Below are 57,671 nucleotides of genomic sequence, written 5' to 3' on the forward strand. Positions count from 1 at the left end.
CCGACGGCACGCGCAGCCTGCTCGACATCGCCGACCGCGCGGACCTGCCGTTCGACACCGTCGCGGCGGCGGCCGATGCCCTGGCGGGCGTCGATCTACTCAGCGACGTCACCAGCAGCGACGTCACCAGCGCCGCGCCCGCGGGAGCCCGGCGGTGACCGACACCGCTGTCGCCGTCGCCAACGGTGCGGGGAGCACCGGGAACAGCGGCCCGGTCTGGACGATCGTGCTGGCCGGCGGCGGCGGCACGCGTTTCGGCGGGCCGAAACAGTTCTTCGACCTCGGGGGTGAGCCCCTGCTCGCCCATCCGGTCGCGGCGGCGCGGCCCGCCAGTGACGGCATCGTCGTGGTCGTCCCCGCCGCCCTGATCGGCCACTGGTCACCGCCGGACGGAGTGCGGATGGTCGCTGGCGGCGCCACCCGGGCCGAGTCCGTCCGGGCGGGGCTGGCTGCCGTGCCCGCGGACGCCGGGGTCATCGTGGTCACCGACGCCGCCCATCCACTCGCGACTCCCGCCCTGTACCAGCGGGTCATCGACGAGGTCCGCGCCGGCGCCGACGCGGCCGTACCCGGGCTCCCGCTCACCGAGGTCGTCAAGGAGATCCGCTCGACGGTGCTCGGCAGCCCCCCCGACGACACCCCCCGGTTGGTCACCGGGGCCTCGCTGCCGCGGGAGACTCACCGGCTCGTGCAGACCCCGCACGCCTTCCGGGCGGACCTGCTGCGCTCCGTGCACGCGGAGGCCCGCGAGGCCGTCGAGGACTCGGCGATGGTTGCCGCGGCCGGCGGCCTGGTCGTGGTCGTCCCCGGCGAGCCGGCGAACATCCATGTCACCACGCCGGACGAACTCGCCATGGCCCGGCTGCTTCTCACCCATGTTCGTTCCGAGGGGGAACCTAATGAGTTCGGTACTGGTCGAATCCACGCTGTCCGATGACGAGCGGCGGGCGAGGCTCTACGCCGGCGAGCTGTTCGTCTACGCGCCCAGGCCCGCGACGCGGGAGTTCGTCGAGTTCAGCCGCACCCTGATCCGCGAGGCCTTCGGCGATCTCGACCCCGAGACGGCGCAGTACCACATGCCGGTCGAGGACTACGCGGCCCTGCTCGCCGAGCTGAAGCCACGGTTCATCCACCACCCCACCTGCAAGGAACTGCTGCCGGCGATTCTCGCCGAGCACGGCTGCGACCTGTCGAAGACCTACTTCGACGTGCCCCGGCTGCGGACCTCGACGTCGGACGACTACCTCACCTCGGGCATCGCCTATGCCTTCCACCCGCACCGCGACACCTGGTACTCGGCACCGTTCTGCCAGCTCAACTGGTGGATGCCGATCTTCGACATCGTGCCGGAGAACGCCATGGCCTTCCACCCGCGCTACTTCTCCCAGAGCGTGAAGAACGGTTCCCGCGACTACGACTACTACGAGTGGAACGCGAAGAACCGGGCCGACGCCGCGAAGCACATCAAGTCCGACACCCGCAAGCAGCCCAAGCCCGAGGAGGAGGTGGAGATCTTTCCGCAGACCCGGGTGGTCGCCCCCTCCGGCGGCATAATGATCTTCTCGGCGGCCCAGCTGCACTCCTCGGTGCCGAACAACTCCGGCCGCACCCGGTTCAGCATGGACTTCCGCACCGTCCACTTCGACGACGTGGTCAACCACGTCGGAGCGCCGAACGTCGACGCGGAGTGCACCGGCACGACCATGCGGGACTACCTGCGTGGCACCGACCTGAGCCGGATTCCCGAGGACATCTGCCTGACCTACGACACCGCGCCGCCGCGGGAGGACGCGATGCTGGTGTTCTCCCACCAGAACGCATGACGGCGGCCCCGAACGGATCCGGCGCGGGCGACCCGGCGGCGGACGAGGTTCCGCTCGCCGGGCGGGTCGCCGTGGTGACCGGTGCGTCGAGCGGCATCGGCCGGGCCACCGCGCTGCGGCTGGCCTCGGGCGGAGCCACCGTCCTCGCGCTCGGGCGCGACCAGACCCGGCTCGACGCCCTCGGCAAGGAGGCGAGCGGTCCGGGCACCCTGACGCCGGTGCGCCTCGACCTGACCGATGACGCGGCCGTCGTCGCGTTCACCGCCGAGGTCACGGACCGCTACAGCCGCGTCGATCATCTGGTGCACAGCGCCGGCGCCTACGGAAGCGCCCGGGTGGACGCCGTGTCGCTGGCCGATCTCGACGCCCAGTACCTCGCGAACGTCCGAGCACCATACGCGCTCACCCAGCGGCTGCTGCCGGCGCTGCGGGTCGCCGGGGCCGACCGCGGCGCCGACATCGTCATCGTCAACTCCACCCAGGGCATCCGGGCCGGCGCGGGCACCAGCGTGTTCGCCGCCACCCAGCACGCCATGCGGGGGTTCGCCGACAGCCTGCGCCAGGAGATCAACGCCGACGGCATCCGGGTGACCACCATCCATCTCGGCCGTACGGCGACCCCAAGGCAGGAGGCGATCTACGCCCGGGAAGGCCGTGAGTACGCACCCGAGCTGCTCGTCCAAGCGGCCGACGTGGCCGATCTCGTCAATTATCTGATCCGGCTCCCACCCACCGCGGAGATCACCGAGCTGCACCTGCGGCCGGCGAAGAAGAGCTACTGACGCACTCACGCTGCGCAACGACTCGGGGCCCGTGGGCGCGCCAGAGCCCACGGGCCCCGAGGCCCAGAAGTCCGCCGACGGCGCGGTCCCGGACTCGGGACCGGAACCCCGGGACCGGAACCAAGATCCGGAAGCAAGATCCAGGACCAGGACGAACCGGCCTCCGCGGCCGCGGCGGAGCAGGTCAGCGGTGTAGCGTCCGGGTCCCGGGTGGCCGAGGGCATGTGTCCGCCCCGCCCCGCCGGAATCCAGATCTGCACGGATACGAACCGATGGCGGTCAAGCCTGACGACCGCTATTATTCATCGCCCGTGCCGGGTTCGAAGAGCCCCCCAGCAGCTGGCTGCAAGGCGTGACGGAGACGCAACCATGCGCTCCGGAAACGGCACGGAGACCACCTTGCGAGACGGCACGAGGGCCCCGGATAGACTGAATCGCCCACGCCGTCCGCCCGTAGCGCCAGCTAGCCGACCTGCCGACGTGCGGATGGGCTTCCATCGCCGGACCCCCGTCGCCGGACGCGGCGCCCGGGAGCCCACTGACCAGGAACGGGGGGGACGGGAACCAGTGGTCACCACCACGCTCACGACCAGGATTCCACGGTCGTGGGTGATCCCGACCCAGGAGGCCGGCAGCGGGAAGTCGGTCAACGACGCCACCTTCCGGATGCTGACGATCCTGCTCTTCTGCGAGATCTTCCTGCAACGGATCGCTTTCCCGGTGGGCGGTTCACAGGTCCAGGTAATCCTGCCGATCACCTATGTCTGCGCGGCCTTGATGCTGCGCCGCGGAGGTCTGACGTACAACTCCAGCCGGGTGACCACCTACCTCGTCGCGATGACGGCATGTTCGGCCTCGGCACTCGTCTGCTTCCTCCGCGAGAAGGACGACACGTCCTTCACCTCATTGCTGCTGCTGCTGGCGACGTACGTGCCGTTCGTCCTCGGCCTGCGCGGCGCGGACGCCCGCGCTCTCCTGCCCCGGCTGCTGGACCGTTTTCTGATCATGATCACGGTACTCGCCGGTCTCGCGCTGTTCCAGTTCGCCATTCAGCTCGTCGGCGTTCCGTACACCGACGTCGTCAAGGACATCGTGCCGTCGCAGTTCCTGATGCATGGGTTCAACACGTCCTACCCCGTGCAGTACGGCTCGTCGTTGTACAAGTCGAACGCCTTCATCTGCCTCGAGGCGTCATTCTGCTCACAGTTCCTCGGCTTCGGTATCGTGGTCTGCACACTGCGCAACGGCGGCTGGTGGCGCATGATCATGTTTGTGCTGGCCATCCTGAGCACCGTTTCCGGCACAGGTCTGCTCCTGCTGGCCTGCGCAGGCGTCCTGCTGGCCGTTCACAAGGGCGCCCGATTCGCGCTCACCGCCCTGCTCGGAGTGAGCCTCGTGGCGCTGATCATCAGCTTCACCCCGGCATCGAGCATCTTCGCCGCGCGTGCTACGGAGACATCCTCATCGACGTCCAGCGGCAGCCTGCGCTTCGTCCAGCCGTACCAGCGGACCTGGGACGCGCTCGGCAGCGACCCGATGACGGTGGCGTTCGGCTCGGGGCCCGGGTTCGCCGACCGGGACGCGGCCGCGTTCTTCTACCGCACCGGACTGCCGCTGAACTACGCCCTCCTGCCCAAGCTGATCCTCGAGTACGGCGTCGTCGGGACCACCGCGTTCATCGGTCTGGTGGTGGCGATGTTCGTACGCGGCTCGCAGTCGTTCGTGCTCTCCGGGTCGGTGTTGATCTTCTATAGCGTGCTGTCCGGAGGCCTGCTGGCCCCGGTTGTCACCGGGCTCGGCCTCCTGCTCGTCACCTGGTTCACGGTTACCCCCGAGGAGACCGTCAGGCTCCAGAGGGATCCGGGAGCGCCGTCACCGCGGATCCCACCGGCTCCCGCACCGGGCCGGTCCTTCGCCTCGATCTGACCCAGCGCGCAGCAGGCGCGCGACCGCACGCACCACAGCGCACGGATGGCGCCATCCGCCCATACCGCCATCCCTGCCCGTGCTCGTCTCGCCTCTCGCCTCTCGCCTCTCGCCTCTCGCCTCATCTTGGCAGGTAGGGCCATCGCGATGGCCGGAACTGGGACCGGGCGCCGGGACCAGACCCAGGGACCGGAGATACGACAAGAAGCCGCGACAAGAAGCCGGTACAACGAAGGAGCCGGGCGGTCAGATTACGCTGACCGCCCGGCTCGTCATACCGGCGTTGCGACGCCTGGAATCCAGGGAACCTCGGGGTCCCGGACCCTCGCGGCTACGGGCTCTCTAACGCTTGCCGGGGCGGGCGTAGCGGTCGGTGGCCTCCGAGTCCACGCCGCCGCCCCGCTTGCTCACCGCGGCCGAGTCCCCCACCGGGGAATTGGAGGTGATGGTGTCGACCGACGAACGACGCTCCGGGGCCGCCGCGACGGCCCGGCGGATGCCGGTCCGGCCGTCGTGCACGACGCCCACGACTCGCTCGGCGAGCGCCGGCCAGTCCCGCGGCACCTGCTCAAGCTCCTTGAGGCTGGTTTCGGTGGAGGTGATGACCACGACGGCGTCGGCCTGGATGGCGGAGGCCGCGGTCATCGGCAGCTCGGCCAGCGCCGAGGTGACGAGGATGACGAGGTCGACGACCGGCGCCCGGTCGGCGAGGATCGGGGCGAGGCCACCGGGCCGGGCGGCCCGGGCCGGCGACACGCGGTTGTAGAGGATGTGCCCCCGTCCGGTGCCGGACGAGCGTGCCAGGCAGGTCGGCTCGTGCGCCCAGCGAGGCAGCTCCCCGGAGGTCGCCCGGGGCAGTCCCTCAAGAACTCCCCGCACCTCGGACGACGGCGAGGTGTCCAGGATCAGGACGACGCCCTGATCATCGGACCATGCGGCGGCCACGGAGGCGACGAGATCGGCGGTCAGGTCCCCTCGCGACGCCGGGGTGAACGCGATCACCTTGCTCGTCGGGGACATCACCGCGGACATCGCCGAGACCAGGGTCTCGGCCGCGCTGGCGGTGGTCCGTCCCGGCTCCAGGACGGCGATCAGCGGCACGCCCAGGGTGTCGGATGGGTTGTGCGGGTCGAGGATGGTGGGCCGGCGCTGATACATGATCCAAATCGCCGCGATCGAACCGAGCAACCCGACGATCGCAGCGACCAGCGTGTTACGGAACAGGTTCGGCCCGCTCTGGCCTTCGGCGACGGGTGGCTCGGCCAGTTTGATCGACGCGCTCGCCAGCGCGGAGGCGGTACGGGCGGTGGCGATCTGCGTGTTGAGGTTCGCGATCTGCGTGTTGCGGACGGTGTTGTCGACGCTCCCGGCAATACCGGCTCCCTGGCCCGCAGCGGCCTGCTCCGCCACCAGCCCGTCACGAAGTTTGATCATGGCGCTGATATTCGCCTGGCTGTTGGGGCCATAGGTCGTCAAAAGCTTGCTGTAGGCATCCTCGGCCGACTTGACCAGCGCGTCCGCCGCCTGCTGGCTCGGGCCCGTCCCCTTGATGACGAAGAAGTAGCCCTCGTCGGACGGCGAGGTACTGAGCCGGGCGGCGACGTCCAGCTCGGGCAGCTTGAGTTCCTTCGCGATCTCCGCGACGGCCGCCGAGGACTGGGCGAACTGCGCCTGGGTCTGCACGAAGCGGGTCGCGTCGACCGAGTTGGCGCCGAGCGTACCCGAGTCCGTCGAGAGGAAGACCCGGGCACTCGACCGATAGGTCGCCGTCTGCGTCTTGGAGTAGGCGGCCGCCAGAGCCGCGAAGACGACCACGACGATGGCGACAACCAGCAGCCGTGGCTGGAGGATACGAAGCAGGGACGGGGCGGAGGGAGCCCGGCTGGTCTCGTTGCCCGCCTGCACGTTGCGACTCATGACGCACCCGCCACGGACTCGGAACGAGCGGACCGGGCCCGTACCCGGATCGGAGTGCCGGTGAGACGACGCAACGACTCCTCCAGCGGGACATGAAGCGAACTCAATGTGGCCCCCCACAGGAGCATCCGGCCCGTTTGCCGGACCACGGTCTAGATCTGACGGAACCGATTTGTGAGCATAGCCGATAGCGGATAGTAAACGGTCTATAGCTATGACTGACGCCGCGCGGATGCTCAGGTGCCCCGCCCACCACGCCGCGATCCGGTTCCGCGACCAGGCCGGCGAGGGCCGTGCTCCGGAGCGACATCCATACCCTCGACATCATCCACGGGATCCATTCGATGGTCAGATTCGCCAGCGTTCGACCGTCTCGACCGACGTGCGTCGCTCATCCCGGCCCGGCGCGGGCGCGGCAGCTCTCGTCCTCCCGGCCCCGCCGGGGCGGGGTCAGGCCCGGAGCCGCCCCGCGCCGCCCGCAGCGCGGCCTGCTCCGCGTCGTGCTCCCGAGCGAGTCGACGGAGCAGCACAAACCACACCGGCGCAATGGACCAGAAAGCAATGTTATAGCCGACGACCGCACCCCGCGCCTCCCCGACAAGCAACCCAATGATAGGAAAACCAAACAACATCGGCGCAAAGACCGCATTGACCCGAAATGTGATCTTGGCTTTTCCGAGTGCGTAGACCATGCAGGCCGGTCCGACCGGGACCGACGCGGCCAGATAGTGCAGAATCGACAGCCCCAGGATGTTCCTGACGCCGTCCCACGAGTCGCCCAACAACGCCTGGCCGTAACGTTCCGGAAGGAGGTAGAAGATCAGGCTCCACGCCGTGCCGATGGCGAGGACGAGGGCCGAGAGAGCGTAGGCGGCGCGCTCCCGGGCGTGGCGGGTCATGGAGGTCCGCTTGGAGAACTCCGGCAACGCGAAGCTCACGACCCCCACCCCGACCACCGTGGTCGGGCCGAGCAGCGTGCGCGCACCTTGCAGGGCGCCCACCGTCGCCAGCGAACCCACCGCTCCGATCACCAGCAGCGAGGTCTGCATCGCGCCCTGGACGGTGATGAACTCCGCCGCCAGATAGGCGGAGTTCGACTTGTTCCTGCGGAGCCATCGAAGGGTCTCGCCGGGCGACGGCCAGAAGCCGGCCTGGGCTATCCCCAGCAGGGCCGCGACGAGAGCCGAGGCCCCCCAGGCGAGCAGCAGCGGCGGGGATGCGGTCACACCGCGGTGGATGAGCAGGAAGATCCCGAAAATCTGGACGACCGCCCAGACGGTGTCGTTGACGAAGGCGCCGAAGGGCTTCCCCATCGCGAAGAAGACATAGCGCCACGCATCCTGCAGCAGCAGGCCGGGCAGCACGAGGCCCATCGCCGACAACGACGACCCGACCGGGCCGCCGAGGAGCAGACCCGGACCGACGAACGCGATTCCCACGGCCACACCGAAGACGAACGACGAGCCGGTGGTGGCGGTGGCCGCCGCCCGGAAGTCGCTCCGAGTGGCACCCGAGTAGAACATGCTCAGCGGCATGCAGCTTCCGGCGCGGACCAGGCCGATGACGATGGAGAACAACGTGTACGCAATACCGAACGCGCCGTACTCGACGTCGCTGACCTGATGGGCGATCAGGAACGAGACCGCGGCGTTCGTCGCACTGGAGACGGCCTGGTCCGCCAGCGTCCAGATCGCCTTCGACCTGGCTCCGCCACGGCCGCCGGAACCCTCGCGGCCCGGACCCTCGCGGCCCGGACCCTCGCGGCCCGGACCCTCGTCGCCGGTCAGATCGTCCACCAGGCCGTCGGCCCCGTTACCGGGCCCCGGCCCGAAGGACGCGGCCGCGGCGGCCCGCTCGCCGCCGCCCGTCGCGGCGGGCCCTCGTCGACCGCGGGACCGCGCGGTGCCCGCCCCGGGAAATCGGCCGCCACGCCCGGCGGGGGGCGGCCGCGGAAAGATCTGTGTGCTCTCCGGATCGGTCTCGTCGGTTCGACGCGCCCGCCGGTCCGAGCGGCGATGCCGGGGAGTCTGCCCCTCGACCCGCCGGAGGAGCTCGGTCTTCTCCGCCCGCAGCCGGCGTTGCAGCGCGCTCAGGTCCATCGTGGCGGTGACGACGTCGGGCGGCTGGATCGCGGGCCCGGACCGCCCGGACACCGGCCCCGCGGGGCGGACCGGGTCGACTGGCGGTCTTCCCCCGGCCTCGCCCGACGGTTCTCCCGCCTTCCCGTCTCCCGCCTTCCCGGCCGTTGGCACCCGGCTCACGGAGATCTCGCCCGGGGAAGCGGTGGGCCGTTGCTCCGACGGATCGCCGTGGGGCCGCACCGGGCCGGTCCGCACGGTACCCGGGGGCGGGCGGCGGATCAACGGCAGTCCAGAGACCTTGATGGTCTGCTCGCCCGCCCCGGATTCCGGCCGCGGCGCCGGCGCCGGAGCGGGCTGCGGGCGGATCGGCCCCGTGGACACCTCGAAAACCTCGCCGGGTCGGCGGCCGCCACGGCGTTCGAACCCTTCGCCGAGACGTTCGGTCCGCTCTCCGGGACGCTGCCCGGTCGCCCGCGCGGGACGCTGGGATCGTGGCACGTACCGGGTCTCGTCAGGGGAACCCTCGGGTGGGGAGTCGTCCTCCCCACCCGTGGCTCTCAGGTCCACGTCGATGTCCGTCATACCCGCTCTCTCGACCGGCCCGACCGGCTCAGCCGGCCCAGCGAGCAGGGTCCGCACAACCGCGGACGGAAATAACGACGGCCTGAGACCACGATGGGTTGCCTACAGCACTACGGGCCGGGGAACCGGCACGATGAAGGAGCCACCGCGCGCGGCGTACTCGGCCTGCTGGGCGATGATCTCCTTCTTCACGTTCCACGCCAGCAGCAGCAGGTAGTCGGGCTGCCGCTCCAGCAGGACGGCAGGATCGAGGATCGGCAACCGGGCGCCGGGCAGGTACCGGCCCTGCTTGTGGATGTTGCGGTCGACGACGAAATCGAGCAGGTCGGTACCGATGCCGCTGGAGTTCAGCAGGGTCGCTCCCTTGGCCGCCGCGCCGTAGGCGGCGATGGTCCTACCGTCGGCGCGCAGCGAGCGCAGCAACGCCACCAGCTCGTCCTGCACGGCGCGGACGTCGTCGCCGAAGCTGGCGTACCGGTCGAACGTGTCGAGCCCGGCGGCCCGCTCGGCGTCGAGCACCGCCGCCACCGACTCGGCCGGGTCCGCGGTGGCGGTGTGCTGCATGCTCCACCGCAGGGTGCCGCCGTGCAGCTCGGGGAACTCCTGGACGCCGACGAGCGCGAGGCCGTGCCGGCGCATCAGGGCGTCGACCGCGATCGTGGAGAAGTAGCAGAAGTGCTCGTGGTAGACCGTGTCGAACTCGGTGTGGGCCAGCAACGCGCCGACCCCGGGGTTCTCGACGTCGACGAGGCCGCCGTCGGCGAGCAGGATCGAGAAGCCCTCGACGAAGCTGTTGAGGTCCGGGACGTGGGCCATCACGTTGTTCGCTATGATCACATCGGCCTTGCGACCCTCCGCGACGAGCTGACGGGCGAGCTCCGCGCCGAAGAACTCCTCGCGGGTCGGCACGCCCGCCTCCCGGGCGGCCGCGGCCGGGCCCGGGGTCGGCTCGATCCCGAGGACCGGGATGCCCCGCTCGACGAACGCCTTCAGCAGGTAGCCGTCGTTGCTGGCGACCTCGACCACCAGGCTGTCCGGCCCGAGGTTGCGGCTCGCGATCAGGTCGATCACGTGCTTCTCCGCGTGGCGGACGAGCATGTCGGAGAACGAGGAGAAGTAGGGATAGTCCTCGTCGAAGATCTCGGACGCCGGCAGCTCGTGGGTGAGCTGGACGAGTGCGCAGGCCTCGCAGAAGCCGACCTCAAGCGGGAACGACGGATCGGTCGCGTCGAGGGCGTCGGCGCGCACCAGGCGGTTGGCGATGGGGGTGGACCCCAGGGAGAGGAACAGGCGCGGGGCCGGTCCGCCGCAGGACCGGCAGGCGATTACCGCCGTGGCGATGCCGCCGGGAGCATCCTGCTTCTGGGTCGCCTGCTTCTGGGTCGCGTCGGCCTCGGCGGTGCCACTACCGCGCTGGGCCGGGGTTGCGGATGACATGCGTTCCCCTAGGTGAGGTGTCGACATCGATCTTCACGATCTGGTGGACGGGAATGGCTGTGCCAGTCGGCCGCGAGGCCGAACGAGAGGCCGAACGACATGATGACCGCACATCCGACCAGAAGGATGTGACGGTCCCGCGAACGACATGATCTTCGTGAAGCCGGGACGGGCCCGCCACGCCGCCGGGCGATCGCCGGCGAAGGCAGGAAGGAGAGCGCGGGCACCGGGCATGCGGGCACCGGTCATCGGCCGGACACCCGCCACCCACCGCCGCAGCGGCGACCGCCGGACGAGCGCTCGTTTCCGTCGGCGAGATGCCACCGCCGGCACCGCTGACGGCAGCCCGATGATTTTCCGGCGAAGATCGGCGGTCATGGGTTCTGCGCACGCCGGGTCATGCTAGCCGGTGGGCACCACCCCCCACGTGACCCACAGTCGCCGAGAGGAAGCCGTGGCACCACCCCCCGACGCCGCCGAGCCGGCCCCGCCAGCCGTCCCGCCCGGCGGGTATCCGCGGCGTTGCAGGCATTGTCGGCCGTCGGTCGACCGACTGTCGACCGACGGCCTCGTTCAGCCGGTCGGGGGAAACCCCGGTAATCCAACCCTCACGTCCGCGCCTGGTTGTCCAGCTGGCAAGACGTGGGATGCCCTCCAGCACCCGCCCCCGTTCGTGGGCAACACCCCACACCCGCCCACTTTTCCCTGCCAGCATTGATTTTCACTGGTGGAGCGGAGGCCCGGCGGTCGACCGAACCGGGGACGACGGATTCAGGCCGTCGCGCCGACCCCGCCGGATGCGTGAGCTACATCACGTTGGATGCCGGGAGGGCCGGGTGGCGCGGCGTCGCCGGATGGTCCGGCCGGGCCATCGCCGGCCAGCAGCGGCCACGCACGGTCCTTGTCGGAGATCACCGAGACGGGCAGCGGCCAGACGATGCCCAGTCGCGGGTCGTCGAAGCGCAGCCCACGGTCGTGTCCCGGCGTGAACGGGACGTTCATCTGATAGGTCGCCTCGGTGGAGTCGACGAGCGTCTGGTACCCGTGCGCCAGGCCCGCGTCGATGAACAGCGCCCGATGGTTGTCGGCCGAGAGCTCCACCGCCACGTGCCGCAGATAGGTCGGCGAGTCCGGGCGGGGATCGACGACGACGTCGAGCAGGGCGCCGCGGGTGCAGCGCACCAGCTTGGTCTCCCGCACCGGCTCCCCCGCCCAGTGCATCCCGCGGACGGTGCCCGCGGAGGCGTTGTAGGCCACGCTGCACTGGGCGACGTCGACCGTGAGCCCCGCGGCGGCGAACTCGTCGGCACAGAACGTGCGCGCGAACATGCCGCGGGCATCGGGGAACGGCTCGACATCGACGATCATCACCCCGGCGATCGGCGTCGGCGTAATGATCACGAGTGGGCCCAGAACAGGTCGGCGTCGAGCTGGCCGGTGCGGATCAGGTACTGAAGCTGCTTGAGCCGGGTGTGCCCGCGGCCGGTGAACGTCTCGTTGTCGAGCTGGATACGGGTGAAGACGTCGTGCAGCTGCTGGGCGCCCCTGAGCGCGTTCCAGTCACAGGAGAAGCCGGGCAGGGTGGAGGCGATCTTGTCGAACGACACCCGGTAGCTGCGATTGTCACCGCCGTTGTCACCGAAGCTCAGCGTGCAGCCGGTGAACACCGTGGCGACCGCGTCCGCGATCTCCTTCACCTGGTAATTCTGCTCGCTGTCGCCGACGTTGAAGATCTGGTTGTGCACGATGTCGCGCGGTGCGGTCAGCACCAGGCGGATCGCCTTCGCGATATCGAGCCCGTGGACCAGCGGGCGCCACGGGGTGCCATCCGAGGTCATCGCGATCTCGCCGGTAGTCCAGGCCACCCCGGCCAGGTTGTTGAGCACGATGTCGAAACGCTGCCGCGGGGAGGCACCGTAGGCGGTGGCGTTGCGCAGGAAGGTCGGCGAGAAGGTGTCGTCCGCCAGCGGGGCGACGTCACGCTCCACGTAGACCTTGCACTCGGCGTAGGGGGTCTGCGGGTTCACCGGCGAGGCCTCGGTGACGTCCACACCGGTCGCGACGCCGTAGACGCTGCAGGAGGACATGTAGACGAACCGTTCGACGCCGGCCTGCTTGGCCAGCTTCGCCAGCCGGACCGAGCCGACGTGGTTCACCTTGTACGTCACGTCCGGGGCGAGCGCGCCGAGCGGGTCGTTGGACAGCTCCGCCATGTGCACGACGGCGTCGACCCCCGCGAAGTCCTCGACCGTGAGATGGCGAAGGTCCTTGTCAAGGGTCAACGGGGTCCGGTCGACGCCGCGGTACAGCCAGCCGTACTTGTAGTAGCCGGTGTCCACGCCGATGACCTCATGGCCATCACGCAGCAGCTCGGGCGCGAGCAGGCACCCCAGATACCCCTCCGTGCCCGTCACGAGCACCTTCATCCGCGAGTCCTCCCCATCTCGGCAACGGCACAGGTCGGGTCCAATCGGACACCAGTGTTCCGGCCTCAAACCGTACCGAGTCGATCCCACGAGCCGGTCGCCGACATCCCGCAGTGGCGCGTCGGCAGTCTCAGCGCGCCGGCGGGCGCGTCACCCGGACGGTCTCAACGCCCCGGTGGGCGCATCACCCGCGCGGGAGCGGCGAAGACGGTCGAGCCCGCCGGCACGTCCGTCATCACGATCGAGCCCGGACCGATCCTGGCGTCGTCGCCGATGCTGATCGCCCCGATGAGGTGGACCCCGGGGGCGAGCTCGACCCGCTTGCCGACCTTCGGCACGTCCCGCGGGCCCGCCGTACCGCTCGCGTAGCCGATGGTCAAGTTGTGCCGCAGGGTGCAGTCGTCCCCGATCACGCAGTGCGGCGGGATGAGGATCGTCTGGTGATGGCCGATGTGGACCCGGCGGCCGATCCGCGCCTGCTCGTCGAGCTCGGCCCCGTACAGGTTACGGATGACCAATTTGTTGACCACCTTGTAGAAGACGGTCACGATCCCGCGGACGGGCTGGCTGCGGGTGCGCCGCCACTGCCCGATGCGATAGACGGCGAGCACGTGCAGCCCCGGGTGGGCGAACGATTTGTAGTGCCGGCGCCAGTCCTCCCGCAGGATCTCCCACAGCCCGAGGTCGGAGGCATCCCGGGTGTCCTGGTCGCCGTCCGTCTCGGCTACCCGGGGGGACGGGGCGGCTGCGGGCTGATCGGCTCGGACGGCGCCGCTCCCTGCGGAGTCGCTCCCTGCGGAGTCGGGTCCGGCGGACCCGCCGGACCCGAGAGGGGCACCGGGGCCGGGGCCGTTGACACGCTCGATCTCAGTGGACACCACTCAGCTCCTCGATGTGCTCGCGCAGGTCACCGACGGTGGCGAAACTCGCGAGCCGTTCATCGGCGATCTGGATCGAGAACTCGCGTTCGACCGCGTAGATGAGGTTGATATGCGCGAGCGAGTCCCACCCCGGTACATCGGCGGCGGTCATTCCGTCGCTGATGACGAGGTCGTCGTCACTGAAGATCTCCCGGAAGATCTGCTGTAGTCGCTCCTGCACCATCAGCGAGGCACCTCTTCCATCTTGCGGTCCTGTGGCCGCGGCTGGGGGAACACCTGGGGAGACAGCCCGGCCACGACGCCGGACGGCTCGGCCACGACGACCCGGATGAGCCCAGGCGGCAGGTACGGCGACCGCGCATCACGGCTCCAGCACGTCGTCTCCGCCGCCGGGGTCGTGGCCGGCGCCGGGTCGACCCGCTCGAAACCGAGCCGTTCGTAGAGGCCGGCCACCAGAACGTTCTTCGCCGACGGCCGGTAGTGCCCGGTCACGCGGGCGAGGCCGCGGCGGCGGGCCTCGGCGAGAACAAGCGCGGCCACCTCGTCCTCGAGGGTCCGGCCGATCACCCGGCAGCTCATCAGCCAGGTGTCGATGTCCAGCGCGTCCGCCGACTCCACCGCGATGACCACGGCGACCAGCCCGTGGTCGGCGAACCGGTCGGCGAGCCGGACGCAGAACACCGCCGTGCCGGGATCGGCGGCCAGCCGCTCGATCTCGGCGGCGCCCCGGCGGCGACCGGTCAGGTTGAACTGGTTGGTCTTGCCGACCAACTGGGCGACCCGCGGCAGGGTCATGTCGTCGAGCGGGACCACGGTAGCGGTCATGTCCAGCCCGCGGTGGAAATCCTCCAGCGAGGTCGCCGCCGCGGCGGCGGCAGCCGTCTCGGCCCGGGCCCGGTACGCGGCGGTGCGCGCGGCGTCCTCGGCCGTGAGGGCGCTGGCCTCGAAGAAGGGATAGTCCGCCAGCGCCCGGACGTAGCCGTGCGGATCGGCGGGCAGCGCCACGACGTCCACCTCGGGAACGAGTTGGCGGACGACCTCGCGTTCGGCCGGGTTGTCGTCAACGAAGACCAGCGCGTCGAGGCCGAGGCCGAGCGCGGCGGCGATCCGGCGGATCTGCGTCGGCTTGTCGTCCCAGCAGGCGCTGAACACCGCGATGTCATCGAGGCCGAGCCGCATCCCCGGATGACGCTCGAACGCCTCCCGGGCGTCGGCGTCGTTGTTCTTGGAACAGACGGCGAGCACGACCCCGCGGGCCTTCAACTCGGCGACGTACGTCTGGAACGCGGCGAACGCCTCCCCGACAGCGCCATCGCCGAGCGCGATGCCGGCCAGGCCCTCCTCCCCGAGCACGCCGCCCCACAGAGTGTTGTCGAGGTCGAGGACCAGGCACTTCCGGCTCGTTCCCAGCTGAGCCCCGATCACCGCGGCGGTGTGCCGGGCCAGCAGCGGCACCTGCGCGAGCGACACCGCCTGCTTGGACCGGTGCCAGTACCGCGCGTCGAACCAGGCACGCTTGCCCACGTCGGCGGCGAGCCGCTCGCAGTCGACGAAGGCGACCCCGTCGCCCCGCTCGCCGGACACCCGGCCGAGTTCGGCGTTGACCCGCGCGAGCATCGCCGGCCGGGAGCCGGGAACCCGCAACGCCAGATGGCCGAGCGCGACCTCGCCGGGGATGGCGAAGGTGTGCTGGACGATCCGGGCCCCGCACCGATTTATGATCATGTCCCACAGCGACGTCCAACGCTCGACCTCGGTGGCCACCGAGGCGGCCGGGTCGTCGGCGACCGCCGGCAGGGCGGTCTCCCCGGCGTGCACCGCGAGCACGACGACGTCGGGCCGGAACCGGTAGAGCTCACTCGCGGGGTCCAGGACCTCCTGGCGGTACTGCCCATAGCCGCATTCGTAGACCTCGACGGCGACCCCGGCTCGCGCCGCGGCCAGCGGCAACAGCGCGGCGAACTGCGACGTCGTGTAACTGCCGAGCACGGCCACCCGCGCGGACCTCGGCAGCGGCGCGACCCGCGGCAGGACGCGGCGCAGCACGCCGGCAGCGGCCGACCAGGCACCGAGGTCGCTGCCGGCGTCGGTGAGCGCCAGGGCCCACCGCACGGCCCCGGCGTCGTCGCCGGCCCGCTCGTGCGCGACGGCGAGATCACGGCACAGCGCCGCGGTCGGGATCTCACTCGTGGCGGCACGCGCGGTCAACTCGGCGATCCGCGGATGTTCCGGCGGTGACGCGACGCCCTCGCCGACGTCCGTGCCGACGTCCCTTCTGTCGGTCATTGCTGCGGCCCCTCTCGGTGCGACTCTTCGCGGCGCCCATACGCGGTTCCTCGGCACTCTACCGTCACGTAAGTGTTGGTAGGCGACGGAGCGACCATCAGGCCAGGGCGGCAACCAGGGACGCGAGGAGCGTGCCCCGGTCCGGTGGAGGTTGCGCGTCGACCGGGACCGGGACCGGGGAGGCGGTCACCCGGCAGAGCCACGCCCCACTGGGCATCGATCGTCTCCTGCGCCGTCGAAGGCACTGAAGCCGGGAAAACCACCTCGGGCTATCCGGACGAGCTATCTGCTTTGTAACAGTGGTCTGCATAGACCATGCAATGTGGAAAACTTCCTCAGACAGGGCGCGTAACCGGACACGATCAGCCACGCCCGCCGAGCGGCAGCCCCCGGAGGCAGGACCCCCTCATGCACCACCGCGCCATGCTCGGCCTGCTGGTCGGCCTCGCGCTGCTGGTCGGCCTCGTGATGACGACCGCTCCGGCCGGCGCCGCCGTCCCGCCGTACGCGGCCGGGCCCGGCCCGGCTTCGATCGCGCCCGCCCGAGGCTCGCAGTGGTACCACGCTGTCCTGGGACTCGCCCAGGCGCACCGGATCAGCCAGGGCGCGGGCACGGTGGTGGCCGTCATCGACGGCGGGGTCGACGCCAGCCAACCCAAGTTGTGGGGTCAGCTGCTTCCCGGTACCGGCATCGGCCCCGGGGCGGCGCGGGACGGTTGGCGCGACGATGATCCGAACGGCCACGGCACCGCCATGGCGGGCATCATCGCCGGTCGCAACGACAACGGCCGGCCCGAGGTCCGCGGCATCGCCCCGGCCGCCAAGATCCTGCCCGTCTCGACCGGCGCCGAGGCGAACTCGGAGGAGGTCGCGATCGGCATCCGCCGGGCAGTCGACCTGGGTGCCGACGTCATCAACCTCTCCCTGGGCTCGACGGGGACGGCGACCCCGGACGAGGAGAAAGCGGTCGGCTACGCCCTCGCGCACGACGTGGTGGTGGTCGCCTCGGCGGGGAACGTCGAGTCCGGCGACACCGCGATCAACTCCCCCGCCAGTATCCCGGGGGTGGTCGCGGTGACCGGATCGACGGCCGCTGGTGGTTTCTGGCGGGAATCGGCCCACGGGCCGCGGGCCGTCATCGCCGCGCCGGCCCCCGGTATCCGGGCCCCCGTCCCGACCCGGGTCTCCCCGGACGGCCTGGACACCGGGGGCGGCACCTCGAACTCCGCGGCGATCGTCGCGGGCGTTGTCGCCCTCATCCGGGCCGCCCAGCCGGACCTGGACGCACCCAACGTCATCGAGCGGCTCGTCTACACCGCGCGGGATGCGGGCTCTCCTGGCCGCGACGACGAGTTCGGCTTTGGCATCGTCGACCCCGTCGCGGCGCTGACCCGGGCCGTGCCGGTGGTCAGGAGCAATCCGCTGCTGTCGGCACCGACACGCTGGGGGGTGGGGGGGCCCGCGCCGGCCGCCGGCCGCATCATGCCCGGCGGGCAGGCCCGGGGGTCCGCCGGCGACGCGACGACCCACGGGGCCGGCGCCACACTCACGAACACCGGTCCGATCGGCGCAGCCGGCCCAGACTCATCGAAACCCTCGCCACTGGTCTGGACCGCCGGGCTCGGGATCGCGGCCTCGTTGGGCGTCCTGCTCGGGATCGTGACACATCTGCTGTACGCCTGGCAGCGCGCGACGCGGGCGGGACCGGGCCGCGCGGGCAGCCGCGTCCGCCCGCGCTCCCCTACCGGGTGATCTCGCGGTGTCACTGCGGACCGGCGCGCCACTTCTACCATGGGCCCATGACACACGCGCTCCTGGACGAGCTGTCCTGGCGTGGACTCCTCCACGACAGCACCGATCCCGCCGAGCTGCGGGAGCACCTCGACAGCGGACGGCGGCGCTGCTACATCGGCTTCGACCCGACGGCCCCCTCGCTGACGATCGGCAACCTGCTGCCGATGACCCTGCTGATCCGGGCCGCACGGGCGGGGATCGGCGCGGTCACCCTGTTCGGCGGTGGCACGGGTCTGATCGGCGACCCGTCGGGCAAGTCGGTGGAACGTAGCCTGCTCACCGCCCAGGAGGTACGGACGAACATGCTCGGACAACAGGAGATCATGGAGTCCGTCTTCGCCCGGGCCCTGGACTCCGGCCAGCTACCACAGTTCGTCGACAACGCCGACTGGCTCGACGGACTCGGAATGATCGAGTTTTTGCGGGACGTCGGCAAGCACTTCCCCGTCACCGAGATGGTCCGCCGTGACTCGGTGCGCCGGCGGCTGGACGATCCCGACGTCGGCCTGACCTACACCGAGTTCAGCTACTCCCTGCTCCAGGCGTACGACTTCCGCCGCCTGTGCGAGGACCACGGGGTCACCCTTCAGATGGGCGCCTCCGACCAGTGGGGCAACATCGTCGCCGGGATCGACTACGTGCGACGGGTGCTGCGCACCCAGGTACACGGGCTGACCTGCCCGCTGCTGCTGCGTTCGGACGGCACGAAGTTCGGCAAGTCGGAGAAGGGTGCGGTCTGGCTCTCGGCCGACCGTACCTCGCCCTACACCCTGTACCAGTTCGTGATCAATCTGTCCGACGACGAGGCACGCCGGTTCGCCCTGTTCTTCTCGCTCATCGACCGTGAGCCGCTGGAGCGGCTGTTCGCCGAGCACGCCGAGGCTCCGGGTAAGCGGGCGTTGCAGCGTCACCTGGCGCGGGAGATCACCGCACTGGTGCACGGTCAGGCCGCGGTGGACGCGGCCGAGGCGGCGTCGGCGGCGTTGTTCAGCGGGGACGTGAAGGCGATCGGCGCGGATCTGCTCTCCGACGTCTTCGCCGACGTGCCCACGGTCGAGGAGCCGGCCGCCCGGCTCGAGGATGACGGCTGGCCGGTTGTCGATCTGCTGATCGCCACCGGCCTCGCCAGCAGCAAGCGGGATGCGCGCGAGCACCTGGGCAACCATGCGGTCCTGGTGAACGGGGAACGGGTCGGCGTGGAAGCCACCGTCGGGACCAAGGATCTGCTGCACGGCTCGGTCATCCTGGTCCGCCGCGGTCGCCGGGAATGGCGGGTGGCCCGCTTCACCTGAGCCCGGGACCAGCGAGCCCGGGACCAGCGAGCCCGGGACCAGCGAGCCCGGGACCAGCGAGTTCACTTCCCTGCCTGGCCAGAGGGACGAATCGGACAAACAGCCCACTGAACAGGCAGGGAACGAACGAGGAACGGGCGCGGCTACTGGGCCGGCGGTCCGACCAGCAGGCCCTTGATATATGCGGCGTGCTCGTCGGCCACTGCCTTCCTGCCCCGGGCCCGAGAGAGCACCGTACGCCCGGCGTAGCCGGCGACGAGCATCGAGCGCATCACGTTCACCCGAGCCGGCGCATTGTGCTTACGCAGATAACGCACCATGGACGCACCGCGCATCTGCAGCATCCATGTCTTACCGGCCCCGGAACCTCCCGCCCCGTGGGGTACCAGCAGATCGGTGCGCAGCTTCTGCCGCAGCCCCGCCTCACGGATCGCCCGGCCGAGCGCCATGTCCTCGTTGTAGACGTAGAACGTCTCATCAAAGGCGCCCAGTTCGAGGAAGGTGGACCGACGGACGGCCATGCAGGCGCCGGTCAGCCACTCGGGGTTCATCGGGCGGCCCGGTGTCGGCCGGGCGAACAGCGCCGAGCTCGGCGCCACCTTGTGCGCTCCCAGCACGTGCAGCAGCACCCGGCGAGGCGTCGGCTCCCAGCCGCCGTTACCGAGCTCGGGCTTGTCGTCGTGCCCCTTCATGGTGGCCGCGCTGGTCACCAGTTCGGGATCGGCGATGAGGTCGTCGACCAGCGTGTCGATGACCTCCACGGTGGGCCGGCTGTCCGGGTTGCCGAGCACCACGTACTCGTAGCGCGACGAACGGATGCCCATGTTGGCGGCCTTCGCGAATCCCTTGCCGCCACCGGAGTCGAGGTAACGGCTGTTGGGCCGGTCCGCGATCAGCTCGTCAACGCGGTCGACGCCCTCCGCGTTATCGATGATCACAACCGGCATGTCCAACGGAAGGGTCGCGAAGAGCTGCTCGAGCTGGCCACGGCTGTGAAAACTGACCAGTACCAGCTCGTACTGCCACCTGGACCGGTTGGACTTCTCGACGGACATGGCGGCACGCTCCTCACTGCGTGTGCTGACGCGCACTCAGGTGGATATCCACGCCTCGTGCGGTGTTGCGGTGTCGCGCCACACGGTATTCCCACCCCACGGCGGGTGGTATTTCGATAGGCGTAGCCGGTGACGGGCCGCGGTGGGTTCTCCGGTCGAGGCCGGTCCCGGCCGGCGTCAGCGGCGTCAGTTGCCGGAGCAGGTCAGTTGCCGGAGCAGGTCAGTTGCCGGCCGGGGCCAACTCGGTCGGCGGGCCAGGCGGCGTCGTCTGCCCCGGTGGCAGGACCGACCCCGGGGGCGCCGGTGACGTCGCGGAGGCCACGGCCGGCCGCTCCGGCTTGGGCCAGACGGCGGGCCGGTCCCGGGCCACAAAGCGCCGCACCCCGCCGAGCGCGACGGCCTGCAGGAAGAAGACCTGCGCGACCAGGCGGGTCGGACCGGGCGGCGTGCGCCCGGTCAGCAGCGCCGCGGTACTCACAGCGCCGACGGCGTTGCCGGCCAGGAACAGCCGGGCAATCCAGCTCCGGCGGGCGGCCGGGAGGGCGAGCCCCACCAGGACGACCTGCGCCAACGGGCCGAATGACGAGCGGACCAGCCGGTGGCCCCACAGTTGCGGGGTGACCGGCAGCGCGCCGGGCACCAGCGCCGCCCGGCGCCGCCAGAGCATGTCGAGGTTGCCAGCGACGATCCGGGTCCGCCGCTCCCACTCCGCCGAGTAGTCCGGGCTCGACGACTCGATCGAGTACGCCTCGGGTTCGTAGACGACCCGCAGCCCCCCTTCGAGGATGTCGAGAGCCAGCCAGGCATCGTCGACGGCCACGTCCGCGGGCAGGGGCCGAAACGCCTGGCGGCGGAAGGCCAGCATCTCGCCGACCACGCCGATGGTCGCCCCGGTCGCCGACTCGCGGCGCTTCAGCCAGGACTCGAACTTCCAGTAGAAGCCCTGGGCGCCGTCGGGATCGTCAACCTGCTTCTCCCCCGCCACCGCGCCGACCGTCTCGTCGGTGAAATGACGGGCGGCTGCCCGCAGGGCACCGGGCGCGAGCACAGCGTTCGCATCGGTGAGCACCACGAGCTCGTGGGTGGCGGCGGCGACTCCCCGGTTGACCGCCCGCGCCTTGCCGAGGCGTTCCCCGGACGACAGCACCCGCACGCCGGGCCGGCGCGAGGCCTCGGCCGTCTCCGGATCGTCGGCCACGACGATGATCTCCATCGGCCCGGGATAGTCCGCGCGGGTGAGTTCATCCAGTTTCGCCCCGATCACCGCCGACTCCCGATAGGCGGAGACGACCACGCTCAGTCCCGGCCAGATCTCAGGGTCCGGCGGTGCCGTCGACTCCAGACCACGGCTGCGCAATCCGATATAGATCGGATACAAGACGTGACCGTAAACGGTTGTGGCTCCCAGCGCCGCCACGGCGGCACCTCGACCGATGGTCCGGACACCTGTCATGGCGGTTACCGTAGCGTTCCGCCGGTCAGCCACAACCAACGGCTCCGTCCTTTGCGGTACGGCGCCATTGACGCCATGACGCCATGACGCCGCGCAGCCGTGACACCCGCACCGCGCCAAAGTCGTCCCGCGGAATCGGATGGACCCCCGGCGGGCCTGCGCGCACCTCGACCCCACCCTCACCTCACCTCACCTCACCTCACGACACTCTTGTCATCTACCTGGAACTGTCCGCGACACCCCGCGCGAGTACCGAGCCCGCAGTCGTTACCCGACCCCACGGTCGTTACAGTTGTCCGGTGAGCGACTCCACACGCTGGATCGTCGTTGTCGAGGAACCGTTTCTCCCGGCGGACGCGGGCGGCCGGGTGGAGACCTTCAGCTTCCTCACCGCGGCTTCCGCGGCCGGCGTTCGGATGCAGGTCCTGGTGCCTTCCCGGGAGAACCTGGATATCGCCGTGTACGAGGAGGCCGTGCCGGGTTCGGCCGTCATCCGGCTGCCTCGTGACGACAGCCCACGGGCACACCTGACGGCCCGGCCATTCATGCACGCATCCCGGCCGGTCGGTCCGTTGCGCCGCGCGCTGGAGTCGACACCGCCACGGGCCGACGCCGTGATCAGTTACAGCTGCCGGACGTCGCATCTCGGCGAGGAGGTCGCCCGGATCTGGAAGCTGCCGCATCTGGTGCGCGCGCACAACGTCGACTCGGAGTTCTTCCGGGTGCTGGCCCGCAACAGCTCGGGGCCGCGCGCCGTCGCCTACGAGCTGGAGTATCACAAACTGCGGCTGGCGGAGCTTTCGATGCACCACTCTCCGCTCATCACCTGCATCGCGGACATCTCGCTGGAAGACCACAACTGGCGGCGTACGCGGGCGAGCATCCCAACGTTCCACCTGCCGCCGTTCCTGCCCGTCGGCGCCCTCACCGCACCGACGGGCACCGGGTCGGCCGGTACCGAGCCGGCCCCGCCGGGCCGGAAGCCGGCGCCTCGGGACAGCGCCGGCAAAAAGCTGATCTTTGTCGGCTCGCTGGACACCCCGACCAACATCGAAGCCCTGCGCTGGTTCCTCGGCGGCTGCTGGCCGACGATCCGGGTCCGCCATCCCGACGCGACCTTCCAGGTGGTGGGGCGGCGTCCGGAGGAGGGCCTGGCGGCATGGCTCGGTGGCTTCGAGGGCGTGGAGTTGCACACCGACGTGCCGAGCGTCGCCGGTTACCTCGCCACCGCCACCCTGTCGGTGAACCCGATGCGTTCGGGATCCGGCGTGAACATCAAGGCGATCGAGGCAATGGCGGCGGGAACGCCGGTCGTGAGCACACCCACCGGCAGCCGCGGCCTCGGCTGGACGCCCGGTACCCACCTCCTCGTCGCCGAGGACGCGGGCGCCTTCGCCGACGCCGCCTGCAGCCTGCTGGAACAGCCCTGGAAGGCGGCCGAGATCGGAACAGCCGGCCAGGCCTACGTGCTACAGGAACTCGACCACACGGCGCTCATCGGTCGCATCCAGGAACATCTGACGCCAGCCTGAGTCCCTGCCCGCCGGGCCTCACCGAGCCGACGGAGCAGACCGGTGGGCGGAAGACCGGTGGGCGGGAGACATATCAGAAGGTGAGCATCACCTTGCGGGCGTCGAACGCCTCCGCGTAGCGCGTCCCGCACTCTACGCCGCGCAGCCGCAGGGTCGCGCGGAAGGTCTCGTCGTCGAACCAGGCGCGGTCCTGCTGGCTGCGGAAATGACGTTTGAGATGATCGAGTTTTGCCCCGACCGTCTCCTCGAGGATCGGGACGTACAGGCTGGGGGACAGCCGGTCAGCCTCCCATTTCGGGATCTCGTAGCCGAGGATGAGCGCCCCGCGAAAGGCCTGCCACGCCAGCTCGCCGAGCACCCGGTGATCCTGGTGGGCATCCGCGAGCGCCGGGGCGAACACGATGTCCGGGGTGACCTGGCGGGCGATCTGCAGCAGGACCTCCTTGACCCCGCTCCACTCCCGCGGGAGGAAACCGTCCCGGACCTCGTGCAGGTGCAGCGAACCGAGCGAGGAGCCGAGCAGTTCACGCGCGCTCTCCTCCGCCTCCGAGCCGCGCTCGCCCTCGCCCGAGAAGACCACCCAGTGCACGGTGGCCTCCGGATGGGCGGCCAGCAACTGCATGATCGTGGCAGCGGCGCCGATCTCCACGTCGTCCGCATGTGCCCCGAGGGCCACGACGCTGTACGCCCGCCCATCGGCCGGCGGGCCCGCCGTCAACGCCAGCATCCGGCACTCCTCCGCGCTCGCCCGCCCTTTCTCTCCCCCTCATGCCAGTGCACGAAGCCTCCGCTCCCCGGTTCCCCGGCAACCGGCCATGCCGTTGACCTTTCGCATCCATGCCAACACTTGAAGTAGCCAAGCACCCGGAGTGCCCGCCGGACCGGCAGAAACACGCGGCGTCCGTCGAGCGGTTCAGAGCAACGCGTGATAGCGGTTCTGCGCGGGCTCCAGACCGTCGGCGATGAGCATCTCGACCGAGTCGGCCGCGTGTTCGAGCAGGAGGGGCAGCTCACGGCGTTCGGTCGAGGTGAAGTCCCGCAGCACGAAGTCGGCCGGATCCATCCGGCCGGGCGGACGGCCGATGCCGACCCGGACCCGCAGATAGTCCCGCGTCCCGAGCGCTGAGGAGATGGACCGCAGACCGTTGTGGCCGTTGTCCCCACCGCCGCGTTTGAGCCGCACTGCCCCGAAGGGGATGTCAAGCTCATCGTGCACCACGATGAGCCGGGAGACCTCGACCTTGTAGAAGCTCCGGGCCGCCGCGACAGGACCGCCGGAGAGATTCATGAAGGAGAGCGGACGGGCAAGGACCGCCCGCGCCCCGGCCAGGCGGGTCTCTGCGACATCGGCCCGGGAACGGTGCGACTTCAGCCGTGACCCGGTCCGCTCGGCGAGCAGGTCCACGACCATGAAGCCGGCGTTGTGCCGATTCCCGGCATAGGTCGGTCCGGGATTGCCGAGACCGGCGACGAGCCAGGGCCCATCGCCGGTCGGGGTGATCATCATCGGCAGGCGACATCGGCGATGGAGCGGATCCGCCTAGACGGACGCGCTCGCGACGCCGGCCTCCTCCGCCACCGGAGTCTCGCCGAGCGAGGCCTCCTGCTGGGCGTTCGTCCGCTTGGCCAGGCACTGCACGACGACCAGGTCGGGATCGGCGTCGAGCTCGGAGCCGGCCGGCAGGACCAGCTGGCGGGCGAGAATGCTCGTACCTGGCTCGAGCCCGGTGATATCGACCTCGATCGGGCCGGGCAGCCGGGTGGCGTCGGCCTTCACCGCGATCGTGGTGACCTGCTGGTCGACCAGGGTGTCCGGGTGTGGTTCCCCGATCACCTGCACGGGGATGTCGGCCACGACCTTCTCGCCCCGGGCCACGAGCACGAGGTCGATGTGCTCGAAGCTGCCCTTGATCGGGTGGCGCTGGACGTCCTTCGCGAGCGCGAGTTCGGTCCCCTCGGCCAGTTCGAGCGTCAACAGGACGTTCGTGCCGGCGTCGGTCTTGAAGGCGTGGAGGAGGTCGTGTGCGGGCAGCGCGATGTGACGCGGCGGCTTACCGTGACCATAGAGAACAGCCGGGACCTTGCCGGCCCGACGGGTGCGACGAGCCCCGCCCTTACCGAACTCGGTGCGCGGCTCCGCGGCGATGCGGACCTCGGACATGGCGGCGCTCATCCTTTCCTAAACTGGGGATCCGGCGCCGGAGGGCGGTGGAACCACCGCGGCGCGGTCCTTCACAGTACCGGACGCGCCATGGCATGGGGGAAACGACCCCGTTCTGTCAAGCCCCTGGGTGCGTCGCGGCCTTGGTCACCCTGCCCGGTCACGCCGGGCCGCACCTCAGCGCACCTGCGGCCGGATGGTGGCAGCGGGGCGGACCTCCACCTTGGCGGGTAGCCGCGGACGACCGACCGCGGTCCGGGCTCGATGGAGCACCGGGCCACGGATGTCGTCGAGCACGCCGGCGACCCCCGGCCCCGGGACAACGGTGACCGCGATCTCCAGCACGGGTTCCCGCCGGCCGCGCAGCACCGCCCGCACCGCCTCGACGCCCACGATCCCGAGCACGTCGTCCTCGACGGCGTCGGTCAGTGCCGCGGCGGACAAATGGACACCGCCGAGCGCATCATCCGTCACGTAGAGTCCACGACGCCGCGCCGCCAGCGCCGTCTGCGCCCGAAGCCACCCGAGGGCGAGCAGGACGACCAGCCCGGAACCGATCCCCACGACGAGCCAGAACCAGGCGTGGGAGGTCGGGTAGGAACGGGTGTCGGCGTCGAGCACCGCCTCGTCGGCGACGTCGTTTCCGAACGCACCGGCCCCCACCAGCAACGCGAGAACACCGGCCGCGAGGCAGAGCAACCCGATTCCGACCAGGGCGACCCGGTTGAGGCGGTCGGGCGGCGGCTCGGACAGCCCGGCCGGCCTCCCGCCGGGCTCCGCGGGTACCCCGCCACCCGCCGAGCGGCCCTCGGCGGCCTGCCCGCCCGCTGCCCGCGTCTCGGTCATGCCGCACCGCCAGCGGCCCGGTCCGCCCCGTTGACGGTCCGGTCCGCGGCCGGCGGGGTCGCCTGGATGCGCAGCTCGAGCGGCTCAGCCAGCTCGAAGGAGACAAGCGTAGAGGCCAGGACGGCACCCGCGCGCTCCCGCGCGCCACCGGCGACACGCTGCCGAAGGCGCAGGCGGACGTCGGCGGTCCGGTCACGGACCCGAACCCGGGCGGCCCGCACCCCGTCGACGGTCAGGGCTGCGGAGCGCAGCGCCCGCGCAACCCCTCGCCGCTCGACGAAGACAATGGTCTGCGCGCAGCCGCGCCGCACGGCGAGTCGGGACGGCGTTCCGCGCCGCGCTCCGAGCCAGATCAGCAGCAGGCCAACTAGAACGCAGACCCCCGCGGCCAGTCGGACCGGCCCGGAGGACCAGGCCGTGTCCGCCAGGTCGTCCGCCCACGCCGGCCAGTCGACCACGACGTAGCCCCTGCCACCGCCGGCCGCGGCCACGATCTCGATGACGGTGATGACCCCGGCGGCCACGATCAGCGCGGCGAGCAGTCCGGCGACGATCCTGCGCCCCACCCGCACGGCACCCTCCCCTCACCGAGCCCAACCTTGTCTGTTACCCGTGGTCTGTTACCCGTGGTCTGTTACCCGTGGTCTGAACGCGAACCGGAGGGACAGAAGAGGGCCGCTACCCATCGGAGGGCAGCGACGGGATATCGATGTCCAGGTGTGCCACGCGCACACCCGTGAGCGCCGCGACCCGGTCCCGCACCTCGCAACGGACCAGCTCGGCCGTCTCCGTGACCGGGATCGGGTAACGCACGGAGAACGACATCGTCAGTCGGGCGGTGGCTCCCTCCATCTTCGCCGAGACCCGTGGCCGCCCGGCACGCCCACGACGCCGCGCGCCGCCATGGCGCGGGAATCCGCGTGGCGGTCCGGTAACGCCGACGACATCCGCCGCCGCCATGGCCGCGATCTTCTCGACAACCCGGTCCGCCACCCGCAGGGAACCGGCCCCCGCCCGCCTACCCGCGGGACGGCCCGGTCGCGCACGCTCCCTCTCGTTCACCGCCGCCCCCGACGCCGGTCACCGCCCACATAACGGGTGATATCGAGATCACCATCCACCACCTTGCCGATGACCAGCCCTATCGCACCGAAGACCAGCACGATCAGAAACTCGCTGAAGCCCCCGAAGGCGAGGGCGAGTCCGGCGATCAGACCGATGATCAGGCCAAGCGCGCTCGATCGCATGTGGCTCTTCCCCTTTCCTGGCCCATCCAGCCCGGCCCCGTCCAGCCCGGCCCCGTCCAGCCCGGCCGCAGTACCCGGTCCGCCCCTCTGGACCGGCAGATCGAGGGGCATCCCGCGTGATCGTCACATGGAACCGAGCCCGGGGTGCGGTCCCGCGGACCCGGTGTCGCCTCAGCGCACCCGAGGACCACGGCCGGGGCCGAACCGCGCCCGGCGGTGCGACCACCACCGACGCGTGGAGTCGGAACAGCGGCGCCCGCGACCGCGAACCCAGGCGAACAGGATGTCCGCGGCGTTGGGCCGGTGATGGGTGGTGAGGCGGACACCCGGAACACCCGGCCCGTCCGGCCCATCCGGCGTGGATCGCAGGGCCCGCAGGCCGGCGGCGAACGCCTGTGGATCACCTCCCCGATCCGGATGGTGCGTGCGGATGAACGCGCGGATCTCGGCCCTGCGTCGGGCGGCGTCGAGCTGGCGTCGGGATGACTCCTGCCGCCGATCGGAGGTCACGGCACCCCCATCTCCGGCACCCCCATCTCCGGCACCCCCGCACCCGGCACCCCCGAACGGGGCGTCCCCGAACGGGGCGTCCCCGGACCGACTACCGCCGCGTCCGGCCCCTGCGGACACGACAGGTCCGGATCCGGAATTGCCAGATCACGGATGACGACGTCGACCCGGGGACAGCCGGGTTCGACCACCAGCACCGCGGCGCGCACCCGGGCGGCGAGCTCACCGAGCCGTTCCCCGTACCGGCACACGATCTGCACCAGGATCCCGTCCGGCCGTACCCGTACCCCCTCCACCCGGCGGCCCGGAAGGTAGGTCGCGACCTCGGCCGCGGCACCCGCCCCGCCGTCCGGAACACGGTGACGATCCTTGTGCCGGACCGGCGCGCCGATGAGCCGGACGACACCGGGACAGGACAGCACGGTCCGGGCCACGGCATCCGGGTTCCAGGCGAACCCGCTCACCGGCCCGGCCGCTGTCGGGTTCGTGCTCATTCGACCCGCCGCGGCTCTTCCGACTCCTCCTCGCCGATGTAGACGTCGTCGATCGCGATGTTCACCTCGGTGACCTCCAGGCCCGTCATTCCCTCCACAGAGGTGACGACGTTGTGCCGGATCGAGTGGGACAGATCCACGATGGAGACCCCGTAGTCGCAGACGACGTCGAGGTCGATCGCGGCCTGCCGTTCCCCGACCTCCACCGCGACCCCCTGGGAGACGCTGGCCGACGCGCCGGGGATGCGGGCCCGGAACGAACCCATCGCGCGGGCCCCGCTCGAGCCCAGGTTGTGTACCCCGGAGACCTCGCGTGCCGCGACACCGGCGATCTTGCTGACGACGGCGTCCGCGATCGACGTCCGGCCCCGGCCGGTCACCAGCTCGGTGGATGTCTTGCGCTCCGGCACGGTGGTGCGACGCGCACCACCTGCGTCCGAGGCCTTCGCCTCGGGCCCGGCCGCGCTGGTTGTGGTGGTCATGGTGCTCCTTCCTGGCCGGCATCGTCGGAGCGCCCGAAGCGGTGGAAGGGGTCAGGTCCGACCAGGAGCGGGACGTCGAGGGACGATCCGTCCGGGCGCTCTCCGGTGCGGCCGTTCACGATCAGGGATACCCGAATTCTCCGGTCGGACAACAACCCGTTCCCGTCGGCACAGCTACGATCACTGAACGGAAGCGCGCATCGTCCCCGCCGCGTCGCCGGGGGCCGATTCGCTGCGTCCCTCGCGATCCTTCGCGGGCGGACGCTCATCCGCTCCCGGCGTGGGCGGATAGGTTTGGGTGCCGGCCGCCACCGAACGCCACGCCGCCCAGCGGGCGCGCGTGCGTCCGAGCGAAGGAGCATCCGCTGCCTCGATCCCACCCGGGTCCGCGCCGAAGCGTCGGAGCCGGCCCCGCCACCGTCACCGTGCGAGCCCCCGCCAAGGTCAACCTGCATCTCGGCGTCGGACCGCTCCGACCGGACGGCTACCACGACGTCATCACAGTGCTGCAGGCCGTCTCGCTGTTCGACGACGTCTCGGCGACGTCCGTCGATCCCCCGCGGTTCCACGACCCGGGGCCATCGACCACCGACGGGAACGGCGGGTCCGACGGGAACGGCCGGTCCAGCGGGGACATCGTCGTGACCGTCGAGGTGTCCGGGGAGGGCGCCGACCCGGCGTCGCTGGGTCCGGCGACGTCCACGCCGGAGGTCTCCATCGTCCCCACCGGCCGGGACAACATCGCCGTCCGGGCCGCTCACCTGGTTGCCGAGGCCGCGGGCATCACCTCGGAACGGGTTCATCTCACCCTGACGAAGGGCATCCCCGTCGCCGCGGGGATGGCCGGGGGCAGCGCCGACGCGGCGGCGGCGCTCGTCGCCTGCGACGCGCTCTGGCAGACCGGCCTGGACCGGGCGACCCTGACCCGACTCGCCGCCCAGCTCGGCAGCGACGTCCCGTTCCCCCTGGCCGGCGGCACCGCACTCGGCACCGGGCGCGGCGAGCAGCTCACCGACGTCCTGGCGACGGGCGAGTACTACTGGGTGTTCGCGCTCGCCGACGGCGGCCTGTCCACCCCCGCGGTCTACAAGGAGTTCGACCGGCTGACCGAGGGCAAACTGCGGACCGGCCCGACCCCCGCCGACGACGTGCTCGCCGCGCTGCGCACCGGCGACCCCGGCCAGCTCGGAGCCGCCCTGGTCAACGACCTGCAGCCGGCAGCACTGCGGCTTCGGCCGTCCCTGCGCCGCGTCCTGGAGGCGGGCCGGGAGCTGGGAGCCGTCGGGGCGATCGTGAGCGGCTCCGGCCCGACCTGCGCCTTCCTCACGGCCGGAGCGCAGGAGAGCATCGCGCTCGCGGCGAGCCTCGCCGGGATGGGGGTCGCCCGCGCGGTACGCCGGGCCTCCGGGCCGGCGAGCGGCGCCAGGATGGTGGAGGGAGCAGGCGAAGCGCCGTGAGCGCCGTCCTGGTCAGCCTCGAGAACGTCAACGCCGCGTTCGGCACCCGGACGTTGCTCGACCGGGTGAGCCTGGGGATCGGCGCCGGGGAACGGATCGGGGTCGTGGGGCGCAACGGGGCCGGGAAGTCCACCCTGCTGCGGATCATCGCCGGCGAGGTGGCCCCGGACGCCGGCCGGGTCGTGCCCGCCGGTTCCACCCGGGTCGCCACCCTGGCGCAGGCAGACGTGCTCCCCGCCGAGCGCACCGTGCGCGAGATTGTCGTGGGCACCGTCGCTGAGCACGAGTGGGCGGCGGATCCCCGGCAGCGGGGCATCCTCGCCGGGCTCGGGCTGCTCGAACGGCTCGACGACCCGGTCGGACCGATGTCGGGCGGGGAACGCCGCCGGGTGGCGCTGGCCCGGCTCCTCGTCCAGGACACCGACCTGCTGATCCTGGACGAGCCGACGAACCACCTGGACGTCGAGGGGGTCGCCTGGCTCGCCCGGCATCTAGCCGGCTTCCGCGGTGGACTGCTCGTCGCGACCCACGACCGCTGGTTCCTCGACGAGGTGTGCGGACGGGTCTGGGAAGTCGTGGACGGGCGTGTCGACGCGTACGAGGGCGGCTACTCAGCGTACGTGCTCGCGCGGGCCGAACGCACCCGGCGGGCCGACGCCACCGAAGCCAGGCGCCAGAACCTGCTGCGTAAGGAACTCGCCTGGCTACGCCGCGGCCCGCCCGCCCGGACCAGTAAGCCGCGCTTCCGCATCGACGCCGCCAATGCGCTGATCGCCGACGAGCCGCCGCCCCGGGACACCATGGCGCTGCGCAGCTTCGCGGCATCCCGGCTGGGCAAGGACGTCTACGACGCCGAGCACATCACGGTCCGGATCGGGGACCGGACGTTGTTCGACGACGTCACCTGGCTGGTCGGACCGGGGGACCGGATCGGGCTGGTCGGTGTCAACGGAGCCGGCAAGACCACCCTGCTACGCGTGCTGCTGGGTGCGGTGACGCCGGAGGCCGGCCGGGTCCGGGTGGGGGCCAGCGTGCGACCGGCCCTGCTGTCCCAGGAGATTGCCGAACTACCGGCGTCGCTGCGGGCGCTGGAGGCCGTCGAACAGGTCGGGCAGGTCCTGGAGGTCGAGAAGGGCCGGGAACGGACCGCCGGCCAGTTACTCGAGCAGTTCGGCCTCCCGTCGTCACGGCAGTGGACGCGGGTCGGGGACCTCTCCGGCGGCGAACGCCGCCGGCTGCAGCTGCTGCGCCTGCTGATGGCCAGACCGAACGTGCTGCTCCTCGACGAGCCGACCAACGACCTCGACACCGACACCCTCACCGCGCTCGAGGACCTCCTCGACTCGTGGCCGGGCAGCCTGATCGTGGTCAGCCACGACCGCTATTTCCTCGAACGCACCTGCGACGTGACACTGGCGCTACTTGGCGACGGGCACCTGCGCATGCTGCCCGGCGGCATCGAGGAGTACCTCGCCCGGCGCGCGGCCGCCCGGCAGGACGCCGCGGCTCGGGCACCGTCATCCCGGGGTTCGTCGGCCGCCGGCTGCGGAGCGGGCGGACAGACCACCACCGTCGCCGAAGCCGGGCGGACAGGTGGGCCGCCCGTCCTGTCCGGGGGCGAGCTGCGCGCCGCCCGCAAGGAGCTGACCCGGCTCGAGCGCGCCCTGGATCGCCTGAGCCGACGCGAGCAGGAGCTGCATCACGAGCTGGCCGAGGCCGCGACGGATCACGAGCGTCTGCTGACGCTGGACGCCGAGCTGCGCGCCGTCGTCGCGGACAAGGACAGCACCGAGGAGGCCTGGCTCACCCTCGCCGCCGAGATCGAGGGTGGCTGACAAGCCACCGCCACCCGCCGTCCGGTCAGGCGGTGGCGCGTTTCGCCGCGAGACGCGCCGGGTCCGGCCAGCGGACGTCCCACACCAGGTGAACGGTCTCCATCATCTTGATCAGGTAGAAGCTGGTGTCGATCTGCCAGGGCCGCACCCCGTGCCGGGCCGAGGTCGGCTCGGCGTGATGCAGGTTGTGCCAGGATTCGCCCATCGACAGCAGGGCCAGCGGCCACACGTTGGTCGACCGGTCCCGCGACCGGTAGGGACGCGAGCCGAGGACGTGGCAGATGCTGTTCACCGACCACGTGACGTGGTGCAGCAGCGCGATACGGACCAGCCCGGCCCAGAAGAACGCCTCCAGCGCCGCGGCGAACGAACCCCCCCACAGGCCGCCGATCACGGCGGGCAGCGCGAGGCTGGCGAACGCGCACAGCGCGAACGAGCGGCTGACCTTCATGATGTCGGGATCGTCGAGCAGGTCCGGGGCGAACCGACGCTGGTCGGTCTGCTCGACGTCGAACAGCCAACCCACGTGGGCGTGCCAGAGACCCTTGATCAGCGACCACGTCCCCGGACCGTAACGCCACGGCGAGTGCGGGTCGCCCTCGGTGTCGCTGAAGGCGTGATGACGCCGGTGGTCGGCCACCCAGCGGATGACCGGACCCTCGATCGCCATGTTGCCGGCGACCGCCAACGCGATCCGCACCGGCCTGGACGTCCGGAAGCCGCGGTGGGTGAAGTAACGGTGAAAGCCGATCGTCACGCCGTGGCCGGTGATGCCGTAGAACACCACGGCGAGGACGACGTCCCGCCAGGAGATCCACTGCCCCCACATCGCCGGGATCGCGACCGCCAGGGCGACCAGCGGCACCACGATCGTCACCACCATCACGATCTGCTCGGCGTGGGCCTTCGCCATCGAGCGGGGCCGCGTGGCGTTACCGCGGCTGTTCGCGGGATCAGCCCGGCGGGGAACCGGACCCGTGGTGGGTTCGCGGTTGTCCCGCGGTGCCCGATTATCGCTCGGCGTCACCGTGTCGGTAGCGGTCATTGCCTCGTTCCATCCGTCGCGGCTGGCCCACTGTGCCGGCGCTCCATCCGCCACGGTAGCCCGCCGACATGACAACGTCCCCCCTCCTCCACGTCCGCCACGCAAACAAACCATCCGTCGCCGACCCGACCCGGATCGATCGGCACCGCCGCGCACCACGATCACCGACAGGTCGATGACAAGCCGATGACAAATAATGACATCCAATGACATTTAACGCCATCAGCCGACAGTCGGTGACAGTCAGTGACAGTCAGGCGACGAAGAGATGAACGACAGCCGGCCAAACCCGGTCCGGGACGCCCGCCCGCGCCGGCCGCCCGCGCCGGCCGGCGGGCCGGGTAGCCGGTGGCGGCCCGGCTTTTACCATCCGAGCCACCCCACGATGGTAGAGTTGGCGTGTTTTCTCGCGGTCCGCCGTAGTGTAATCGGCAGCACAGGAGATTTTGGTTCTCTTAGTCCACGTTCGAGTCGTGGCGGCGGAGCACTACCAGGCACCACCAGTAATACCATCGAAAAGAATATTCCGGAAGCACCGCCGCCGCACCATCACCACGGCGGTGGCCAGGCCCACATCATTTCCCGGTCCGGGGCCGGCGTGTTCCCGGGATGGCCGTGGCATCTGCCGGCGCCTTCCGGTCGACGAGTAGTGTGGGCGCCGTCGCCCCACCGCTGTCCAGGTCCGAAGACTCGGGAGATCGCGTGACATCATCACGTCCGGTGGCCGTCATCATCCTGGCAGCGGGCGAAGGCAAGCGCATGCGCTCGACGAGACCGAAGGTGCTGCACCACATCGCTGGGCGCTCCCTTCTCCACCACGTGCTGAGCGCGGCCGGAGCCCTCGCGGCGGCGCGTACCGCGGTCGTCGTGGGCCACGGCCGCGAACAGGTCGCGGCGATGCTGGCGGAGCAGGCTCCCGAGGTCGTCCCGGTCGTCCAGGACCGCCAACACGGCACGGGCCACGCCGTCCGGGTGGCCCTGGCGGCGCTCGGCGAGCTGGCGCCCGGCGACACGGTGGTCGTGCTGCCCGGCGACACCCCGCTGTTGACCAGCGCGACACTCACTGCCCTGGTGGCCCAGCACCATGCCCGGGCGGCCGCGGCGACGGTCCTGTCGGCCGTCATCGACGACGCCACCGGTTACGGCCGGGTGGTGCGCGACGGCGACGGCGCGGTCCGGGCCATCGTCGAGCATCGCGACGCCGACGCCGCCACCGCGACGATCCGAGAGATCAACACCGGCGTGTACGCGTTCGCAGCGGGCCCGCTCCAGACCGCGCTCGCGCGGCTGACCAGGGATAATGCTCAAGGCGAGGAGTACCTCACCGACGTCGTCGGGCTGCTGGTCGCCGCCGGGCAGCCGGTGGCCGCGCGGGTCGTGGACGATCCCGGCGAGGCCGGTGGGGTGAACGACCGCGTCCAGCTCGCCGCCGCCGGACGGGTGCTGCGGGACCGGATCGTCGAGGCGGCGATGCGCGCCGGCACCACCGTCGTCGACCCGCGGACCACCTGGATCGACGCCGACGTCACTCTCGAACCGGACACGACTATCGCCCCCAACACCTTCCTGCACGGCCGGACGCACGTCGCTCGCGGCGCCGTCATCGGCCCCGAATGCACCTTGACGGACACGACGGTAGGCGCGGGCGCGACCGTCCTGCGGACCACGGCCGAGCGGGCCGAGATCGGCGCCGGGGCCGTGGTCGGGCCTTACAGCCATCTCCGACCGGGCACCCGACTGGGCCGCGAAGGCAAGATCGGCTCCTTCGTCGAGACGAAGTCGGCCGATCTCGGGAACCAGACGAAGGTCCCGCATCTGGCGTATGTCGGCGACGCGGTGGTCGGCGAGCGCAGCAACATCGGATGCACGACGGTCTTCGTGAACTACGACGGGGTGGCCAAGCACCGCACGGTGATCGGCTCGGACGTCCGGATCGGCAGCGATACCATGCTCGTTGCTCCGGTCACGGTCGGGGACGGGGCCTACACCGGCGCCGGATCCGTGATCCGGGAGGACGTTCCGCCGGGCGCGCTGGCGGTCCGGGAGGGGCGGCAACGGATCATCGAAGGCTGGGTCTCCCGCCGCCGTCCCGGCAGCCCGGCGGCACGAGCGGCCGCCGCTGCCGGCGTCCAGGCCCCCGGCAGCGTCGGGGATCCCGAGCATCCCGATGAAATGCCGCAACCGTCCGCGGCCGAGGCCGCCGTGCCGATCCCAGCTCATCAGGGTGACGTGGCGCACCGGAGTGAGTTGCCGCATACCGGCGAGGGCGAGGCCGGCATCGCTGGCATTCCCGGCGCGGGGAGCAGAACGTAAAGAGACGTCCGTCCAAACCTTCTGGCCAGCGAGGGGATGCACACCGCCCGACCTGCCCCGCCCGGGTCGGCCGCCCGGGGTCCGCAGGCGGCGATCCGGGCACGTGGGTACCATCCCGCCTGCGCAAACAGGGGCGGGGCCGGGTATGCCCGGGTGTTGAACCGTGCAGCCTCACGGCCGTTCCCCCGGACGGGTCACCCGCCCGGGGGCTGCCCCCGCCAGCCCGATCACGCCAGCCCGATCATCCCGTCACGCCCGAGGAGTACGCGGTGGCCTACCAGACCGAGAACCGGCGCAATCTGATGCTCTTCGCGGGACGTTCGCACCCGGGCCTCACGGCGGAGGTCGCGGCCGCGCTCGACGTCGAGCCCGTCCCCACCCATGCCTACGAATTCGCCAGCGGCGAGATCTTCGTCCGCTTCTCCGAATCGGTTCGGGGCTGCGACGCCTTCGTGCTCCAGTGCCATTCGGCTCCGGTGAACACCTGGCTGATGGAACAGCTGATCATGGTGGACGCGCTGAAGCGGGCCAGCGCCAAACGGATCACCGTCGTCGCGCCCTTCTACCCCTATGCGCGCCAGGACAAGAAGCACCGTGGCCGGGAGCCGATCTCGGCCCGCCTCGTCGCCGATTTGTTCAAGACCGCCGGCGCGCACCGGCTCATGTCGGTCGACCTGCACACCGCCCAGATTCAGGGCTTCTTCGACGGGCCGGTGGACCATCTCTTCGCGTTGCCGCTGCTCACCGACTACATCGAGTCCAAGCTGGACACGTCCGAGGTGACCGTCGTCGCCCCCGACTCGGGCCGGGTCCGCGTGGCCGAGCGGTGGACCGACCGGCTCGGCTGCCCGCTGGCCATCATCCACAAGCGGCGTGACCCGGACGTTCCCAACCAGGTGAAGATGTTCGACGTGGTCGGCGAGGTGCACGGACGGACCTGCGTCATCGTCGACGACATGATCGACACTGCCGGCACGATCACGAAGGCCGCGGAGTCACTCAAGGAGCACGGCGCGGCGGGCGTCATCGCGGCGGCAACCCACGGCGTGCTCTCCGGCCCCGCCGCCGACCGGCTGAAGAACTCGGAGATCAGCGAGGTCGTCCTCACGAACACGCTGCCCCTGCCCAGCGAGGCTCGCATCGACAAGATCACCGAACTGTCCATCGCCCCGCTGCTGGCCGCGGCCATCAAGGCCGTGTTCGAGGACGGGTCGGTGACCGGCCTGTTCGGCGGAGACGCCTGACCGAGGCTCGCATCCCCACCCCGCCGCGAGACAGGCGCGGGCAGGCGAACGGCCGCGGCGAACGACCTGGGGCGTCCCGGCGGCCGCCCCGCGTCCGTAGACTGCCCTGCCATGGCAGCGCAACAGCCGAAGGTGTCTCTCACCGGGATCAAGCCGACGGGCGAGCCGCACCTCGGCAACTACATCGGAGCGATCCGGCCGTCGCTGGAGCTCACCTCGGCCTACGAGTCGATCTACTTCGTCGCCGACTATCACGCCCTGACATCCGTGCGTAGTCGCGAGGAGTTGGCGAGCTATACCCGCTCGGTGGCGGCCACGTGGCTCGTGCTCGGGCTCGACCCGACGAGCACGATCTTCTACCGCCAGTCCGACGTCCCCGAGATCTTCGAGCTGACCTGGGTGCTGTCCTGCGTCACCGGCAAGGGTCTGATGAACCGGGCCCACGCCTACAAGGCGGCCCGTGACCGCAACGCCGAGGCCGGCGTCCCCGATCTGGACGCCGGCATCAACATGGGCCTGTTCAACTATCCGATTCTGATGGCCGTCGACATTCTCATCATGAATGCCGACGTGGTCCCCGTTGGCCAGGACCAGTCGCAGCATGTGGAATACGCCGCCGACATCGCCGGCTCCTTCAACCATCTGTTCGGCGACGTGTTCAGCCTGAAGATCCCGGAGGTGGTCCTCCCGGCCGGGAGCTCGGCGAAGGTACTGCCCGGCATCGACGGCCGCAAGATGAGCAAGTCATACCGGAACACAATCCCCCTCTTCGCGCCGGAGAAGCAGCTACGGAAACTCGTCCGTGGGATCGTGAGCGACAGCACACCGCTGGCGGACCCGAAGGACCCGGACAGTTCCGCGGCCTTCGTTCTGCTCGAGAACTTCGCGACTCCAGAAACGATCAAGGAGATGCGCGGCCGTCTGGAGCAGGGCGGCACCGGGTGGGGCGAGGTGAAGAACGCCCTGTTCGAGACGCTCAACGACTGGCTGTCACCGCTGCGGGAGCGCTACACCGAGCTCATCGCCCCGGACAGCGAGCTGGACGGCATCCTCGCGGCGGGTGCCGAGCGGGCCCGCGACCGGGCCCGGCCGGTGCTCGCCGGCGTCCGGCGCGCGATCGGGATCTCGCACCTCTGACCTCCCCCGCCGTTGCGCCCTTCCCCGCCGTTGCGCCGGGTGGCTCAGTTGCGCCGGGTGGCTCAGTCGGAGCGGGCGGCGCGGGCAGCGGCCAGCCGGCAGAAGGCCGCGATGTCGAGGGTCTCGCCCCGGGCACCGGGATCGACCTCGGCGGCACGCGCCAAGTCCCCGGCGGCGGCGGGCGATCCGGCCCAGGGCGCCAGGGCCGTACGCAGGGTCTTGCGGCGCTGCGCGAACGCGGCATCGATCGCGGCGAACACGTCCGCCCGCAGCCGCGCCGGACCGGGCAGGGGCCTGCGGGCGAAGGCCACCAGCCCTGAATCAACGTTCGGCTGCGGCCAGAAGACCGGTCTGGGCACCGCGCCGGCCGGCCGGGCGTGCGCGTACCAGGCCAGCTTGACGCTGGGCGCCCCATACACCCGGCTGCCCGGCGGCGCGGTGAGCCGGTCGGCAACCTCCGCCTGGACCATCACCAGCCCACGGCGCAGCGAGGGCAGCCGTTCCAGCAGCCCGAGCAGCAGCGGCACCGCGATGTTGTAGGGCAGGTTCGCGGCGAGCACCCCGGGCGCGGCCACGTCGGCGGGCAGGTCGGCCAGGGTGACCCGCAGACCGTCGGCGGCCACCACGCGCAACCGCTCGGCGACGTCGGCCGGCAGCCGGGCGGCCACGGTCACCGGCAGGGCCGCGGCGAGGGGGCGATCCACCTCGACGGCGACGACGGCCTTCGCCGCCTCGACGAGCCCCAGGGTCATCGACCCGAGTCCTGGCCCGATCTCCAGCACCGTGTCGTCCGGGCCGACGCCGGCGAGCCGCACCAACCGGCGGACGGTGTTCGCGTCAACGAGGAAGTTCTGTCCGCGCCGTTTCGTCGGCCGCAGGCCCAGCTCGTGCGCGAGGGCCCGAAGTTCAGCCGGCGAGAACAGCGCGTCGGTGTCTACCAGGGCCCGAACACCCGCTCCGCGTTCGCGGCGATGTGCGTGCCGAGCTCGGCGACGCCGACGCCGCGGGTCTCGGCCAGCACCCGCAGCGTCAGCGGAATGAGGTACGGGCCGCCGGGCCGGCCCCGCCAGGGGGTCGGGGTGAGGAACGGCGCGTCGGTCTCCACCAGGATGAGATCCGCCGGAGCGACGGCCGCCGCCTCCCGCAGATTGGCGGCATTGGAGAAGGTGACGTTGCCGGCGAACGACATCACGTACCCGGCGTCCGCGCAGATCTTCGCCATCGCCGTGTCCCCGGAGAAGGCGTGGAAGACGACCTTCTCCGGGGCGCCCTCCTCGGCGAGGATACGCAGCGTGTCGTCGTGGGCGTCCCGGTCGTGGATCATCAGCGCCCGGCCGGTCTCCTTGGCGATCGCGATGTGGCGCCGGAAGCTCTCCTGCTGCACGGCATGCGCCTCGGGTGGGGTGCGAAAGTAGTCCAGGCCCGTCTCGCCGACCGCGCGCACGCGATCGGCGCGGGCCAACTCGGCGATGGCGGCGAACGTCTCCTCGGTGACCCCCCGGGCCGCCTCGTTGGGATGAATCGCGACGGCGGCGTAGATCTCCGGATGCGCCGCGGCAACCTCGGCCTGCCATCTGCTGGTGGGCAGGTCGATGCCGACGGTGACGGCCCGCGTGACACCGACCGCCCGGGCCGCCGCGATCGCCGCCGGAACTTCGGTGCCCATCAGGTCGAGATGACAGTGGCTGTCGACCACGGCCACGGGAAGAGGGTCCGGCGGTGGCGGCGGATCACCCGACCGGCCAGAGTTTCGCGCCACCTCACCCGCCCTCTCGTGCCCGCCCTTCGTTTCCTGAGGTCTGAAGTCTACGACCGCCGCCGGGTGTGCCAGACAACCCGGCATGGGACGCTAATCGGGTGAGCAAGCGCAAGGACCCCACGCGATGACGACACCGTTGACCGTTGCCCTGGTCACCCCGCTGACCGGTCCCGATGCCGCCCAAGGCCTCGCCGGGCTACGAGGGGTCACCCTGTGGGCGCGTGACGAACGCCTCCCACTGCCCTGGGACGAGGTGAGTCTCACCGCCTACGACGCGTATCCCGATTCGGCCGCCGCCATGCGCGCCGCGGTGGCCGCGGGGCCGGACGCCCTGCTCGGACCCTACGGCCACCGGGCGGCACTCGCGGCCTGCGCCTCGACGGACCGGGTGGTCTTCAACACCGGCGCCCCGTCCACGCGCTTCGTCCGGCAGGCGTTCCCGAACGTCGTGAACATCGCCGCGGCCACCTCGACCTGGCCGCGCGGGGTCCTCGCCGCCGTACGGGCGGCCGATCGACGGGCCCGCAAGGTCGTCCTGCTCGCCTCCGGGGACACCGCCGTCGAGATCACATCGGTGACGAAGGCCGCCGCGGTGGCGCAGTCGTTCGAGGTGGCCTCGCACGTCTTCCCCCCGGGCAAGGCCGCCCTCGCCGCGACCCGGCTGCCCCCGGGCGACATCCTCATCGTCCACGCCGGCCCGGACGACGAGCTGGCGGCGGCGAACATCCTGCTGCGCCGGCCGTGGCGGGCGGCCGCTTTCTCCACGGCCGTCAGCGCGCAGGCCACCGCGAGCCTGGGCGACCTGCGCGAGCAGCTGCTGGCGCCGGGCAGCTGGATGCCCGAGAGCACCCAGCCGACCGCGACCGGCCCGACCGCGCGGGAGTTCACCGCCGACTTCACCGCCCTGCACGGCGTCGCGCCGACCGAAACGGCGGCCTGGGCCTACGTCACCGGGTTGATCCTGGGACGGGCCATTCGCTACTGCGGAGGCGTGCAGGATGCCTCCGTGCTCGCCGCCGCCCGGGGCATCGACACGACCACGTTGCTCGGTCGCTTCCGGCTGGACGAGGCGACGGGGCTCCAGGTCGGCCACCAGATCCCGATCGTGCAGTGGCAGGCCGGTGCCTCCCGGACGGTCTGGCCCCGTGAGTCGGCGCGGGCACCGTTCGCCCATCCCCGGCTGTTCACCAGCCGACCGGGGATGGCGTCTCGGACTTCGCCGGGGACGCCCACGCCCACGCAGCCTCGGACGCCTCCGGCCTCACGCACACTCCCCACCACGTGAGTGGCTCTCCGCCGCCAGCGGACCGTCCGGGGCGGGTGAACCGTCCGGAGCGGGTGAACCGTCCGGAGCGGTGGACCACCCGGAGCGGGTGAACGGTGGTTGGTTCGGGTGCCGCCGTGGTACTGAGAAGCTCTACGGCGGCACCTGCGCGGGCCGCGGAGGGGGAAACATGACGGCGGGTCCACTCGGTCGTGTTCCCACGAGGCCGTGGCGCCGCCGGGCCGCGGTGGGCATCCTCGGCGGCCTGACGGTGGCCTTCGCGGTGGCGACGGCCCGGCTGTTCGTCTTTCCGCACCAGGATGCTCCCGCCCCGGTGGACGCGATCGTCATGTTCGCCGGGAGCCCGGGACGGCTCGAACGCGCCGTCGCACTCGCGCGGGCCGGCTACGCACCCGTGCTCGCGGTCTCGGCGCCGACGGAGAAGGACCCGTGCCCCGGGCCCATTCCCGGGGTGGAGGTGATCTGTTTCTCGCCCGATCCGCGGACGACCCAGGGCGAGTCGCGGTGGACCTCCGCGGCGGCGGCACGCCGCGGGTGGCATTCACTCATAGTCGTCGCCTCGACCTCGCAGAGCACGCGCGCCCGGCTGCGCCTCGCCCGTTGCTATGACGGCGAGACGCGGATGCAGGGGGTCCCGCCCCCCCGCCGGGCCTGGCCGTACGTGATCGCCTACGAGTGGGCGGCGCTGGGCAAGGCCCTCGTTCTCCAACGCCACTGCTGACCGCCGACCGTGCTCAGCGCCCGCCAGCCCGGTCCCCGGCCCGGACGGCGAGCTCCGCGGCATAGACCTCGTTGCGGGAGACGCCGTACTCGGCGGCCACGGCCTTGCGCGCGTCCTTCGGGGACATCCCCACCGAGGTTCGTCGGGCTACCTCGGCGACGAGGATCCTGCCGTCGATGATCGGTTCGGCCCCGCTCAGCCCGGCCCCGCCTGGTTCGGCCCCGCTCGGCTCGGCCCGGCCCCGGGCACCGCCGGCGACCACCAGCGTGAACTCCCCCCGGATGACCCGGCCGTCGGTGGCCCAGCCGAGCAGATCGGCGAGGTCGCCGCGGACGATCTCCTCGAAGGTCTTCGTCAGCTCGCGGCAGAGCACCGCCGGCCGGTCGGCGCCGAAGGCCGCGACGAGGTCGCGCAGGCCGGCCACGAGCCGGTGCGGGGACTCCAGGAACACCATCGTCCGCGGCTCGCCGGCCAGGTCGCGAAGGCGTCCACGCCGATCGCCGCCCTTGCGCGGCAGGAAGCCCTCGAAGGTCCAGCGGTCCGTCGGCAGCCCGCTGACGGCCAGGGCCGCGGTGACGGCGGACGGACCGGGAACGACGGTCACGGCCATCCCCGCGGCGGCGGCCGCGGCCACGACCCGGAACCCGGGGTCGGAGACGGCGGGCATCCCGGCGTCGGTGACGAGCGCGACGGTGGCGCCCTGGCGCAGGTAGTCGGTGAGCTGGGCGGCCCGGGCGCCTTCCACCGCGTCGTAGCACGACACGATCCGCCCGGACACCGTCACGCCGAGCGCGTGCGCCAGCCGTAGGACCCGGCGGGTGTCCTCGGCGGCGATCACATCCGCGGTGGCGAGGATCTCGCCGAGCCGAGGGCTGGCGTCCCGGACGTCGCCGATGGGGGCACCGCACAGCACCAGGGTCCCGGACACCCGACCAGTCTGTCAGGAGCCAGGACCTACCCTGATCGGTGTGACGGCGACGACGGCTCACCTGCCCTGGACGGCGACCGGTCGCGGGGACGCGGCGCGGGTGACCGGCCCGGGTTCCGCCGGCCCGGCCGGCGGTCGGGCGCTCTCGGTGCGTGAGCGGCTGTGTCCACCGATGCCGCGGTCGCCGCTCATGGGGTGGCTGGCGACCCTGTCCGTCGCGATCGTCGCCGGGCTGCTGCGTTTTTGGCACCTCACGGAGCCCCGCGGGATCTACTTCGACGAGGTCTACTACACCAAGGACGCCTGGGGCCTGCTGACGGCCGGGTATGAGATCAACTCGACGACCTGTTCCGGTCCGGCCTACGTCGTCCATCCGCCGTTCGGCAAATGGCTGATGGCCGCCTCCGAGGGCCTGTTCGGCTATACCGACTGTGCCGGGGTCCCGCACGGCAGTCCGGAGCTCGGCTGGCGGTTCTCGTCCGCGCTGTTCGGGACGCTCGCCGTCCTGGTCCTCGCCCGCGCCGCCCGACGGATGTTCCGCTCCACGCTCCTGGGCTGCTTCGCCGGTCTGCTCCTCGCCCTCGACGGGCTGGAGTTCGTGCAGAGCCGCATCGGGATCCTCGACATCTTCCTGATGACCGGCGTCGTCGTAGCGCTGGCCTGTCTGCTGCTCGACCGGGACGACGGCCGCCGCCGGCTCGCCGACCGGCTGGAACCGGTTGGTTCCAGCCCCGGCTCAGCACCCCTGGGGGACGAGGCCGCCGGCCCGGACGGCGGTACGGACGCCGGCCCGGACGGCGGCCCGACCACGACGGCTCCGCCCACCCGGGCCGACCGCCTCCTCGACATGTACGGGCCGCGGCTGGGGTTCCGCCCCTGGCGGCTGGCCTGCGGAGCGGCCCTGGGACTGTCCATGGGGGTGAAGTGGAGCGCCCTCTACACGATCATCGGCTTCGCGGCGCTCGCCCTCGCGTGGGACATCGGAGCACGGCGCACCGGCGGAGCCCGCCGACCCGTGCTGGGAGCACTGCGCCGGGACAGCCCGGCCTGGTTCGCCGCGTTCGTACTCGTCCCCATCGTGACCTTCCTCGCCACCTGGACCGGCTGGTTCGTCACCGACGGCGGCTACTACCGCCACTACTACGGCAACGGTTTCGGCGCCGCGTGGCACGGCTGGTGGAAGTACCAGATGGCGGTGCTGAAGTTCCACGAGGGACTCCACGAGGGGCACGCCTTCGCGTCGCATCCGATGAGCTGGCTGGTGATGGCGCGGCCGGTCGCGTACTACTACTCCTCGCCGGCGTACGGGACCTCGGGCTGCCACGATCCGGCCGGCTGCTCCCGGGAGGTCATCGCCCTGGGCAACCCGGCGATCTGGTGGGTCGGCACGGCGGCACTGGTCGCGATGCTCGCCTGGTGGGTCTCCCGGCGGGACTGGCGGGCGGCCCTGGTGCTGGTCGGGTTCGGCTCGGCCTTCGTGCCGTGGCTGCTGTTCCCGAACCGCACGATGTTCTTCTTCTACGCGCTGCCGTCGCTGCCGTTCCTGGTCCTCGCCATCACGGCGCTGGCCGGGCTCGTCCTCGGCCCGCGCGAGGCGTCGGAGACCCGCCGCCTGGTCGGGGCGCTGTCGGTCGGGGTCTACACGATCATCGTCGTGCTGCTCTTCGCGTACTTCTACCCGATCCTGGCCGCCGAGGTGATCCCCTACTCCTCGTGGCGCGCCCGGATGTGGTTCCCGGGCTGGATCTGACAGGACACCACACCAGGCCCACAGCGCCGACCCGTGGACCCCCGACGAGGCCCCACGGCGTCGCCTCAACGTGATCCGACTCACGGCTCCGCACCCCATTCGTGGCATCACCACCGTAGGCGATGCAACCATTACGAATCGGCAAGCTGGAACGGCGACAGCCGCGGCGACAGGGGTTATCGAAGTTGGACGGTCACGAAGAGTCGGACCAGGATGCCACTAGCAGCACCGCCCTGGCCCTTGAACGGGGGGGTCGCGTACAGCTCGAGAAGTCGATCCGAGAGGGTGGGGTGGTCACCATGCCCCGAGGCCGTGCGGCAGTGAGCGCCCAAACGGGCCTCCCTCCGACCTCCAACCACCGGAGACGGGTGTCGGGCGGGCCGAGACTGGGAGGAACCACCATGGCGGATGTGTCGGTACGCTTCGCGATGACCGATGACAGCGAGATCGTGCTGAACCTGTCGCTGACCCAGGCGATCCGGCTCACGGAGGCGATCGCGTCGAAGGTCAGCCAGGCGATGACCGAGCAGCCGCGAGCCGGCATGAACGGCAACGCCTACGGCCCCGGGGTGCGCCCCGGTCCCTACTCGACGTCCTGAGCCATCCGGCACCGAGCCGGGCTTGTCCCCCCGGTGTCGGGCTATCCCCCGGTCAGCTGGGCGATCAGAGCCCGCAGCAGGTCGAGATCCCGGCGGCGCAGCTCGGCGACGGACGACGGATCCGGCCGCGTGGAGGCCAGCGCCGCACGCACCGAGCGCAGCTTGCCGCGCAGGATCTCCACGTCGGCGGGTGTCAGTAGACCGTCGCGCAGGACCAGCACGACGTGGCCACCGTGCTGCACCACGTCCACCGGCTCGACCATCGGCAGCGTGACGACCCGGATACCGACGGGTGCCTCCTGGTCGTAGACGAGGCACAGCTGGTCCTCCGCCATCACCTCCGCGGTGCCGTCGTCCCACAGCACAGTCGCTCGGGCCGTGACGGGGGTCACGCCGCGGGCCGACTCGACCCGCACGGGGTCGGCGTTCCCGGCCGGTTCGCGACGGCCGGCCGGGTGGACGGCGAGTACCGTGCCGCGCCGCGACCAGACCCCGCCACCGAGGTCGTCAACGGGGAAGACCCGGTCACCCCGGGCGAACATCACCAACGCGGCACGACCGTCCTCGGCGATCGGCGGGTGGGCGGCCATGGCGTGATCGTAGGTGGCCACTGTGAGGGCCCGAGCGCCGAGACCCCACCAGGGCGCATCCGCAACACCCGCACACCCGCGCCGGGAACCACCGTTTCGCACCGGTGAACCGGTGCCAACGATCCTGGTAGCCACCGATGTGGCCGCGAACCACCGCCGGCATCGCACGTTCACCGGCTCGCCGCGGCCACTGTGGCTTATGCCCGGTGATGGTCCCGTGGACTCCGCCACGGGTTACCTTCGCCTGGTTGCCACCGAATCGCGTGGCGACCGGCGGCGGTCGGAGGACGCGGGCGGCTCCTAGCGGGCCGCGGCGACACGGTCCATCCTCCCCCCTGTCCGCAACCCCCACGGCCGACCTCGGCCGGTCACGCTTCGCGGAGCCCACGAATGCCCGACACCGACTATCCGCCCATCGAAGAGCACGCGGTCATCGGCGACCTGCGTACCGTGGCCCTGGTCGCCACGGACGGCACGATCGACTGGTACTGCCCGCAGCGCTTCGACGCGCCGTCGGTTTTCGCGAGTCTGCTGGACGCCGACCGTGGCGGATCGTTCCGTATCCACTGTCCGGACTCCCGGGCCAGGCAGCTCTACCTCCCCGACTCGAACATCCTGATGACCCGTTTCCTCGCCCCCCGCGCGGTCGGTGAGGTCATCGACTTCATGGTCCCGGTGGACAGCGACGTCACCGAGACACCGCACGTCGTGGTCCGCCAGGCCCGAGCGGTGCGTGGAACCGCCACGTTCCGGCTGCGCTGCGACCCCCGGTTCGACTACGGCCGGGCCCCGCACACCGTCACCCTGGTGCCTGGTTCGGGCGCGGTGTTCGAGTCGACCGCCGGCACCCTTGTGCTGCGCACGGCCCTGCCGCTGCGCGTCGAGGCCACGGCCGTGGTCGCCGAGTTCGAGCTGGCGATGGGCGAGTGTGCCGACATCGTGCTCGAATGGAACTCGACCATCCGCCCATTGATCATCGGCGAGGCGGAGACGTTGTTCACCCGGACGCTGAACTACTGGCAGGCCTGGATCCGGCGCGGGCGCTATCACGGCCGGTGGCGGGAGATGGTGCTACGCAGCGCTCTCGTCCTCAAACTGCTCGTCTACCGGCCCACCGGGGCGCTGGTGGCCGCGCCGACCACCTCGCTACCCGAGGAGCTCGGCGGCGTGCGCAACTGGGACTACCGCTACACCTGGATCCGCGACGCGGCCTTCACGGTGTACGCGCTGATGGCGCTCGGATTCACCGACGAGACCGCGGCGTTCATGGACTGGCTCGAACAGCGATGTCACGAGGCACCCAAGCACTGCGGGCTCTACGTGCTCTACAGCGTGGACGGCAACGCCGACCTGGACGAGCTGGTCCTCGACCAGCTGTCCGGCTATCGCGGCTCGAAGCCGGTGCGCATCGGCAACGCCGCCGCCACGCAGCTCCAGCTCGACATCTACGGCGAGCTGATGGACTCGGTGTACCTGTACAACAAGCAGGTCCCGATCTCCTTCCAGCTCTGGGAGGCGCTGGGCCGCCAGCTCGACTGGCTGGCCAGGCACTGGGACGAACCGGACGAGGGCATCTGGGAGACCCGGGGTGGGCGCCAGCGCTTCACCTACTCGGCCGTGATGACCTGGGTCGCCTTCGAACGGGCCTGCCGGATCTCGCGCCAGCGCGGCCTGCCCGGGCCGACGAACGAATGGAAGGACTACGCCGGGCGGGCCTACCGGTTCGTCCAGAACGAGGCGTGGAACCCCGCCCGCGGCGCCTACATGGAGTTCCCCGGCTCACCACGGATGGACGCATCCCTGCTGTGCATGCCGCTGGTGAAGTTCTCCGGCCCCACCGACCCCCGGTTCCTGTCGACCCTGGAACGGTTCAGCGGGGACCTGGTCAGCGACAGTCTGGTGCGCCGGTACGCCGCGGACGGCAGCGACGGCCTCACGGGTGACGAGGGCACCTTCAACCTGTGCTCGTTCTGGTACGTGGAGGCACTGACCCGGGCCGGTCGGGTCGCCGAGGCCCGGATGGTCTTCGAGAAGATGCTCACCTACGCCAACCATGTGGGGCTCTACGCCGAGGAGATCGGTTCCTCCGGGGAAGCGCTCGGCAACTTCCCGCAGGCGTTCACCCACCTCGCCCTGATCAGTGCCGCGATCCATCTCGACCGCGCGCTGGGGTGACCGACCCGAGGACAGGTGCGCGGTGACCACAGGTACGCGGTGACCACAGGTGCGCGGTGACCACAGGCGGTTTCCGGTGCCGGCGCGGCACGGCAGGATAGGCGGCGAGGACACGCACCGGAGCCGATAGCCTGAAGATCGGCACCGATGTTCGGAATGCGGGATCCTTCAAGGTCGGGATCCTCCGGGGTGCGGGATACGAGGGGCGAGGTCATGGCGGGACTGGACCGTTTCCGGGTGGTCGTGGAATCCGGGCGCGGAGATCGGACGGGAGTGGTCGTCCGGCTGCCCGGCGCACTCATCGTCGCCTGTGCCGGCCGGGCGGAGACGGCCGAGACGACCACCAGGCTGCTGGCGCTGTGCGCCGAGGTCGCTGCCGAGGTGGGCGCCACCGCGTCGACCATGGGTCGCCGGCTGGTGCGTCGGGTCGCGGGGCTGCTGGCCGATGCCGATCCGGATCGGGTGCCCGACTTCAGCCTGCTGACCACGGTCAATGACCGGGTCGCCGCGCTGGTCCACGGGGCGATGGACGTCGTCGCGACGGGCAGCTGCGGAGTGACGCTCTCCGGCGTCGACTCGGCCACGTGGGTCGACCGGCTACTGCCCACCGAGATCAGCCGGATCGACGTCGGCCCCACCGGCCTGGTCGGGCCGACGGGTTTCCCCGGCGGGCTCGGCGATCTCGGTTTCCCGCTTGACCTGCGCATCGGGGCCGTGCCCGGGATCGGGGTGAGTCTGCTGCTCAGCGACACGCCGTCGCTGCCCGCGCCGAAGGCCTCCGCCGAGCAGCTGCTCGCCGGATTCGATCCGGTCCGGGAGCCGATGACCGGCGCCGCGCCCATCCCCACGCCGGGAACCCGCGCCCCCGATCCGATGCCGACCACCCCGCCGGCGCTCGCCCCCCTGCTCAGCAAGGAGGAGGAGGCCCATCGACGCCGCGCCGCCGCCGAACCGACGCAGGCGGCCGACCTCGACGAGCTCGACGAGCTCGACGCCCTGACCCAGCTCCCGGGCCAGAGCTTCACCGTCTCCGACCTCATCGAGGACGACGAGGCACCGACGATGCTGCCGAGCAGCGGCGAGCCTCAGGTCGAGGGTGTGCTGTGCGCCAACGGCCACTTCAACCACCCGCAGGCGCCGTACTGCTCCGAGTGCGGCCTGTCGCTCGCCCAGCAGAACACCCGCACGGTCTGGGGTCCCCGGCCGCCCGTCGGCGTCCTCGTCTTCGACGACGGCCAGACCATGAACGTCGACATGGACCTGGTGATCGGCCGCCAGCCGGACCGCGACGATGCGGTCCGGGCCGGGAAGGCACGGGCGCTGCCGGTCGAGGACGGTGAGAGCGCCGTCTCCCGGGTGCATGCCGTCATCACCCTCAACGGTTGGGACGCGGTCATCACCGACCAGGGTTCGGCGAACGGCACCTACATCGCCCCGCCGGAGGCGACCGTGTGGACGCCGCTGAGCCCGCACCAGCCGGCTCCCCTGATCCCCGGCACCCGCGTGCAGGTGGGCAAGCGGACGTTCGTCTTCAACTCCCACCTGCACGTTTGACCACCTGCCCGGGCAACCCACCCGCCCAGCCGAGGGGATCATGACGACGACGGACGACAACCGGCCAGCCGGCAACGACCCGCCGGCCAGCGATGGCGATGCGGCGCGCGGGAGTGACGCGCGGCCGCGGCGCCGCTGGGCCCGAAGCCGGCTGTGGTGGACGCCGATGGTGCTCGCCGTGCTGGCCGGCCTGCTGGCGGCCGGCGCGGCGCTGGGCAACCTCGCCAGCCGGTCACCGGACGAGGGGTCGGTCGATGTCGGCTTCGCCCGGGACATGTCCGAGCATCACGCCCAGGCCGTGCAGATGGCCATGATCGAGTTCAGTCACGGCGGTGACCAGGACACCCGCAGCGTGGCCCAGGACATCGCGCTGACCCAGCAACGCGAGATCGGCATCATGTCCTCATGGCTGTCCGGATGGGGGCGGCCCCAGTCCACCTCCGGGACACCGATGCGGTGGATGCGGGACTCCCGCACCGTCAACGGCGCCTCGGGCGGGCATGACGGTCATGCCGGGCCTGGCGCCGCCATGCCCGGCATGGACCTGCCGGGCCTGGCCGGGGGTGCGGCGCAGGACGCGTCCAGCGACCCGCGGGACACCGCGCGCATGCCGGGCATGGCGACCCCCGCCGAACTGCAACGGCTGGCCTCGATCCGGGGCCATGACCTCGACGTCCTCTTCCTTACCCTGATGGTGCACCACCATCAGGGGGGGCTGGCCATGGCCCAGTACGCGGCGATGCACGCCGGTGAGGACCGGGTACGGGCGATGGCCAGGGCGATGGTGCTCGCCCAGTCAATGGAGATCGACCAGATGCAGCGCGATCTGGTACGCCTCGGCGCGCCTCGGGCCTGACCGGCGAACCCACCTACTGTCACGACGAAACCGGCTTTGTATAGTCGGGTGGGACTAACCGGACTCGGGGAAGGCAGCCCCCTCGTCGCAGGGCAGGGGAGGCCGCCGCCGTGCCTGATGTAACCGCCCGAGAGGCCGCCGACGCCGGGGGCTCCGTTCGCCGGACGGCCCCCAGCGGCCCCTGGTACTCCCGCCGCCGCACCGGCCGCTGGCCGGGAGTTCGTCACATCCGGGTGGAACTGCTCGCCGGCCTGGTGACCGCGCTCGCGCTGATCCCGGAGACGATCTCCTTCTCTGTGGTGGCGGGGGTCGATCCGAAGGTCGGTCTGTTCGCGTCGTTCACCATCTCGGTGGTCATCGCGTTCACCGGCGGACGCCCGGCGATGATCTCGGCGGCGGCAGGCTCCATGGCCCTCGTCGCCGCCCCCCTGGTCCGCGATCACGGCCTGAACTACCTGCTGGCGACGACCATCGGGGTGGGCCTGCTGATGTTTGTGCTCGGCCGGCTCGGGGTGGCACGGTTGATGCGGTTCGTCCCGCAGAGCGCGATGATCGGCTTCGTCAACGCGCTGGCCATCCTCATCTTCACCGCGCAGATGCCGCACGTGATCGGCAAGTCGTGGCAGGTCTACGCCCTCGTCGCCGCGGGCCTCGCCATCCTGCTGGCTCTCCCCCGCCTGACCAGAGCGGTCCCGCCGCCGCTCGTGGCGGTGGCGGTCCTCACCCTCGTCACCGCCGGTTTCGACATCTCCGTCCCTACCGTCGGCGACGAGGGCCGGCTGCCGAGCTCACTGCCCGTCCCCGGTGTGCCCGACGTGCCGCTGACCTGGGAGACACTGCGGATCATCGCCCCGTACGTGGTGGCGCTCACCGCCGTCGGCTTGGTGGAGACGCTGCTGACCGCGCAGATCGTGGACCGGTTGACCGACACCACGCATGACCCGAACCGCGAATCCTGGGGCCTGGGTGTCGCCAACATCGTCAACGGGTTCTTCGGCGGGATGGGCGGCTGCGCCATGATCGGCCAGACGATGGTGAACGTCAACTCGGGCGGGCGGGGCCGGCTGTCGACCTTCGCCGCCGGCGGTTTCCTGCTCATGCTGGTCGTCCCGCTGCGCGACCTCGTGCGGGTCATCCCGATGTCGGCGCTGGTCGCGGTGATGATCCTGGTGTCGGTCATGACCTTCGAGTGGCGCAGCATCCAGCCCTCGACGCTGCGCCGGATGCCCCGCGGCGAGACCGCGGTCATGGTGGCGACCGTCGCCGTCGTGGTGCCCACCCACAACCTCGCCTACGGCGTCGGGGTGGGCGTCATGCTGGCCGCGTTGCTGTTCACCCGCCGGGCCGCGAACCTGGCGCTGGTGACCAGCGTGCTCGACCCGGAGGGCCGGGAGAGGATCTACGTCGTCCAGGGCACGCTGTTCTTCGCATCGACCAGTGATCTGGTGAACGCCTTCGACTACGCGTGCGACCCCGAACGGGTGGTCATCGACCTCTCGGAGGCCCACCTTCTCGACTCGGCGGCGGTCACCGCCCTCGACGACGTGCGCGCGAAGTACCGCGAACGCGGCACGCAGGTGAACCTGGTCGGGGTGAACGCCCGCAGTGCCGCTCTGCTGCACAAGCTGTCCGCCGAGCCGGCGCAGGTGGAACCGGCACCGACCGAACCGGCACCGACCCGCGTCCGGTGAGGTCGAGCTGACCGCGAATACACTCTGCCATTAGATGCTTACTCAGATACTTGCCCTGAGGATGGTGGCGGGATGGCCGGAGAGAAGGGCGCCGGGCTCGCTCAGGGTCTGATCGACTTCGTCCGGCGCCAGCCCGCCGTGGTCGTCATCATCATCGTCCTAGGCGGGTTGTACCTTGCCAGGTCCGGTCCGGGCCCGGGTTCCCGGGCCGTCCTCGTCCCCGGGATCGAGTTCTCAGCCCCGTCCCTGATCACCCGCAACCGGACAACCTATGCCTTCGGTGTGGACCCGGACTCCCCCGGCACCGTTGACGTGCTCTCCAGCCGGGACCGCCGGAGCTGGACGATCGAGCCGGCCGCGCTGCGCGCCCTGCCGCCCTGGGCCGACCCCGCGGGCGGCCTCGGCCCGGCTGCCGTCGGCGCCTTCGGCCACGGGTTCGTCATGTACTACGCGACGGCCGTGCGTGGCCTCGGCGTCCGCTGTATCTCCGCGGCGACCGCCGACTCCGCCGACGGTCCGTTCGTCGACACCTCCCTCGCGCCCTTCATCTGCCAGACCGCGGACGGCGGCAGCTCGGATCCGAGTCCCTTCGTTGACGAAGCCGGACGCGCCTACCTGGCCTGGGCAAGCCCCGGTGCGGGCGGCGGCTCGGACCGGAACCACGGCGCGCCGCCCACCCTGTGGGCGGCGCGGCTGCGGTCCGACGGACTCGTGCTCACCGGCGAACCCGCCGTCATGCTCCGCCCGAGCCTGTCCTGGCAGCAGGGGCGGATCTCGGCACCATCGATGATCTCAGCCCGCGGGCGTCACCATCTGCTCTATTCGGCCGCGTCGTCGCTCGGTGGACGGCAGGTGGTGGCGACCGCGTCGTGCAAAGGGCCGCTCGGGCCCTGCCTGCCGGCGGGCGAACCGATGCTGACCGGGGGAAAGGTCGGCTTCGGACCGAGCGGGGCCCATGCCTTCACCGACGCGCGGGACCGCTGGTGGGTGGGGCTGCACAGCTGGGACTCCCGACCCGACGGCGTCTACCTGCCGATCGGTCGGTTCGTCGTCGCTCCGCTCGACGTCACCCGGGACGCGGTGACGCTGCACGTCGATTCCCTCGTCCGGGGACGGGTGCTTGATCCGGATGAGCGTGACCCGCCCCACGAGCGCCGCCGGCAGCACGAGGATCGGGTAGACGGCGAGGACCGGATGGGATAACCAGGTGGTGGGCCGGCTCCCCGTCGTCTTCGCGGACTACGACATTCCGAATCCGGGCATTCCCGGCATCTCCACCGAGGACCACGAGGCCATGGAGATGCCGACAGAGCGACTCGCGAACAAAGCGCCTTACAGACCAAGCGACTTACGGAGAAGTTCCATATGCCAGTCGAACTGAATCATACTATTGTGCATGCCCGGAATAACCGGGAATCGGCCGAGTTTCTGGCGGATATCCTGGATCTCGAGGTCGGCGCCGCGTGGGGGCCGTTCATCCCAGTCGTCACCGCAAACGGTGTCACCTTGGACTTCGCCACCGCCCCGGTTGGGTCGATCACTGCGCAGCACTACGCGTTCCTGATCTCCGAGGAGGAGTTCGACGCGGCGTTCGAGCGGATCCAACGGGCCGGGATCACCTACTATGCGGATCCGCAGCGCAAGCACCCGGGCGAGATCAATCATAATGACGGCGGACGCGGGTTGTACTTCCTGGACCCGGCCGGTCACGGCATGGAGATCATCACCCGTCCCTACGGGGGATTCGAAGCAGATTCCAGAGCAGTCTGAGATCGGGAACAGTCCGAAATCGGCGAGCAGACCGATAAGGAGCACCTTTTATCGGTCATATGGGCTCGATGGAACGTGGCGTGCGCCACTGCGGCCAGCGGTCAGCGGCGAACAGGTCGATATTTGCCGCGAGGCTCCGCGCCGGGCGGAGTCATGATCCACGTGTGGCGGTTCGCCAGAGAGTGCAGCGACCGGTCGCGGTCCCCCGACCTGGACGTCCAGCGCGGGCGTCCAGCGCGGGCGTCCGCGGCATCCGCACCTGGCGAGCGTCCACGGGAAGGGTGCGCTGTGGGTACACAATCCGCGGAGACAACGGACGCACGAGCCGGCGAGGCCCCCAAGCAACGGGCAAGCACGCAGGATCAGGTCGATGCGGTGCCGGCGCCCGGCCAGTGCACTCTGAGTGAACTACTGGCAGTTCTCGACCTCGGCGGGGATGTTCCGCCGGTGCCGGCCCGATGCCTGCCCAGCACACACGGCGGCGTCCTCGGGGCGCAGCTGCTCGGCCAGCAGATCGTTCTCGCCGAGCGCATGACCCCCAACAAGATCACGCACAGCCTGCAAACGGTGTTCATGCGCCCCGGCGACTGCCGCCAACCGGTCTGGATCGACGTCGAGCGGCTGGCCCACGGGCGGTCGATCGACTCCCTGGCCCTGACCTTCCGGCAGGACTCGTTGCAGATCTGCCGGGCGGACGTGATGCTCCGTTCCCCGGAGCCGGACTTCCTGCGCCTGCGCTCCACCGAGTCCGACTTCCTCGGCCCGCAGCACGCCAGCCCCCTTGACCGTCCGATGATGCCCTGGGAAGTTCGGGTGCTTCCCCGAGCGGACACCCATCAGCTGGACCAATGGCAGCGCATCCCCGAGGCGCCGGAGGACCGGTCCCTGTGGAGGGCGTTCATCGCGCACAGCTGCGAGTTGCTGCCGCTGTCCGACCTGCTGGCCGTCACCGGCCTGACCCCCACCAAGCGCCTGGCAGTCGCTGTCCTATCGCAGAATGTGACCTTCTACGACGACCTGGACGTCCGGGACTGGCATCTGTTCCGGGTGCGTACCCTGCACGCGGGCCACGGCCGGGCGATCGGTCGCGTCGAGGTCTTCGGCCCGGACGGGGAGCTACGCGCGGGCAGTGAGCTCGTCGGGCTGCTGCGCGGATCCGCGATCTGATGTCCGCACGGCTGATAGAAATGGATCAGATCTCCGCGAGTGCCTGGTCCTCGTCATCCGAGGCCCCGGACGCGGTCTTCTCCGTCGCGCCGAGGGGCGGCTCCGGCTCGGGCCGCCGGACACGGGGCAGCAGCAGCGCGGCCAGGATCCCGACCGCGAGGACGCAGCCGCCGATGAACAGCCCGAGGGAGTAGCCGGAGGCCAGCGCGTCAAGCCGCGCGGCCCCGTGCCTGAGGCGGCCGTCGGTATGCCTGGTCGCGATCGTCGACACCGCGGCGAGGCCGATCGCCGCGCCGATCTGGCGGCTGGTGTTGATCAGACCCGACGCGAGGCCCGCCAGGCGCATCGGCACGCCCGCCGTGGCCGCAGCGACCATCGCGACCATGATAGACCCCACCCCCAGCCCGACGATCAGGACCGGGCCGAACACGTGCACCCAGTACGAGCCGTCCCGGGTGATCGTCGACATCCAGAGCAGACCCGCCGTTCCGCTCACGAGACCGAACACGATGATCGGCCGCGGACCGAGCCGCCCGATCATCCGGGTGACAATCCGCGAGGCAACGATGATCATGAGCGGCATCGGGAGCATGGCCACCCCGGCGCGCAGCGGGCTGTAACCCTGAACCTGCTGGAGGAAGAGGGTAAGGAAAAAGAAGATCGTGAACATAGCGGCGCCGAGGAAGGCTGCGACCGAGTTCGCCGCGGCGAGCCCGGGGTAGCGGAAGACGCTCAGCGGCACCAGCGGGGCGGGGGTCGTGACCTCGACGGCCACGAACGCGGCAAGAAGCACTACCGCCCCGGCCAGCATCCCGAGTGTGACCGGGGACGTCCAGGAGGAACTCTCGGTGCGGACGATGACGTAGACCGACAGCACCAGACCCCCGGTAACGGTCACCGTGCCGGGAATGTCGAGATCACGCAGCCGGCTCAGTTGGCCCCGCGACTCGACGAGCACGAGCCGGGCGGCCACGAGGAGCGCCACGCCGATCGGCACGTTGACGAACAGCACCCACCGCCAGTTCGCGACCTCGGTCAGCGCACCGCCGACGATCGCGCCAAGCGCCCCGCCGCTGGCCGCGGTGGCGCCCCACGCGCCCAACGCCCGGGTCCGCTCCCGCCCCTCGGCGAAGGAGGTCATCAACAGGGTCAGCGTCGCCGGGGCGAGCACGGCCCCGCCCAGCCCCTGCACGGCCCGGGCGACGATGAGCTGCGCCTCGGTCCGCGCAAAACCACCGCCGAGGCTCGCCAGGGTGAACAGCGCCAGCCCGGCCACGAACACCCGGCGGCGACCGAACAGATCCGCCGCCCGGCCGCCGAAGAGCAGCAGACCCGCGAACGCGATCGTATAGGCGTTGACCACCCACTGCAGGCCGCTCGCCGTCATCCCGAGATCGGTCTGCATCGACGGCAGCGCGACGTTCACGATCGAAATGTCCAGAACGACCATGAACTGGGCCAGGCAGCAGACGGCCAGCACGGCCCAGCCCGGAATCCGCCGGCCCGGCGGTGCGCCACCTTCCGGCGAGGCGCCCGCCCCGGTACCGGCGGTCCTGCCGACCACGGCACCACCCTCACCCGAACCACCCTCGTCCGAATCTGCCCTCACCCGAATACCTCCAAGCTCCAGCCTTCGTACAGCTCCAGCCTTCGTACACCGTACGAACGCTGGGCCAACCCTACGCCGTACGATGTACCAACGCCAAAATGGCAGCCCGTGCCTCCTGCCAGGAGGCGTCCTGCCAGGAGGTGAGTGGCGATGGCGGCGCCGCCGAGTGCGGCCCCGGGGCGGCCCCCGGGGAAGCCGATGGCACGGGTGTCCACCCCACCGGGATGCCGGACGCCCCTGAGCGGTGAACGGCTGGCCCTGGCCGCGATGGAGATCGCCGACGCGGAGGGGCTCGCGGCGGTGTCGATGCGGCGGATCGCCGCACATCTGGGCGTCGGGACGATGACGCTTTACCACCACGTCCGGGACAAGGACGAACTGACCGGCCTGATGTGGGACGCGTTCCTGGCCGGGCATCTGCTGGACGAGATTCCCGAGGACTGGCGGGACGGCCTCACCCAGATCGCCCGGCGCGCGAGGCGGTCCTTCCAGGAACATCCCTGGGCCCTTCGGATCGGCATCCGCCGGGGTTTCGGTCCCAACAAGCTGCGGCACATCGAGCAGTGCCTGACCGTCGCCTCGAAGATCACCGATGATCCGCAGGACCAGCTGCGCATCATCCACTCGCTTAATGATCTGGTGGTCGGCTGCACGCTGCGCGAACTCGGCGACCGAGAGGATTTCGACCGCCGACGGCCTCCGGCGGCCGACGCCCAGAATCGCCCCGGTGTCCCGACGGCGCAACCGGTTTTCTCCGTCCAGGTCCTTGACGCCCAGGTCCTCAACCGCGCGCAGAGCGCCGAGGACGCACAGACCGCCGAGAAGGAGTACCCACGGCTGCGCGCCATCGCCGCCCTCGGCTGCGGATACACGGCGCCGCGCTTCGAGCAGGCGCTGAAATGGCTTCTCGACGGGATCGCCGTCGCGTACGCGCCGGAGCCGCCAACCGACCAATGATCGGTCGGCCGGGACGTAGCCGACCGGGGAACAGCCGGGCGATGTTCCGCCGACGATGATCACTGCGCTCGTGCCCCGTGCCCGCCGACGTCACGGCGGATGCCGAATTCGCTGCGGATGCGAAGAAGGGCGAAGAAGGAGGCGTAGCGGTCTTCACGGACACGACTGGAGTAGCTACCGTCGGAGAGAATAAACGCCGCTGACCGTCCACGAGCCGCATTC

Annotated in this window: 51 protein-coding genes and 1 pseudogene (1 of these 52 running past the window's edge); 26 read left to right on the top strand and 26 right to left on the bottom strand. The window is 70.9% G+C overall.

What is annotated here, in order from left to right:
* The 5 genes from FRANCCI3_RS19835 to FRANCCI3_RS19855 all read left to right on the top strand — a co-directional run.
* Positions 1–158: the end of a DUF4910 domain-containing protein gene (locus FRANCCI3_RS19835; protein WP_011438305.1), read on the top strand. 1,291 nt of this gene lie to the left of the window's left edge; the window shows 158 of its 1,449 coding nt (coding positions 1,292–1,449); the start codon falls outside the window, past its left edge; the stop codon is at positions 156–158.
* Positions 155–937: an IspD/TarI family cytidylyltransferase gene (locus tag FRANCCI3_RS19840; protein ID WP_011438306.1), complete on the top strand. Its 783-nt coding sequence runs from the start codon at positions 155–157 to the stop codon at positions 935–937. Before FRANCCI3_RS19835 ends, FRANCCI3_RS19840 begins: the two co-directional genes overlap by 4 nt.
* Positions 900–1,823: a hypothetical protein gene (locus FRANCCI3_RS19845; RefSeq protein ID WP_011438307.1), complete on the top strand. Its 924-nt coding sequence runs from the start codon at positions 900–902 to the stop codon at positions 1,821–1,823. Before FRANCCI3_RS19840 ends, FRANCCI3_RS19845 begins: the two co-directional genes overlap by 38 nt.
* Positions 1,820–2,605 (top strand): SDR family oxidoreductase, encoded by a 786-nt coding sequence (locus FRANCCI3_RS19850; protein WP_011438308.1) that lies wholly within the window; start codon positions 1,820–1,822, stop codon positions 2,603–2,605. Before FRANCCI3_RS19845 ends, FRANCCI3_RS19850 begins: the two co-directional genes overlap by 4 nt.
* A gap of 369 nt (positions 2,606–2,974) precedes the next feature.
* On the top strand, positions 2,975–4,531 hold the full coding sequence (locus tag FRANCCI3_RS19855; RefSeq protein ID WP_011438309.1) for a hypothetical protein: 1,557 nt from the start codon (positions 2,975–2,977) through the stop codon (positions 4,529–4,531).
* 342 nt (positions 4,532–4,873) lie between these two features.
* On the opposite strand, the gene FRANCCI3_RS19860 is transcribed toward FRANCCI3_RS19855, so the two are convergent.
* From FRANCCI3_RS19860 to FRANCCI3_RS19900, 8 genes are all read right to left on the bottom strand, one after another.
* Positions 4,874–6,448, bottom strand: a complete 1,575-nt coding sequence (locus FRANCCI3_RS19860) for a Wzz/FepE/Etk N-terminal domain-containing protein (RefSeq protein WP_011438310.1) — start codon at positions 6,446–6,448, stop codon at positions 4,874–4,876.
* A 236-nt stretch (positions 6,449–6,684) separates the two neighbouring features.
* Entirely contained in the window at positions 6,685–9,111 is a 2,427-nt protein-coding gene (locus FRANCCI3_RS23690) for a hypothetical protein (RefSeq protein ID WP_011438311.1), read from the bottom strand.
* Positions 9,112–9,213: 102 nt separating this feature from the next.
* On the bottom strand, positions 9,214–10,548 hold the full coding sequence (locus FRANCCI3_RS19875) for a class I SAM-dependent methyltransferase (RefSeq protein WP_011438312.1): 1,335 nt from the start codon (positions 10,546–10,548) through the stop codon (positions 9,214–9,216).
* 771 nt (positions 10,549–11,319) lie between these two features.
* Positions 11,320–11,949: a dTDP-4-dehydrorhamnose 3,5-epimerase family protein gene (locus FRANCCI3_RS19880; protein ID WP_011438314.1), complete on the bottom strand. Its 630-nt coding sequence runs from the start codon at positions 11,947–11,949 to the stop codon at positions 11,320–11,322.
* Positions 11,946–12,974, bottom strand: a complete 1,029-nt coding sequence (locus FRANCCI3_RS19885; protein WP_011438315.1) for an NAD-dependent epimerase/dehydratase family protein — start codon at positions 12,972–12,974, stop codon at positions 11,946–11,948. Before FRANCCI3_RS19885 ends, FRANCCI3_RS19880 begins: the two co-directional genes overlap by 4 nt.
* 164 nt (positions 12,975–13,138) lie before the next feature.
* The gene (locus FRANCCI3_RS19890) at positions 13,139–13,852 is read right to left on the bottom strand and encodes a serine O-acetyltransferase (protein ID WP_023840067.1); all 714 of its coding nucleotides are present in this window, start codon (positions 13,850–13,852) and stop codon (positions 13,139–13,141) included.
* Positions 13,842–14,078 (bottom strand): acyl carrier protein, encoded by a 237-nt coding sequence (locus FRANCCI3_RS19895; RefSeq protein WP_011438317.1) that lies wholly within the window; start codon positions 14,076–14,078, stop codon positions 13,842–13,844. The genes FRANCCI3_RS19890 and FRANCCI3_RS19895 overlap by 11 nt, the downstream gene beginning before the upstream one ends.
* Positions 14,078–16,141, bottom strand: coding sequence for an HAD-IIIC family phosphatase (locus FRANCCI3_RS19900; RefSeq protein WP_011438318.1), 2,064 nt, complete (start codon positions 16,139–16,141; stop codon positions 14,078–14,080). Before FRANCCI3_RS19900 ends, FRANCCI3_RS19895 begins: the two co-directional genes overlap by 1 nt.
* Before the next feature lie 408 nt (positions 16,142–16,549).
* On the opposite strand from FRANCCI3_RS19900, the gene FRANCCI3_RS19905 reads away from it, so the two are divergent.
* On the top strand, positions 16,550–17,893 hold the full coding sequence (locus tag FRANCCI3_RS19905) for a S8 family serine peptidase (protein WP_011438319.1): 1,344 nt from the start codon (positions 16,550–16,552) through the stop codon (positions 17,891–17,893).
* Between the two features lie 47 nt (positions 17,894–17,940).
* The gene (gene tyrS / locus FRANCCI3_RS19910; RefSeq protein WP_011438320.1) at positions 17,941–19,227 is read left to right on the top strand and encodes a tyrosine--tRNA ligase; all 1,287 of its coding nucleotides are present in this window, start codon (positions 17,941–17,943) and stop codon (positions 19,225–19,227) included.
* Positions 19,228–19,370: 143 nt separating this feature from the next.
* Here the strand turns inward: tyrS and FRANCCI3_RS19915 are convergent, their stop codons facing one another.
* Both FRANCCI3_RS19915 and FRANCCI3_RS19920 read right to left on the bottom strand, forming a co-directional pair.
* Positions 19,371–20,282, bottom strand: coding sequence for a glycosyltransferase (locus FRANCCI3_RS19915; RefSeq protein WP_011438321.1), 912 nt, complete (start codon positions 20,280–20,282; stop codon positions 19,371–19,373).
* 220 nt (positions 20,283–20,502) lie between these two features.
* On the bottom strand, positions 20,503–21,735 hold the full coding sequence (locus tag FRANCCI3_RS19920; RefSeq protein ID WP_070982138.1) for a glycosyltransferase family 2 protein: 1,233 nt from the start codon (positions 21,733–21,735) through the stop codon (positions 20,503–20,505).
* Between the two features lie 299 nt (positions 21,736–22,034).
* Between FRANCCI3_RS19920 and FRANCCI3_RS19925 the strand changes: the two genes are divergently transcribed.
* Entirely contained in the window at positions 22,035–23,267 is a 1,233-nt protein-coding gene (locus tag FRANCCI3_RS19925) for a glycosyltransferase (RefSeq protein WP_035958063.1), read from the top strand.
* 73 nt (positions 23,268–23,340) lie between these two features.
* Here the strand turns inward: FRANCCI3_RS19925 and FRANCCI3_RS19930 are convergent, their stop codons facing one another.
* The 10 genes from FRANCCI3_RS19930 to FRANCCI3_RS19975 form a co-directional block, all read right to left on the bottom strand.
* A complete protein-coding gene (locus tag FRANCCI3_RS19930) occupies positions 23,341–23,994 on the bottom strand; it encodes a PIG-L deacetylase family protein (protein ID WP_011438324.1) in 654 nt (217 codons plus the stop codon).
* Between the two features lie 186 nt (positions 23,995–24,180).
* Positions 24,181–24,774, bottom strand: a complete 594-nt coding sequence (gene pth / locus FRANCCI3_RS19935; RefSeq protein ID WP_011438325.1) for an aminoacyl-tRNA hydrolase — start codon at positions 24,772–24,774, stop codon at positions 24,181–24,183.
* 33 nt (positions 24,775–24,807) lie between these two features.
* Entirely contained in the window at positions 24,808–25,428 is a 621-nt protein-coding gene (locus tag FRANCCI3_RS19940) for a 50S ribosomal protein L25/general stress protein Ctc (RefSeq protein WP_035732506.1), read from the bottom strand.
* 177 nt (positions 25,429–25,605) lie between these two features.
* Positions 25,606–26,274, bottom strand: coding sequence for a hypothetical protein (locus tag FRANCCI3_RS19945; RefSeq protein ID WP_011438327.1), 669 nt, complete (start codon positions 26,272–26,274; stop codon positions 25,606–25,608).
* Positions 26,271–26,840, bottom strand: a complete 570-nt coding sequence (locus tag FRANCCI3_RS19950; protein WP_051623744.1) for a DUF6286 domain-containing protein — start codon at positions 26,838–26,840, stop codon at positions 26,271–26,273. Before FRANCCI3_RS19950 ends, FRANCCI3_RS19945 begins: the two co-directional genes overlap by 4 nt.
* A gap of 112 nt (positions 26,841–26,952) precedes the next feature.
* Positions 26,953–27,336, bottom strand: a complete 384-nt coding sequence (locus FRANCCI3_RS19955) for an Asp23/Gls24 family envelope stress response protein (protein WP_023840061.1) — start codon at positions 27,334–27,336, stop codon at positions 26,953–26,955.
* Positions 27,333–27,632: a DUF2273 domain-containing protein gene (locus tag FRANCCI3_RS28365; RefSeq protein WP_011438329.1), complete on the bottom strand. Its 300-nt coding sequence runs from the start codon at positions 27,630–27,632 to the stop codon at positions 27,333–27,335. The genes FRANCCI3_RS19955 and FRANCCI3_RS28365 overlap by 4 nt, the downstream gene beginning before the upstream one ends.
* Before the next feature lie 60 nt (positions 27,633–27,692).
* Positions 27,693–28,031: a hypothetical protein gene (locus FRANCCI3_RS28370; RefSeq protein WP_049760994.1), complete on the bottom strand. Its 339-nt coding sequence runs from the start codon at positions 28,029–28,031 to the stop codon at positions 27,693–27,695.
* Entirely contained in the window at positions 28,028–28,525 is a 498-nt protein-coding gene (locus FRANCCI3_RS19970; RefSeq protein WP_049760995.1) for a hypothetical protein, read from the bottom strand. Before FRANCCI3_RS19970 ends, FRANCCI3_RS28370 begins: the two co-directional genes overlap by 4 nt.
* Entirely contained in the window at positions 28,522–29,007 is a 486-nt protein-coding gene (locus tag FRANCCI3_RS19975) for an Asp23/Gls24 family envelope stress response protein (protein ID WP_011438331.1), read from the bottom strand. The genes FRANCCI3_RS19970 and FRANCCI3_RS19975 overlap by 4 nt, the downstream gene beginning before the upstream one ends.
* A 425-nt stretch (positions 29,008–29,432) precedes the next feature.
* Between FRANCCI3_RS19975 and FRANCCI3_RS19980 the strand changes: the two genes are divergently transcribed.
* The 3 genes and pseudogenes from FRANCCI3_RS19980 (at position 29,433) to FRANCCI3_RS19985 (ending at position 32,299) form a co-directional block, all read left to right on the top strand.
* On the top strand, positions 29,433–30,464 hold the full coding sequence (locus tag FRANCCI3_RS19980) for a 4-(cytidine 5'-diphospho)-2-C-methyl-D-erythritol kinase (RefSeq protein ID WP_011438332.1): 1,032 nt from the start codon (positions 29,433–29,435) through the stop codon (positions 30,462–30,464).
* 104 nt (positions 30,465–30,568) lie between these two features.
* Positions 30,569–30,932 (top strand): annotated as a pseudogene (locus FRANCCI3_RS29195) (ATP-binding cassette domain-containing protein); the annotation flags it as partial.
* Positions 30,920–32,299 carry an ABC-F family ATP-binding cassette domain-containing protein gene (locus tag FRANCCI3_RS19985; RefSeq protein ID WP_370468645.1) on the top strand — a complete coding sequence of 460 codons (1,380 nt, stop codon included), beginning with the start codon at positions 30,920–30,922 and terminating at the stop codon, positions 32,297–32,299. The pseudogene FRANCCI3_RS29195 and the gene FRANCCI3_RS19985, both read left to right, overlap by 13 nt.
* 25 nt (positions 32,300–32,324) lie before the next feature.
* On the opposite strand, the gene FRANCCI3_RS19990 is transcribed toward FRANCCI3_RS19985, so the two are convergent.
* On the bottom strand, positions 32,325–33,344 hold the full coding sequence (locus FRANCCI3_RS19990; RefSeq protein WP_023840057.1) for an acyl-CoA desaturase: 1,020 nt from the start codon (positions 33,342–33,344) through the stop codon (positions 32,325–32,327).
* A gap of 702 nt (positions 33,345–34,046) precedes the next feature.
* On the opposite strand from FRANCCI3_RS19990, the gene glmU reads away from it, so the two are divergent.
* From glmU to FRANCCI3_RS20010, 3 genes are all read left to right on the top strand, one after another.
* On the top strand, positions 34,047–35,657 hold the full coding sequence (gene glmU / locus FRANCCI3_RS20000) for a bifunctional UDP-N-acetylglucosamine diphosphorylase/glucosamine-1-phosphate N-acetyltransferase GlmU (protein WP_023840056.1): 1,611 nt from the start codon (positions 34,047–34,049) through the stop codon (positions 35,655–35,657).
* Positions 35,658–35,926: 269 nt separating this feature from the next.
* Positions 35,927–36,901 (top strand): ribose-phosphate diphosphokinase, encoded by a 975-nt coding sequence (locus FRANCCI3_RS20005; RefSeq protein ID WP_011438336.1) that lies wholly within the window; start codon positions 35,927–35,929, stop codon positions 36,899–36,901.
* Between the two features lie 111 nt (positions 36,902–37,012).
* Positions 37,013–38,038 carry a tryptophan--tRNA ligase gene (locus tag FRANCCI3_RS20010; protein WP_011438337.1) on the top strand — a complete coding sequence of 342 codons (1,026 nt, stop codon included), beginning with the start codon at positions 37,013–37,015 and terminating at the stop codon, positions 38,036–38,038.
* Between the two features lie 62 nt (positions 38,039–38,100).
* Here FRANCCI3_RS20010 and rsmA read toward each other — a convergent pair whose 3' ends face one another.
* Both rsmA and FRANCCI3_RS20020 read right to left on the bottom strand, forming a co-directional pair.
* Positions 38,101–38,856 (bottom strand): 16S rRNA (adenine(1518)-N(6)/adenine(1519)-N(6))-dimethyltransferase RsmA, encoded by a 756-nt coding sequence (rsmA, locus tag FRANCCI3_RS20015; RefSeq protein ID WP_011438338.1) that lies wholly within the window; start codon positions 38,854–38,856, stop codon positions 38,101–38,103.
* 116 nt (positions 38,857–38,972) lie between these two features.
* Positions 38,973–39,797: a TatD family hydrolase gene (locus FRANCCI3_RS20020; RefSeq protein WP_011438339.1), complete on the bottom strand. Its 825-nt coding sequence runs from the start codon at positions 39,795–39,797 to the stop codon at positions 38,973–38,975.
* 124 nt (positions 39,798–39,921) lie between these two features.
* Between FRANCCI3_RS20020 and FRANCCI3_RS20025 the strand changes: the two genes are divergently transcribed.
* Both FRANCCI3_RS20025 and FRANCCI3_RS20030 read left to right on the top strand, forming a co-directional pair.
* A complete protein-coding gene (locus FRANCCI3_RS20025) occupies positions 39,922–41,082 on the top strand; it encodes an ABC transporter substrate-binding protein (RefSeq protein ID WP_011438340.1) in 1,161 nt (386 codons plus the stop codon).
* A 169-nt stretch (positions 41,083–41,251) separates the two neighbouring features.
* A complete protein-coding gene (locus tag FRANCCI3_RS20030; RefSeq protein ID WP_023840053.1) occupies positions 41,252–41,803 on the top strand; it encodes a YdcF family protein in 552 nt (183 codons plus the stop codon).
* Positions 41,804–41,816: 13 nt separating this feature from the next.
* Here FRANCCI3_RS20030 and rsmI read toward each other — a convergent pair whose 3' ends face one another.
* Positions 41,817–42,731, bottom strand: a complete 915-nt coding sequence (rsmI, locus tag FRANCCI3_RS20035) for a 16S rRNA (cytidine(1402)-2'-O)-methyltransferase (protein ID WP_035732497.1) — start codon at positions 42,729–42,731, stop codon at positions 41,817–41,819.
* Positions 42,732–42,771: 40 nt separating this feature from the next.
* Between rsmI and FRANCCI3_RS20040 the strand changes: the two genes are divergently transcribed.
* Positions 42,772–44,481, top strand: a complete 1,710-nt coding sequence (locus FRANCCI3_RS20040; RefSeq protein WP_011438343.1) for a dolichyl-phosphate-mannose--protein mannosyltransferase — start codon at positions 42,772–42,774, stop codon at positions 44,479–44,481.
* Positions 44,482–44,882: 401 nt separating this feature from the next.
* On the top strand, positions 44,883–45,080 hold the full coding sequence (locus FRANCCI3_RS20045) for a hypothetical protein (RefSeq protein ID WP_006541195.1): 198 nt from the start codon (positions 44,883–44,885) through the stop codon (positions 45,078–45,080).
* A 41-nt stretch (positions 45,081–45,121) separates the two neighbouring features.
* On the opposite strand, the gene FRANCCI3_RS20050 is transcribed toward FRANCCI3_RS20045, so the two are convergent.
* Positions 45,122–45,670, bottom strand: coding sequence for a hypothetical protein (locus tag FRANCCI3_RS20050; protein WP_035909299.1), 549 nt, complete (start codon positions 45,668–45,670; stop codon positions 45,122–45,124).
* Positions 45,671–46,060: 390 nt separating this feature from the next.
* On the opposite strand from FRANCCI3_RS20050, the gene FRANCCI3_RS20060 reads away from it, so the two are divergent.
* The 7 genes from FRANCCI3_RS20060 to FRANCCI3_RS20090 all read left to right on the top strand — a co-directional run bounded on the left by FRANCCI3_RS20060 (position 46,061) and on the right by FRANCCI3_RS20090 (position 54,883).
* Complete coding sequence (locus FRANCCI3_RS20060; protein ID WP_011438346.1) at positions 46,061–47,845, top strand: glycoside hydrolase family 15 protein; 1,785 nt, start codon at positions 46,061–46,063, stop codon at positions 47,843–47,845.
* A gap of 213 nt (positions 47,846–48,058) precedes the next feature.
* Positions 48,059–49,399 carry an FHA domain-containing protein gene (locus FRANCCI3_RS20065; protein WP_011438347.1) on the top strand — a complete coding sequence of 447 codons (1,341 nt, stop codon included), beginning with the start codon at positions 48,059–48,061 and terminating at the stop codon, positions 49,397–49,399.
* Positions 49,400–49,439: 40 nt separating this feature from the next.
* Positions 49,440–50,255 carry a DUF305 domain-containing protein gene (locus FRANCCI3_RS20070; RefSeq protein WP_011438348.1) on the top strand — a complete coding sequence of 272 codons (816 nt, stop codon included), beginning with the start codon at positions 49,440–49,442 and terminating at the stop codon, positions 50,253–50,255.
* Between the two features lie 110 nt (positions 50,256–50,365).
* On the top strand, positions 50,366–51,946 hold the full coding sequence (locus FRANCCI3_RS20075) for a SulP family inorganic anion transporter (protein WP_011438349.1): 1,581 nt from the start codon (positions 50,366–50,368) through the stop codon (positions 51,944–51,946).
* Between the two features lie 72 nt (positions 51,947–52,018).
* Positions 52,019–53,149 carry a family 43 glycosylhydrolase gene (locus FRANCCI3_RS20080; protein WP_011438350.1) on the top strand — a complete coding sequence of 377 codons (1,131 nt, stop codon included), beginning with the start codon at positions 52,019–52,021 and terminating at the stop codon, positions 53,147–53,149.
* Positions 53,150–53,311: 162 nt separating this feature from the next.
* The gene (locus FRANCCI3_RS20085) at positions 53,312–53,716 is read left to right on the top strand and encodes a VOC family protein (protein WP_011438351.1); all 405 of its coding nucleotides are present in this window, start codon (positions 53,312–53,314) and stop codon (positions 53,714–53,716) included.
* Positions 53,717–54,004: 288 nt separating this feature from the next.
* Positions 54,005–54,883 carry an acyl-CoA thioesterase gene (locus FRANCCI3_RS20090; RefSeq protein ID WP_235462826.1) on the top strand — a complete coding sequence of 293 codons (879 nt, stop codon included), beginning with the start codon at positions 54,005–54,007 and terminating at the stop codon, positions 54,881–54,883.
* A gap of 25 nt (positions 54,884–54,908) precedes the next feature.
* Here the strand turns inward: FRANCCI3_RS20090 and FRANCCI3_RS20095 are convergent, their stop codons facing one another.
* A complete protein-coding gene (locus FRANCCI3_RS20095) occupies positions 54,909–56,492 on the bottom strand; it encodes an MFS transporter (RefSeq protein ID WP_011438353.1) in 1,584 nt (527 codons plus the stop codon).
* 198 nt (positions 56,493–56,690) lie between these two features.
* Here FRANCCI3_RS20095 and FRANCCI3_RS20100 point away from each other — a divergent pair, with 198 nt between their 5' ends.
* Positions 56,691–57,449 (top strand): TetR/AcrR family transcriptional regulator, encoded by a 759-nt coding sequence (locus tag FRANCCI3_RS20100; protein ID WP_232235089.1) that lies wholly within the window; start codon positions 56,691–56,693, stop codon positions 57,447–57,449.
* Positions 57,450–57,671: the final 222 nt, after the last annotated feature.

This window comes from Frankia casuarinae, from assembly GCF_000013345.1.
GTDB classification, from domain to species: Bacteria; Actinomycetota; Actinomycetes; order Frankiales; family Frankiaceae; genus Frankia; species Frankia casuarinae.

Bases quoted from the DNA above. Each gene is read 5' to 3' on its own strand.
- FRANCCI3_RS19845 (WP_011438307.1), top strand. From the start codon at position 900: ATGAGTTCGGTACTGGTCGAATCCACGCTGTCCGATGACGAGCGGCGG.
- FRANCCI3_RS19850 (WP_011438308.1), top strand. From the start codon at position 1,820: ATGACGGCGGCCCCGAACGGATCCGGCGCGGGCGACCCGGCGGCGGAC.
- FRANCCI3_RS19855 (WP_011438309.1), top strand. From the start codon at position 2,975: ATGCGCTCCGGAAACGGCACGGAGACCACCTTGCGAGACGGCACGAGG.
- FRANCCI3_RS19860 (WP_011438310.1), bottom strand. From the start codon at position 6,448: ATGAGTCGCAACGTGCAGGCGGGCAACGAGACCAGCCGGGCTCCCTCC.
- FRANCCI3_RS23690 (WP_011438311.1), bottom strand. From the start codon at position 9,111: ATGACGGACATCGACGTGGACCTGAGAGCCACGGGTGGGGAGGACGAC.
- FRANCCI3_RS19875 (WP_011438312.1), bottom strand. From the start codon at position 10,548: ATGTCATCCGCAACCCCGGCCCAGCGCGGTAGTGGCACCGCCGAGGCC.
- FRANCCI3_RS19885 (WP_011438315.1), bottom strand. From the start codon at position 12,974: ATGAAGGTGCTCGTGACGGGCACGGAGGGGTATCTGGGGTGCCTGCTC.
- FRANCCI3_RS19895 (WP_011438317.1), bottom strand. From the start codon at position 14,078: ATGGTGCAGGAGCGACTACAGCAGATCTTCCGGGAGATCTTCAGTGAC.
- FRANCCI3_RS19900 (WP_011438318.1), bottom strand. From the start codon at position 16,141: ATGACCGACAGAAGGGACGTCGGCACGGACGTCGGCGAGGGCGTCGCG.
- FRANCCI3_RS19905 (WP_011438319.1), top strand. From the start codon at position 16,550: ATGCACCACCGCGCCATGCTCGGCCTGCTGGTCGGCCTCGCGCTGCTG.
- tyrS (WP_011438320.1), top strand. From the start codon at position 17,941: ATGACACACGCGCTCCTGGACGAGCTGTCCTGGCGTGGACTCCTCCAC.
- FRANCCI3_RS19915 (WP_011438321.1), bottom strand. From the start codon at position 20,282: ATGTCCGTCGAGAAGTCCAACCGGTCCAGGTGGCAGTACGAGCTGGTA.
- FRANCCI3_RS19920 (WP_070982138.1), bottom strand. From the start codon at position 21,735: ATGACAGGTGTCCGGACCATCGGTCGAGGTGCCGCCGTGGCGGCGCTG.
- FRANCCI3_RS19930 (WP_011438324.1), bottom strand. From the start codon at position 23,994: ATGCTGGCGTTGACGGCGGGCCCGCCGGCCGATGGGCGGGCGTACAGC.
- pth (WP_011438325.1), bottom strand. From the start codon at position 24,774: ATGATGATCACCCCGACCGGCGATGGGCCCTGGCTCGTCGCCGGTCTC.
- FRANCCI3_RS19940 (WP_035732506.1), bottom strand. From the start codon at position 25,428: ATGTCCGAGGTCCGCATCGCCGCGGAGCCGCGCACCGAGTTCGGTAAG.
- FRANCCI3_RS19945 (WP_011438327.1), bottom strand. From the start codon at position 26,274: ATGACCGAGACGCGGGCAGCGGGCGGGCAGGCCGCCGAGGGCCGCTCG.
- FRANCCI3_RS28365 (WP_011438329.1), bottom strand. From the start codon at position 27,632: ATGCCCCTCGATCTGCCGGTCCAGAGGGGCGGACCGGGTACTGCGGCC.
- FRANCCI3_RS19970 (WP_049760995.1), bottom strand. From the start codon at position 28,525: ATGAGCACGAACCCGACAGCGGCCGGGCCGGTGAGCGGGTTCGCCTGG.
- FRANCCI3_RS19975 (WP_011438331.1), bottom strand. From the start codon at position 29,007: ATGACCACCACAACCAGCGCGGCCGGGCCCGAGGCGAAGGCCTCGGAC.
- FRANCCI3_RS19990 (WP_023840057.1), bottom strand. From the start codon at position 33,344: ATGACCGCTACCGACACGGTGACGCCGAGCGATAATCGGGCACCGCGG.
- FRANCCI3_RS20010 (WP_011438337.1), top strand. From the start codon at position 37,013: ATGGCAGCGCAACAGCCGAAGGTGTCTCTCACCGGGATCAAGCCGACG.
- FRANCCI3_RS20025 (WP_011438340.1), top strand. From the start codon at position 39,922: ATGACGACACCGTTGACCGTTGCCCTGGTCACCCCGCTGACCGGTCCC.
- FRANCCI3_RS20030 (WP_023840053.1), top strand. From the start codon at position 41,252: ATGACGGCGGGTCCACTCGGTCGTGTTCCCACGAGGCCGTGGCGCCGC.
- FRANCCI3_RS20045 (WP_006541195.1), top strand. From the start codon at position 44,883: ATGGCGGATGTGTCGGTACGCTTCGCGATGACCGATGACAGCGAGATC.
- FRANCCI3_RS20050 (WP_035909299.1), bottom strand. From the start codon at position 45,670: ATGGCCGCCCACCCGCCGATCGCCGAGGACGGTCGTGCCGCGTTGGTG.
- FRANCCI3_RS20060 (WP_011438346.1), top strand. From the start codon at position 46,061: ATGCCCGACACCGACTATCCGCCCATCGAAGAGCACGCGGTCATCGGC.
- FRANCCI3_RS20065 (WP_011438347.1), top strand. From the start codon at position 48,059: ATGGCGGGACTGGACCGTTTCCGGGTGGTCGTGGAATCCGGGCGCGGA.
- FRANCCI3_RS20070 (WP_011438348.1), top strand. From the start codon at position 49,440: ATGACGACGACGGACGACAACCGGCCAGCCGGCAACGACCCGCCGGCC.
- FRANCCI3_RS20080 (WP_011438350.1), top strand. From the start codon at position 52,019: ATGGCCGGAGAGAAGGGCGCCGGGCTCGCTCAGGGTCTGATCGACTTC.
- FRANCCI3_RS20085 (WP_011438351.1), top strand. From the start codon at position 53,312: ATGCCAGTCGAACTGAATCATACTATTGTGCATGCCCGGAATAACCGG.
- FRANCCI3_RS20100 (WP_232235089.1), top strand. From the start codon at position 56,691: ATGGCACGGGTGTCCACCCCACCGGGATGCCGGACGCCCCTGAGCGGT.